Below are 45,059 nucleotides of genomic sequence, written 5' to 3' on the forward strand. Positions count from 1 at the left end.
GCTGGGTGACGGTCCGGTCGTCGAAGCCGTGCGGGAAATCATTGACGATCAGCAGTTCGCCAGGCCGAGCTCGGGCAGGAGTGTCAGCGCCATCTGTTTGGATACGGCGTCGAGTCTGTGGGAAGTGCGGGGCGAGCCACGTCACTTCGTGCACTCCAAGGTCATGGCGTGGGCGGGCTTGGACCGCGCGGTGCGCGCCGTGCTGCACCACGACCGATGGGGTCCGGTGGACCGCTGGGAGCAACTGCGCGACCGCATTCACGCGGAAATCTGCGAGCAGGGTTATGACGCCGAACGCAACACCTTCACCCAGTTCTACGGCTCCCAGGGTGTGGACGCGGCGTTGTTGCTGCTGCCCCGTGTCGGCTTCCTGCCCTGGCAGGACCCGCGCGTGCGCGGCACGGTCGAGACCGTGGCGCGCGAACTGGGTGAGGACGGCTTCCTCGTGCGCTACCGGCCGGAAGCGGACGGCGGAGTGGACGGCCTGCCGGGCACCGAGGGCACCTTCCTGGTCTGCACGTTCTGGCTCGCCGATGCCCTGCACGGTGTCGGGCGCCATCGTGAGGCCCTCGACCTGTTCGAGCGGCTGCTGAGCCTGCGCAACGATGTCGGTCTGCTCAGCGAGGAATACGACCCTCTCACCGGCCGACACCTGGGCAACACACCCCAGGCCTTCAGCATGGTCGGCCTGGTCAACAGCGCCCTGTGGCTGAGCGGCACCGCGGACATCACCTCGGTCGACGGCCACCACGAGCACGCCGTCGCCGACTCCCTGAGTGATCCCTTCACCGCCACGCGCAGCCGCACCCGCCCCTGACGCACACCTCGCATTCCCCCGCACTCGCGGTTTCCCTCTCGCGGAAGGACGTCCATGAACGACCACGATCTGTCCGGCACCGAATACGACGCGTTGATCATCGGCAGTGGCCCGGTGGGCTGCACCTTCGCCCGCAAGCTGGTGGAAGCCGGCAAACACGTGCTGATGATCGACGCCGGCGCGCAACTGTCCCGCCGCTACGGCGAGCACCTGAAGAACAGCTACCTGTTCCAGAAGAACATCGACTTGTTCGTCTCCGTCATCAAGGGCCACCTGCTGCCCCTTTCCACAGCGACGAACAAGGAACCGGAACTCACCCTCGACCCGTCGGCCTTCTCCTACGACCCGGACAAGTACGCCGGGTTCTCGATGCGCAACCAGAACCCCGAACAGAAGAAGCACACCAACCTGCCCGCGGCCGCCGCGACGTACGCCGTGGGCGGCATGGCCACACACTGGACGTGCGCCGTGCCCCGCTTCCACCCCCGGGTGGAGCGCCGCAACGGGGATGAGGAATACCCCATCGACGACAAGAAGATGGACGGCCTCTACGACGAGGCCGAGGAACTGCTGGGCCGGCGCACCGATGTCTTCGCGTCCTCAGCCCGGCATCTGCTGGTCAAGCAGGTACTGCGGCAGGCGGGACAGGAGTTCACCGATGTGGCCGAGCTGCCCCTCGCCGTCAGCGACCGCGCCGACTCGGAGCGCACCTCGGCGGTGACCTGGTCGGCGGCCGACACCGTCCTCGGTGACCTGGCCGAACCGGGACATCGGCCTGCTGCCGGTTCGTTCACTCTGCTGCCGGAGCACCAGTGCGTGCGCCTGGAGATCACGGGCGCGGGCCGCCGCCAGAAGGTGGAGTACGCGGTCGTACGCAATCTGCGCGACGTCCGTGAGGAACTGCACTTGCGAGCCCGAACCTACGTGGTGGCCTGCGGCGCCGTGCCGACTCCGCAGCTGCTGTTCAACTCGGGCGTCACCCTGCCGGCGCTGGGCCGCTACATGACCGAACAGCCCATGTCCTTCTGCCAAGTCGTACTGCAGCAGGAGCACATGGACAGCATCGAGTCCGTGTTGCGTGCCACCTCCGGCACCGACGACGATCAGGCCGCCCTCCTCGCCGCGGACCGCGTCGCCACCTACCGTGCTGCCCAGCTCAAGCGGCTGCACTCCGGCGACAAGACCGCCGACCCCGTGCCCGTCCCGCCGAGCGAGCGCGACCCCAACCTGGCCTTGCTGGTGACGGACGAACGTCCCTGGCACTGCCAGATCCACCGGGACGCCTTCACCTACGGCGCCGTGCCGCCCAACATCGACCCCCGCCTGATCGTGGACCTGCGCTGGTTCGGCATCTCCCGCCCGCGCCCGGAGAACAGGGTGACCTTCTCCCGCAGGATCCGCGACACCTTCGACTTGCCCCAACCCACCTTCCACTTCCGCCTCGACCAGAACGAGCGGAAGGAGTCCGACCGCATGAACGAGCACATGCTGCGCACCGCCGCCGCGCTCGGAGGTTTCATGCCCGGCTCGGAACCGGTGTTCCTCACGCCGGGCCTGCCCCTGCACATCGCGGGCACCACTCGTATGGGCACCAGCGAGCTGGACAGCGTCGTCGACGAGTACTCCAAGGTCTGGAACATCGACAACCTTTACCTGGGTGGCAACGGTCTGCACCCCTTCGGCAACGCCAGCAATCCGACGCTGACCAGCGTCGCCATGGCCGTCCACGCGGCCAACACCATCCTCAGCGGTCACCCCGGGCACTGACCCCGCCGGCCGTCCGCGACCCCCGACCCCGACCCCGACCCCGACCCCGACCCCCAGGACTGTCCCATGAGCCGACCCGCGACCGCCCGCCGTCCCGAAGGCATCCACCTCGGCATCACGCCCACTTGCTGGACCAACGACGACTTCCCCCTGATCGGCCACGACATCCCGATGGAACAGTGCCTCAGCGAGATCGCGCTGGCCGGATTCGAGGGGTGCAGCATCGGCCACAACTTCACCACGGACGTCGACGCCCTGACCGCCGCGATGCACCTGCGCGGCCTCAGCGTCAGCGAGCCCTGGGTGAGCACCTTCTTCACCGTGCCCGACGGCGCCGAACGTACCGCTGGCGATCTGTTGAAGGTGCTGGAGTTCCTCAAGGACTTCAACGCAGGAGACCCGCCGGTGAAGACCACCACCATCGGTGTCGCCGAGTTCGGCCGGTCGGTCCACCTCCAGTCACTCAGTCTGCGCAGCAACAAACCGGAGTTCACCGAGGAACAGTGGGACGACCTGTGCCGCGGCCTGAACCAGATCGGCAAGATCGCCGCCGGGCAGGGCTTCACGCTCGCCTACCACCCCCACATGGGCACCGGCGTCCAGAGCGAACCGGACGTCGACCGCCTGATGGCGGGCACAGACCCGCGTCACGTCAGCCTCCTGCTGGACACCGGCCATCTCACCTGGGCCGGAGCCGACGTGCTGGGCATCATCGAACGCCACCGCGAGCGCATCGCCCACGTGCACCTGAAGAACATCCGCGGCAGCGTCCGCGCGGACCGCACCCTCGCCGCCGGCAGCTTCCGCGAGTACGTCGAAGCGGGCATCTTCACCGTCCCCGGCGACAGCGACGGCGACGTCGACTTCGACACCGTCCTCAAGGCCCTGCGCCCCGGCGACAGTTACCGGGGCTGGCTGGTGGTCGAAGCGGAGCAGGACCCGTACGGCGGTCACCCGCCCCTGCACCACGCCCAAACGGCGCGCGAATACCTCGCCCGCACCCTGGGCTGACCCTCCACACGCCACCCGTACATTCCGGAAGGTGCTCCCATGACCGCAAGCACACCCCTCAACCTGCGCACCCCCCGATTCACCCGCGAGGTCGTCGCCGACCGACTCAACGACGGCTACTGGGTCGAGGCCCCCGACATCGACGGTGACACCCGCCCCGACCTTTTCGGCTACGGCCTGTCCCTCGGCGAGATCTACTGGTACAAGAACCCCGACTGGGAGCGGAAGCTGGTAGCCGACAACTTCCACATGCCCATCGGCGCGCACTGCGCCGACATCTCCGGCAACGGTCACCCGGACATCGTGGTCTGCTACGAGCTCTACGGCCCCGGCGGGCGCATCGACGACCCGAACACTGAGGGCGGCAAGATCGACTGGATCGAGAACACCGGCAAGACGGACGACGACGCCCGCTGGGAACGCCACTACATCGGCCGAGAGACCGGCATGCACCGGCTGCGCGTCGGTCACTTCACCCAGACCCGCAAACCCGAGGTGATGGGCGTGCCCTGCGTCGGTCCCCGGCATGTGCACGGCCTCATCCCGGTCGTCCTGTTCAGCCCCAACAACGACGTCCGCCAACCGTGGGACAAGCGCGTCGTCGACGACACGCACTTCCGCATGATCCACGGCGCGGAGAAGCGGCAGAATCCACTCCCCGGCTCCGAGCACCTGGACTCCATCCTCCTCGCATCCGAGGAGGGCATCACCTGGCTCCACTACGACGAGCAGGAAGGCCGCTTCACCACCACCCACATCGGCGACGGTGAGCACTCCCAGTTCGAGCAGACCGGCTTCAAGGGCAGCGGAGACGTCAACGCCGGCCGCATCGGCGACGACCCGCACGCCTACGTGGCCGCCACCGAGCCGTTCCACGGCAACACCGTCGCCGTCTACGTCAAGGACGAGCCCGGCACTCCCGTCCACGAGGCCACCTGGCGCCGCATCGTCCTGGACATCTTCGGCGACCCCAACGAACTCGGCGAAGGACCCGGTCACCAGATCGTCTGTGCCGACTTCGACAACGACGGCGACGACGAATTCCTCGTCGCCCTGCGCGGCCCGCACCCCTGGCAGGGGGTCTTCTACTACAAAGCGATCGACATCCGGGCGGGCATCTTCGCCAAGTGGCGCGTCTCGTCCGACTCGACCGCCCGTATCGCCGTCGGCGACTTCAACGGCGATGGCCGGCTCGACTTCGCCACCATCGCCTACAAAGTCGACAAGTACTTCGTCGCCAAAGACGCGAAGCTGTCCGTCTTCCACAACGAGACCGACGTCGACGCTTAGCGCGTGACGAGGGCGGGCTTTTCCGCGGCTGCTGCCCTCGACGAACGAACTCAGCCACGCCAGGACCAAGGAGGATCGGGTGACAGTGCCCGACGACCACTCCACCCAGCGGGAACCGCTCCGGCCGGCAGGTTCCGCGGCCGGAGCGACAACTACCGCATGGCGCAGTCGCCTCACCACCCGCCGCGCCGTCCTCCTTGCCGCACTCGCTGCCCTCGTCGTCCTGGCTGCCGTCCTGGTGCCGCGGATGCTGCACACCCCCGCTGAGCCGGTGTACGTCGCGCTGGTCACCAGCCGCACCGGCCCCGGCGCGCCCCGGGCACCCGAGGTGGCACTGGCCGTGCAGTTCCACGTCGAGGACGTCAACCACGCCGGTGGCATTCACGGCCACCCGGTCCGGGTGCTCTCCTACGATGACGGGGCAAACCCAAACACCGCACGGCGCACGGCCGAACGCATCGTCCGAGACGACCGGGTGACCCTGGTGATCGGCCACACCTCCAGCCCCACGGCGACGGCCGCCGCGACCGTCTACGCCGCCGCGGGCATCCCCTTCATCACCCCCACCGCCACGGCGGACGGCATCACCGCCGACCCATGGTGCTTCCGCACCACATACACCAACTCCTCCCAAGGCGCCTTCCTCGCCGCCTACGCCCGCCACGTGCTCTCCGCACGCACCGCCACCGTCCTGTACGCCGACAGCGCCTACGGCACGACGCTGGCGGATGGTTTCCGCAGGGCCTTCACCGACACCGCAGGACGCGTCGAGCACACGATCGCCTTCGACGAGCGGCCCGGTCCGCACCGGACCCGGCAGCTGCAGCAGGCCCTCGACGCCGTGCACGCGGACACAGCGAAGGGGCCCGTCCTGCTGGCTCTGCCCGAACAGTCGGCGCTGGCCGTCCTGGAACACCTGCGTTCCCACGGCGTGGACAACACTGTCGTCGCGGGCGACGACCTCTCGCAGGACCGGTTCGGTGCGGCCCTGACCGGATCCGCCCAGGAGAAGGCCCGGCCGGGCTCGATGACCGGCCGCTTCTACGCCGCATCACCCCAGCTCACCGACAGCCTCACCGGCGCTGGACTGGCCTGGGCGGCTGCTTACCGCGACCGTTACGACGACTTGCCGTCCTGGCGGGCCATGTCCGCGCAGACCGCCACCGACATGGCGGTCCATGCCCTGCGTCAGGCCCGGGCACCGCACGGCCATGTCACCCCCCGCGCCCGAACGGCCGTCCGCGACGCCCTGGCCGCCATGAACGACCGGGAGCACGCGATACCCGGCGTCTACGGAGACCAGGTCCACTTCGACGCGACCCGTTCTCTGTACCGGCCGGTCAGCATCGGCATGGTCAAGAACGGTCACATCGTCTCCGCCCCCGTCCAGCTGACCGAGTACACCCCCGAGGAGAGCACTGACGCCGCCGCCGACCTGGCCGCCGGCCGCGCCGTCTCCTTCCAGGGGCGTGTGCTTGCCCGTCAGCAGATCGTCTACACCGGCATCAACTTCAACCGGATCAGCGCCCTCAACACCCGGGCGGGCACCTTCAAGGCCGACTTCTTCCTGTGGCTGCGCTACTCCGGCAGCGACGACGCGGCCAACGTCGAATTCCTCAATGCGGCCGACAGCAAGACCGGTCCGGGCCCCCCGGTCCGCCGCTCCGAGGACGCCGGCATCAAGTACCGACTCCACCAGGTCAACGCGACGTTCACCAGCACCCTGGACTTCCACCGCTTTCCCTTCGACGAGCAGCACCTCAGGATCGTCATGCAGAACCGGGACCACCCCTCCTCCCGCGTCGTCTACGTCATCGACCAGCCGATGCTCAGCCAGCACAACGCCGAAGCCCTCAGGAGCGGAAAGGACGTCGGCACCTCCATCGACGGTCTGCCCAACTGGGACCTCCGCGACCCGAGAACGTACAAGGCCGCGGTCGGCAGTACCGCGCGGCTGGGCGACCCCGACCTCGGCCGCGTCGGAGAAGGCATTCACTACGCCCAGTACGTCGCCGACGTCACCGTGCACCGCAACGTCGGCCCCTTCCTGATCAGGAACCTGCTGCCGCTGCTGCTCAGCGTGGCCGTCACCTACGCCACCCTGTTCTTCCCCCGCGACCCCCGCTACACCAGCACCCGCGTCTCCCTGGAGGTGACCGCCATGCTCAGCTCCGCCGTGTTGCTGACGAGCGTCACCGACTCCCTACCCGACATCGGCTACTCGGTGGCCATCGAATGGGCCTACTACGCCTTCATGTTCCTCGTCGGCACATGCGTCTTCATCTCCCTTGCCGGCGCCTGGCTGGTGGAACACAACAACGTCCGCGCCTGGAACCGGCTCGCGTACCTGTCACGTGTCTACTACCCCGTGTTCTGCCTCGGCGTTTTCCTCGCCTACGTCATTCATTTCGGCTGACGATCGCCATGGCGGTGACACGGTGAAAGCACTGAGCCACGAACGCGCGACGAGCCGCCTGCAGCGGGCCTCCCGACTGACCGATCCTCTCGCCCTGCTCACCGGCGTCCTCTTCACCGTGGTCCTCCTGCTGGCCCGGCGCCACCCGCACGGCCTGGACTTCGCGCGGCCCAGTCCCTGGCTCTGCCTGACCACCGCTCTCGGCCTGGTCCTGCTCCTGCTGGCCGGTCTGTCCGTCATCCGCCGTCTGGCCCGGCGCCGACTGTGGCTGGCCAGCACCTGGGTCAGCGTGGTCCTGCTCGCCGGTACCGGGCTGGTCTGGTACGGAACGGTCGCCGACACCTCTGACGCCCTCACCCGCGGATCCCGCGTGGCCGACGACCGCCAGTCCGACGCCTACCTGAGCCGCCACCCGCCGGCCCCGCGTGTTCCGACCGGGGTCTTCATTCAGGCCCTGCGTTTCACCGGCGCCTACGACGTCGAAGTCAGCGGTTACGTCTGGCAGCGCTACGGAAAGTCCCTCCCCAACGATCTCGAGCGCGGCATCGTCTTCCCCGAGGCGGACGAGTCCTACGAACCCGAAAAGGTGTACGAAATCCACCGCGACGGCGAGCAGGTGATCGGCTGGTATTTTCACGTCACGCTGCGGCAGGTCTTCGACTACCGCACCTACCCGCTCGACGAACAGAACGTCTGGCTCCGCATGTGGCACCCCGACTTCGCGCAACGCGTCGTCCTGGTCCCCGACTGGGCGGGCTATCCGCCGTGGCGCCCGCACGCGGCCTACGGTCTGGACAGCGGTTTCGTTCCGGGCAATTGGGCTGTCAAGGCCACCGCCTTCAGCTACGACGTCCCGCCCTACTCGGCGAGCTTCGGACAGGAGCGGCGCTTTCGGACCCAGACCTATCCCGAGCTCTACTTCAACATGCACATGGCTCGCGAGTTCGTCTCACCCCTCTTCGGCCGCATCATCCCTCTCACGTTCATCGCGGTGCTGGTTTTTGCCTCGCTGTTCGTCACGACCAAGAACACGACACGATTCCCGCTGTCGGGATTCGACGGACTGACCGTCGTGGAATTCGCCGCTGCAATCCTGCTGGTGCTGACCGTCGACCACAACACCGCCCGCTCGGAAACCGGATCACACGGCATCGCCTATGTCGACTACCTGTACTTCTGCCTGTACTTCATGATCATCGCAGTGGTGTGGAACTCCTTGCTTCTTTCTCGCGGCCCTCGCATCGGCGTAGTGGAATGGCGGGACAACCTGGCCCCCAAACTGCTCTACTGGCCAGTTCTAGCCCTGGTGGTCTTCGCTGTCACAGCCACCACATTTCTCCTCTGAACTCACCGCTGCCGTCGTCAGTGGCGGCGCCGCCGAGCCTCGGCCGGCGGTATGAGTTCATGACGACCTACTACGACACCATGATCTACCACCGGATCTTTATTGGCAGACCCTGGTTTTGTTGTCGAATCACATCCACGCCGCGATGCGTCCCGCCGCCATCAGACGCTGAGGTACTGAGGCGATCTGCTCCTTCCCGAGCCGGGCAGGGTCGGGACCCTCCACAAGCCGTGTGACCCCGCGGGCGAACAACTCCTCCGGCATGCCCCTCAACCGGCCGTCGGCCCGATAAGTGAGGACCAGCAGTTCCAAGGTCAGCGGCCCTCCGGCCGGCACAGCGGCGCCAGCCGTCTCGGCCGCCGCCACCAGCTCTTCCCCTGGCACACCGGCGGATCGACGCCATCGGCCAGCGGGACAGCAACAACTTCGGGCTCCTGACCGCACCGACCAACGCCGGGAACTCGTCCGACACCCGACCTGACAACCTTTCAGCAAAGTCAGCATTGGGTTTACTGAAGCTGCCTACACACGACCACACCTTGGACTGCCAGTCACTGCTGGTAGAGGCCCCGAACGGGCTCGAGTCCGTAATTCCGCTTCACGCCGCCCCGGGCAATGTCACTCCCCCCGAGGAGACGTCTGGTCGCAGCACGGCAGTTCAGGTCAGCGCACCCTACCTCGCGGTTTCAGCGCCACCGGCGGGAGTTCCGGCGCCGGCAGCCGGCCCCCGTCGTAGCCGTGCACTTCGCCGAAGCGGGTGCCCTTCATCCAGTCCTCCCGCGCCTGCTCGATCTCCTCGTGGGAGCGGCCCACGAAGTTCCACCACATGACGATCTCCTCCTCGAAGGGCTCGCCGCCCAGGAGCATCAGCCCCGCGTCGGATTCGGCGCGCAGGGGGAGGGAGGAGCGGCCGCAGCCGAGGTAGAGCATCGAGCCGGGGAGGACCGGGACGTCGTCGACGTGGGCCTCGCCGGACATGGAGAGGACCGCGTACTCGAAGTCGGGGTCGAGCGGCAGATGCGTTTCCGTGCCGCGGGTCAGGGCGAGGTCGGCGCCGATCAGGGGGCTGTAGGTGGTGCCGGGTGAGAGCGCGCCGTCGAGCTCGCCGAGGATGACCGTGGCCGTCAGGCCGGGCGCCGTGACGCGCGGGAGGTCGGCGTGGTGCTGGAAGTGGGGGTCGACGTGGCGGTGGGCGTCGGGCAGGGCCACCCACAGCTGGGCGCCGTGCAGGAGGCGGGCGTGCGGGCGGGGGCTCTCCTCGGAGTGGGAGATGGCCCGGCCGGAGGTCATCAGCCCCAGTTCGCGGGGGCGTACCGTCTGGAGGCTGCCGGTGCTGTCGCGGTGCAGGACCTCGCCCTCGTGGAGCCAGCTGACGGTCTGGAGGCCCATGTGCGGGTGGGGCGGCACCTGCATGCCGGGTTCGTCGGCGATGTCGTCGGGTCCGTAGTGGTCCACGAAGGCCCAGGCGCCGACCATGCGGCGGCCGAGGTTGGGCAGCAGGCGGCGTACCTCGGTGGACTCACCGAGCTGGACGCGGCGGGGGCTGAGGAGCTCTCGCACCGGCTCCGCGACGACGAATCCCCGGCCGCCGCAGACGGAGAGCGCGGCCTGACGATCAAGGTTGCTCATACCGCCCAACCTAGTGGCGGGAGCACTGTCGGGGTGAGAGTTTGTCAGGCTCGGCCTCTGCTCCGTCACACCACCCGTATGCCGGGGCAACAAGCGGAGCAAAGCGGGCATATGACGTGCCATATGGAAACTCACATGCCCGAGCTCCGTGCCGCCGCCCGGCTCATGGGGCGTCGTCACTTCCTCACCGTGGCCGCCGCCGCGGCCGCCCTGGCGTTCACCACGCACCTGCCGGCCGCCGGTGCGGCGAGCCCTTCCGTGCTGGAAGCCCGGAAGATCAGCAAGTACCCCTTCACCCTGGGCGTCGCCTCCGGTGACCCGCAGCCGGATTCCGTCCTGTTGTGGACGCGGCTCGCGCCCAGTCCGTACGAGCCGGACGGCGGGCTGCCCGCGCAGCGGGTGGAGGTGCAGTGGGAGGTGGCGTACGACGAGCGGTTCTTCGCCGTCATCAAGAGCGGGACCGCCACCGCCCACCCGGAGTACGCCCACAGTGTCCATGTGGAGGTGCCGGGGCTCGACGAGGACCGCTTCTATTACTACCGCTTCCGCGCGGGCGCCTGGATCAGCCCGGTGGGCCGTGCCCGTACCGCCCCTTCGCCCGACTCCTACTGGGTGCCCTCTCTGAACTTCGCCGCGGTCGCCTGCGCCGCCTACTTCGACGGCTACTACACGGCGTACAAGCACCTGGCCGCCGAGGATCTGGACATGGTGGTGCACCTGGGCGACTACATCTACGAGTACGGGGTCGACTCGGCCGGTGGCCACCGCGGCTACACCGACCGGCAGCTGCCCGCCCATTTCAACCGCGAGACCGTCACCCTTCAGGACTACCGGCTGCGTTACGCGCTCTACAAGCACGACGCCGACCTTCAGGCCGCCCACGCCGCGCACCCGTTCGTCGTCACCTGGGACGACCACGAGACGGAGAACAACTACGCGGGGGCGATCCCGGAGAACGGCGTGCCGCCCGAGGAGTTCCTGCTGCGGCGCGCCGCCGCGTACCGCGCGTACTGGGAGAACCAGCCACTGCGTCCGCCGCAGCAGCCGGTGGGTGCCGACATGCGGCTGTACCGGCGGCTGCGGTTCGGGCCGCTCGCCCAGTTCGACATCCTCGACACCCGCCAGTACCGCTCCAACCAGGCCTACGGCGACGGCTGGCAGGCACCGGGGCCCGAGTCGGAGGACCCCTCGCGCACCATGACCGGCGCGGCGCAGGAACGCTGGCTGCTCGACGGGTGGAAGGCCTCGGACGCCGTGTGGAACGTCGTACCCCAGCAGGTCACCTTCGCCCAGCGGCGCAGCGCCCCCACGGCGGACTACAAGCTCTCCATGGACGCCTGGGACGGCTACGCCGCCTCCCGCAAGCGCGTCCTGGACGGTGCGGTCGCCGCGGGGATCGACAACCTGATGGTCCTGTCCGGTGACGCCCACGTCGGCTACGCCTTCGACCTGAAGGCCGACTTCGACAACCCCGCCTCGCGCGTCGTCGGCACCGAGATCTCCACGACGTCCGTCACCAGCGGCAGGGACGGTGCCCAGAAGCCCGGAAACTGGAACATGCTCACCCAGGCCAATCCCCACCTGAAGTTCTACGACGGGCGGCGGGGCTACACCGTCATCCGGCTCGGGCAGACCGGCGCCGACATCGCCTTCAAGACCGTCTCCACCGTCACCAGGCCGGGCGGCACCTTGAGTACGGCCGCGTCCTTCTCCACCGGCACGGGCACGCCCGGCCTCCACCCCGCCTGACGGTGGCCGGCGGCGCGCGGTTCACCCGTTCGGCGCCACCCGCGGGCACGCCGGGCACACCCGGCATTGCATGGGGACATGGGCGACCTCACCTCTCCGATACGTCGGCGGCAGCGTCCGCCCCGCGTGGCTCTGGGCCTCGTCCTGGCGATGGTCCCGCTCTCCCTGACCGGATGCTCCGCCGACGCCCCGACGCCCAGGGAGAGGGCGCGGGCGGCCGTCGACGCGCTGTGCGAGGACCTGGGGGCGTTGCGGATGGACGCGGGCAGGCTGGCCGATCTCAGCCCCAGGTCGAGAGGGCGCGACGAACTCAGGGACCTGCGGGAGGACGTCGCACACGATCTCGACCTCGTGGCGCAGAGCGCGCGGGGCGTGCGCAAGGCGCGGGCGCGTGCGGTCTCGGACGCGTACGACCGGGTGAGCAGGGCCATCGACGACCTGCCCGGCGGCACCACGGGCGCCCAGGCCGCCCAGCGGATCAGGCCTCACCTGGAGGCGCTGGACCGTGCCATCGCCGCCTCGCAGGCGTCCGTGAAGTGCTGAGCCTGGACGGTGCCCCTCACCCCCGGTAGCCCTCCAGGAGCCGCAGCCACACCTCGCTGATCGTGGGGTACGCGGGGACCGCGTGCCACAGGCGGGCGATCGGGACCTCGGCGGTGACCGCGATGGTGGCCGAGTGGAGCAGTTCGCCCACCGCCGGGCCGACGAGGGTGACGCCGAGGAGGATCTCGCGTTCCAGGTCGACGACCATCCGGGCGCGGCCGCGGTAGCCGTCCGCGTAGAGGCCGGACCCGGCCACCGCGGCCAGGTCCTGGTCGACCGCCCGTACGCGGTGGCCCGCCGCTTCCGCTTCGGCGAGGGTGAGGCCGACGGAAGCGGCTTCGGGGTCGCAGAAGACGACCTGGGGCACGGCGGCGTGGTCGGCGGTCGCGGCGTGCGCGCCCCAGGCGCCGGTGTCCAGCGGGGCCCCGCCGTCGGCGCGGACGCCGATGGCGGCACCGGCGATGCGGGCCTGGTACTTGCCCTGGTGGGTGAGGAGGGCCCGGTGGTTGACGTCGCCGACCGCGTACAGCCAGTCGGTGCCGTCGACCAGGCAGGTGTCGTCGACCGACAGCCAGGAGCCCGGTTCGAGGCCGACGGTCTCCAGCCCGAGATCGTCGGTGCGCGGCGCGCGGCCGGTGGCGAAGAGGACCTCGTCGGCCTCGACGCGCCGGCCGTCGTCCAGGACCACCGTGACCGGTCCGGTGGGGTGCGGGCGCTCGACGGCGGTGACGGAGACGCCGGTACGGATGTCCGCGCCCGCCTCGGCAAGGGCGTCCGCCACGTGCTCGCCGACGAACGGCTCCATCCGCGGGAGGAGGCCCCGCCCGCGTACCAGCACGGTGACGTGTGAGCCCAGCGCCTGCCAGGCGGTGGCCATCTCGGTGCCGACCACTCCCCCGCCCACGACGACGAGCCGGCCGGGCACGGACTTGGCGCTGGTCGCCTCGCGGCTGGTCCAGGGCCGGGCGTCGGCGAGACCGGGCAGGTCGGGCAGGACGGCCCGGCTGCCGGTGCACACGGCGACGGCGTGCCGGGCGGTGAGGACCTGCCGCTCGCCGTCGGGGCCCTCGACGGTGACCCTCTTGCTGCCGTCCAGCCTGCCGTGGCCGCGGTGGAGGCGGGCGCCGATCGAGTCGAGCCAGCCGGCCTGGCCGTCGTCCTTCCAATGCGACACGTACGCGTCGCGGTGGGCGAGCACCGCGGGGGCGTCCAGGGCGCCCTGCATGGCCCCGCGGAGACCGGGGACCCTGCGGGCGTCGGCGCGGGCGATCGCCGGGCGCAGCAGCGCCTTGCTGGGCATGCAGGCCCAGTAGGAGCATTCGCCGCCGACCAGTTCGCTCTCGACCACCGCGACGCTCAGCCCCGCGGCGGCGGCCCGGTCGGCCAGGTTCTCCCCGACGGGACCGGCACCCACCACCACGACGTCGTACTCCACCGTTTCGGCCATGGGGTCAGTCTGGTGGTACGTGTGGGCCATGGCCACATGGGCAATCGGAATAGCGCGGCCCGGGGCACTGTTGTCCGGGGCCCGGGGCGATCCCCACGTATACCGGAAGAGGTAGGCAGCATGAGCACCGTAGAGCTCACCAAGGACAACTTCGATCAGGTCGTGACGGACAACGATTTCATCCTGATCGACTTCTGGGCTGCCTGGTGCGGACCGTGCCGTCAGTTCGCCCCGGTCTTCGAAAGCGCGTCCGAGCGCCACACCGACCTGGTATTCGCCAAGGTCGACACGGAGGCGCAGCCGGAGCTGGCCGCGGCGTTCGAGATCCGGTCGATCCCCACGCTGATGATCGTCCGCGACAACGTCGCCGTGTTCGCCCAGCCCGGGGCGCTGCCCGAGCCGGCCCTGGAGGACCTGATCGGGCAGGCGCGCAAGCTGGACATGGACGAGGTGCGCAAGTCCATCGAGAAGGGGAAGACCCAGGCCTGAGAAGGCCTCCGGCCAGGGGGCGGTGACGCCGCGCCCAGGGCGGTGACGCCCGCGCGGTCAGCGCCCCGTACCGCCCGTGCGGTCAGCGCCCCGTCCCCGCTACTCATCGTTCCAGTACGAGCGCCAAGCCCTGGCCCACCCCGATGCACAGCGCCGCGAGGCCCGTCCCGGAGCCCGCGGCCGCCAGCTGGTGGGCCACGGAACCGGCCAGGCGGGCGCCCGAGGCGCCCAGCGGGTGGCCGATGGCGATGGCGCCGCCACGCGGGTTGACCACCGCGGGGTCCAGCTCGGGCCACTCGGCGAGGCAACCCAGCGACTGGGCGGCGAACGCCTCGTTCAGTTCGAACGTGGTGAGGTCGGCGAAGGTGCGCCCCGCCTTGGCGAGGGCACGCTGGACCGCCTCGACCGGTCCCAGGCCGAACAGCTGCGGCTCGATTCCGGTGACGGCCGACGCGCGGACACGGGCGAGCGGCTCCCGGCCGCAGGCCTTGAGGCCCTCCTCGTCGACCAGCAGCAGCGCGGCGGCGCCGTCATTGAGCGGCGAGGCGTTGCCGGCCGTCACGGTCCCGGTCCCACCGGTGCGGAAGGACGGCTTCAGCTTGGCCAGCGCCTCCATGGAGGTGTCGTCACGGACGCACTCGTCGCGGGTGAGGTCCACTCCCCCGTACGGCACGACCTCGCCGTCGTACAGCCCCTCCGCCCAGGCCGCGGCGGCCTTCTGGTGGCTCGTCAGGGCGAAGGCGTCCTGCTGCTCGCGGGTGATGGCGTGCTTGTCGGCGATCAGTTCGGCGCCCTCACCGAGCGGGACGGTCCATTCGGCGGGCATCTTCGGGTTGGTCATACGCCAGCCGAGCGTGGTCGAGTGGAGCTGCTGGTGGCCGGCCGGGAAGGCGCGCTCGGGCTTCTGCAGCACCCACGGCGCCCGCGACATCGACTCCACGCCGCCCGCCAGGACGACCGAGGCGTCCCCGACGGCGATGGCGCGGGCGGCCTGGATGACGGCCTCCAGGCCGGAGCCGCACAGGCGGTTGACGGTGACACCGGGCACGGAGACGGGCAGGCCCGCGAGCAGGACGGCCATACGGGCCACGTCCCGGTTGTCCTCCCCGGCCCCGTTGGCGTCACCGAAGTAGACGTCGTCGAGGCGCGCGGGGTCGAGGGCGGGCGTGCGGTCCATGAGCGCCCTGACGACATGAGCGGCCAGGTCGTCCGGCCGTACGGAGGAGAGGGCACCCCCGAACTTGCCGATCGGCGTACGGACGGCGTCGACGATGTAGACGTCGCGGATGCTCATCGGGTGCTCTCCCACGTGACCTCAGACCGCTTGTTCGCCAGGTGAAGTAATCTTCATCTCCGGCCTCGCCCGAGTGTCCGCCCGTCGCCCGCCGACTGTCAACGGACCCGCGGTCAGCGGATACGCGCCGACAGCCCGTAGTCCAGCTCCGCGCCGTCGACCAGCAGGGCCTCCACCGTGCGGGTCTCGGGGTCGATGTCGGCCTCCATGCCCTCGCCCACGTAGCGGGGATAGCCCGAGGCACCCGTCTCACCCGTGGCCTCCACGACGGCCGAGCGGATCGCGCTCTCCGCGAGGTGCGCCGCGTCGCGCCCCTCCACGTGCTCGGGCACCACCAGGATCTCGAAGCGCTGCGGATGTGTGCTCATGCAGGCGACGCTAGAGACGTTCCGCCCGCCACGCACCTCAGGTGGATTCGCGGTGGACCGCGCGGGCGGCCATCAGGTCCTGCCCGGCCGGCGTCCACTCCGGATCGGCGACCGCACGGTCGACCAACTCGGCCAGGTGCTGGCCGGTCTCCATGTCGATCTGCACCGTGCTCAGCCGCGGCCGCAGCAGTTTGCCGAGCAGCAGGTCGTCCGCGCCCATGACCGCCGTGTCGCCCGGCACGGACACGCCCGCGTCCAGCAGGGCGCGCATCAGCAGCATGGCGTACTCGTCGTTGTACGCGAAGACGGCGTCCAGGCCCAGGGCGGGCCAGCGGGCGGCGAGGGCCTCGGCCGACTCCTCCGTGTAGGCCAGCGGCAGCGGTACCACCTCCGCGCCGGTACCGGCCGCGGCACGGCGCACACCTTCCAGGCGGGGCTCGGAGAACAGCTCCAGACCGGCCTCCTCCGGGATCACGACGCCGATGCGCCGATAGCCGCGCTCCAGCAGGTGGGCACCCGCGCAGCCACCCACGCGGCGCTGGTCCATGGCCAGACTGTGGGCGCCCTCGACCGGCCGCGGCCCGAGGGTGATCACGGCCCTGGCACCGGACCTCTTGAGGACGTCCACGCCGTGCGGGGTGAGCTCGACCGTGCCGAACGACACGACGGCGACGGGACGCAGCTCCGCCCAGGCGCGGGCCGCCTCGTCCCCGTCCAGGCCCATGCTGCCGTACTGGACGACCGTGTAGTCCAGACGGCGCAGCGCCCGCTGCAGTTCGTTGAGGAAGTGGCCGTACAGCGGACCGACCGGGACGTGCGCGGTGGGCAGGAGCACGATCCGGGTACGGCCGGCGCGCAGGCTGCGGGCGGCGGCGTGCGGTACGTAGCCCAGTTCCTCGGCGGCCTCGCGCACACGGCGGCGGGTCGGTTCGCTGATCCGTACGGCCGAGGTGTTGTTGAGCACGTACGAGACGGTGGCCCTGGAGACTCCGGCCAGCCGCGCGACATCGGCGCTGGTCGGAACCGGGCGGGGGACCGGGGATCCGGCGGGCGGCGGAGGAGGTGTCTGGGTCATCGCTCTCGGCATCTTTCCAGACCGGCCCCGGCCCGGGGCTGGCGGATGGCGGGAACGGGGTGCTACACAGTCCCCCAGCGACCGCTGACACGTGCCACCGCCGCCAGGGGCCCGCTCCCGGCAGGGCGGCGTGGCTCTTGCCCGGCCGGTCCGGAACACCCGGTCCGGGAACCACCGGTCCGGAAGACCGGGACCCGAAAGGGTCTCCTGCCACCCTGACCACCCCTGTCCGGAAGGCATCGACGTGCGTCTGCACACCACGACGTGGGGCGAGGGCGACCGTCTCGCCCTGCTCATCCACGGGATCATGGCCGACCACCGCACCTGGCGGCGGGTCGGGCCGGCCCTCGCGGAGCGGGGTTACCGCGTCCTCGCGGTCGACCTGCGCGGCCACGGAGCCAGTGGGCGGGCCCGGACGTACACGGCACAGGACTTCGCCGACGACGTGGTGGCCACCCTGCCGACGGGCGCCGACCTCGCCCTCGGGCACTCGCTCGGCGGGCTGACGCTGTCGCTGGCCGTCGAGCGCCTCGCGCCGCGCCGGGCGGTCTACTCGGACCCCGCCTGGCATCTCCCGGCGGGCGAGGACGGGTTCCGGGGCGAGCTGTTCGCCCAGGCCAAGGCGGCGACGCGGGAGCAGGTCACGGCGATGAACCCGCGCTGGGACGCGGTGGACGTCGACATCGAGCTGGAGACCCTGAAGGTGTGGGACGAGGCGACGGCGTACGGGCTGGAGCCCGTCGCCGGGACGGACCTGCTGCCGCCCGCGCCGGTCGTCCCGTCGCTGGTGACGCTCGCCGACCCGAGCCGGCTGGTGTCGCCGGAACGGGCCGCGCTGCTCAGGGAACGGGGCTTCGAGGTCCGTACGGTCAGGGGGACGGGCCACACCATCCACCGCGACGACTTCGACGCCTTCATGGCGGCGCTGGAGGGGTGGGTCTGAGCGGCCCCGGTCAGGGGGCGGTGACCGCCGCGAACGTGTCGCGGAACGCGCCCAGGGTCGTCGCCCCGCGCGTCCGGTCCAGGACCGCGAAGACGACCTCGTCGAAGTGCCGGGCGAAGCGGCCCTCCCCGGTCAGCAGGTCCCGGAACGCGGCAGCCACCTGCCGGGGGTCGTTGCGGAAGACCCCGCAGCCCCAGGCGCCCAGCACGAGGCGCCGGTAGCCGCACGCCGCCGCGGTCTCCAGCACTCTTTCGGCACGGGAGGCGAGGGCGGCCGGAATGCGGTCCGCGTCCTCGGGCGTGCGGCCGGCGATCACCCCGGCGTTGGGTGCGGGGGACGTGAGAAATCCCACGCGGTAGGGGGAGTTGAGCAGGCGCCCGCGATCGTCGCGGAAGACCGGGACACCCGGAGAATGGATGACCCGGTCGGTGTAGAAGGGGCTGCGTTCGGCGCGGTGGTGGTCGTAGAACTCCGGGACCCGCAGCAGTGTGGCGTACAGCGCCGAGGCGCGGCACAGGGCTTCCTCCTGCGCCTGCGCGCCGTTGAGGTAGCCGCCGCCGGGGTTGCGGGCGGAGGAGAAGTTGAGGACGGCGACGGGCGCCGGCGCCGCGTCGGTGAGCCTTTTCGCCGCTTCCAGGCTGGACTCGCCCGTGACCTCGAACCGGGTGGTCCGGTCGGTGTCCGGGGTCACCGGGACGGGCCCGGGACCGTACATCGCGGTTCCTTCGAGGGAGGCGGTGACCTGGGGTCCTATGGTGACCGGCCGGCCGTCGGGGGCCTGGTACCGCCCCACGGCGACGATCTCTTCGGTGTCTTTCGCGATCCCTCGCAGACGTGCACTCATACCCGGCATGGTCGATAATCATTCAAGCATCAGGCAACCGGATTTCCGCCCCTGAGGGCGCTCTTGTGCGATCACCAACCGGTGGCTTAGGTGGGAGGGAACGCCTTCGGACAGGCCTTCCGACAGGTCTTCGACAAGAGGAGCCCGCATGCCACTGAGCGACGTGCCGGACAGCGGCGGTCCGCTCGCCGAGGAAGAGGCCGAGGATCTGCTGCGCTGCATCTGTTTCAAGACCGGCCCCCCGCGCACGGTCGGGGTCGAACTGGAATGGTTCGTCCATGACCTGCACATCCCGCAACTCCCCGTCACCCCCGACCGGCTCCGCACCGCCTTCGGCGCGCTGCGGGCCCTGCCGCTGAAGTCGGCACTCACCGTCGAACCGGGCGGGCAGCTGGAGCTCAGCTCGCCGCCCGCCGCGTCCCTCATGGACTGCGTCACCACCGTCTCGGCCGATCTGGCGACCGTACGGGCGGTGCTGGGCACCCTTGACCTCACCCTCACCGGTTCCGGAACCGATCCCTGGTCCCCGCCGCGCGACCGGCTGCTCCGCGAGCCGAGGTACGACGCGATGGAGCGCTACCTGGACCGCACGGGTCCGGCGGGGCGCGCCATGATGCGTGACTCCGCCTCCGTGCAGGTGTGCCTCGACGCCGGTCACGAGGAGCCCGGGCCGCTGGGCTTCGAGCGGCGCTGGCGGCTGGCCCACCTCCTGGGCCCGGTGCTGGTCGCCGCGTTCGCCAACTCCCCCACCCTGCACGGCGAGCCGTCCGGTCTGCGCTCCGCCCGGCAGGGCCTGTGGGCCGATCTCGATCCGGTACGGGGCACGGCTCCGGACACCGGTCGGGAGCCCCGTGCCACGTGGGCCGCGCATGCCCTGGACACGCCGGTGATGTGCGTCCGGGGCGGGGACGGACCATGGACGGTTCCCGAGGCGCTGACGTTACGGGAGTGGCTGCGGTCCGGGGAGCCGAGGCCCGCCACCCGCGCGGACCTCGACTACCACCTGACCACGCTGTTCCCGCCCGTCCGGCCGCGCGGCCACCTGGAGCTGCGCATGATCGACGCCCAGCCGGGCGAGGACGGCTGGATCGTGCCGCTCGCCGTCACCGCCGCGCTGTTCGACGACCCGGAGGCGGCCGGGGCCGCGTACCGCGTGGTCGAACCCCTGGCCGCACTGTCGGCCGGTGCCGACGCGGCCCCGCCGCGTGACGCGCTGTGGCGAGGTGCCGCGCGCGACGGGCTGACCGATCCCGTGCTGCACGAGGCCGCCGACGCCTGTTTCGCGCTCGCGCTGGAGGCACTGCCCCGGCGGGGCGCCACCACCGCCGTCCTGGACGCGGTCGCCGCGTTCCGCGAACACCATGTCGTACCGGGCCGGTGCCCCGCCGACGACCGGCTCACCCCCGCGACCGTGACGGTGACGGGAGCCGGGACACCCGGGAAGGATCTCCGCACATGACCGAGCCCGAGAAGCTCAGGCGGCTGGCGCTGGACGCGCTGACCACCGCCCGGGCTCGCACCGCCCTGCTCACCGACTGTGTCGACGACGGTGAACTGACCGCCCAGCACTCGCCTTTGATGTCCCCCCTGGTGTGGGACCTGGCCCACATATCCAACCAGGAGGAGCAGTGGCTCTGGCGAGCCGTGGCGGGACGTGAGGCGCTGCGCCCCGAGATCGACTCCGTCTACGACGCGTTCGAGCACCCCAGGGCCACCCGTCCCACGCTGCCGCTGCTGGCGCCCGCCGAAGCCCGTGCGTACGCCTCCGACGTACGCGGCCGGGTCCTGGACGTCCTTGAGCGCACCCCGCTGGAGGGCGGCCGGCCGCTGGTGGACGCGGCGTTCGCCTTCGGGATGATCGCCCAGCACGAGCAGCAGCACGACGAGACGATGCTGATCACGCACCAGCTGCGGCGCGGTCCGGCCGCGCTGGACGCCCCGGAGCCGCCGCCGGGCCCCGGCACGGTGGGCCTGCCCGCCGAAGTGCGGGTTCCGGGCGGCCCGTTCACCATGGGCACCTCGGCCGAGCCGTGGGCGCTGGACAACGAACGGCCGGCGCACGCGCGCGTGGTGCCGGAATTCTTCATCGACACGGTGCCCGTGACCAACGGCGCGTACATGGCGTTCATCGCGGACGGCGGCTACCGCGACGAGCGCTGGTGGGCGCCCGAGGGCTGGGCGCAGATCCGTGAGCACGGCATCGGCGCGCCGCTGTTCTGGCGCCGGGAGGGCGGGCAGTGGTTGCGGCGCCGGTTCGGCGTCGTGGAGCCGGTGCCGGAGGACGAGCCGGTGCTGCACGTCAGCTGGTACGAGGCCGACGCCTACGCCCGCTGGGCGGGGCGGCGGCTGCCGACCGAGGAGGAGTGGGAGAAGGCCGCCCGCCACGACCCGGCCTCCGGCCGTTCGCTGCGTTACCCGTGGGGTGACGAGGACCCGGCGCCCGAACACGCCAACCTGGGCCAGCGCCATCTGCGTCCCGCACCCGCCGGGAGCTACCCGGCCGGGCAGTCGCCGCTGGGCGTCCGGCAGTTGATCGGCGACGTGTGGGAGTGGACGTCCAGCGACTTCCTTCCGTACCCCGGTTTCGTCGCGTTCCCCTACCGGGAGTATTCGGAGGTGTTCTTCGGGCCGGGGCACAAGGTGCTGCGCGGCGGTTCGTTCGCCGTGGACCCGGTGGCGTGCCGGGGTACGTTCCGCAACTGGGACCTGCCCGTGCGGCGGCAGATCTTCTCCGGGTTCCGTACCGCGAGGGACGCGGGGGGCGCCTGATGTGCCGTCATATTGCCTATGTGGGGCCACCGGTGGCGCTCGGTGAGGTGCTCGTGGAGCCTGCGCACGGCCTGTACCGCCAGTCCTGGGAACCGCGCCGGCAACGGTACGGGACGGTGAACGCGGACGGCTTCGGTGTCGGCTGGTACGCGGACCGGGGCGGGGACGGCGACGGGGTGCGTGACCCCGTGCCGGCCCGTTACCGGCGCGCCGGGCCGATCTGGGCCGACCTGTCCTTCGCCGACCTGGCCCGGGTGGTGCGCACCGGGGCCCTGCTGGCCGCCGTCCGGGACGCCACGCTGTCCGGGGCCGACGCGGAGGCCGCCGCCGCGCCGTACGCCGCCGGGCCGTGGCTGTTCAGCCACAACGGAGCGGTCCGGGGCTGGCCCGGGTCGCTCGCGCCACTCGCCGCGCGGCTCCCGGCCGACGAGGTGCTGTCACTGGAGGCCCGCAACGACTCCGCCCTGGTGTGGGCGCTGGTCCTGCACCGGCTGCGGGGCGGCGACGAACCGGGCCAGGCGCTGGCCGACACCGTGTACGACGTCGCCGCGGCGGCGCCCGGGTCGCGGCTGAACCTGCTGCTCACCGATGGCGAGACCATCTGCGCCACCGCTTGGGGCGACACCCTGTGGTACCTGGCCGAAGCCGGCCGCGGCCGCACGGTCGTGGCCTCGGAACCGTACGACGACGATCCGGGCTGGCGCGAGGTCCCCGACCGCACCGTGCTCGCCGCCACCCGCACCGATGTCCTTCTGACCCCGCTCAAGGAGCCGCCCGCGTGAGCCCGTTCCTCCTGACCCGTACCCTGCCCGAGGACGCCACCGGCGCCGATCTGCGCGCCGACGTCCTCCACGGGCTGACCCGTACGCCCAAGGACCTGCCGCCCAAGTGGTTCTACGACGCACGGGGCAGCGACCTGTTCGAGGAGATCACCCGGCTGCCCGAGTACTACCCGACGCGGGCGGAACGGGAGATCCTGATCGCCCGTGCGGCCGAGATCGCCGACGCCACACGGGCCCGCACCCTGGTGGAACTCGGCTCGGGCTCGTCGGAGAAGACCCGTCATCTGATCGAGGCGCTGCTGCCGGGGCTGGAGAACTACGTACCGGTGGACGTCAGTGAGAGCGCGCTGCGGGGGGCGGCCGAGGCGCTGACCGCCGAGCACCCCGGGCTGCTCGTCCACGCGCTGATCGCCGACTTCACGCGCGGTCTCGCCCTGCCGGGCACGCCGGGGCCCCGGCTGGTGGCCTTCCTGGGCGGCACGATCGGCAATCTGCTCCCCGAGGAGCGGAAGGTGTTCCTGCGTTCCGTGCGTTCGCTGCTCACGCCCGGTGACACGCTGCTGCTGGGCACCGACCTGGTGAAGGACGAGGAGACGCTGGTCGCCGCGTACGACGACGCGGCGGGCGTGACGGCCGCGTTCAACAAGAACGTGCTGGCCGTGCTGGCGCGCGAGCTCGGCGCGGACGCCGATCCGGCCGACTTCGACCATGTCGCTGTGTGGGACCGGGAGAAGGAATGGATCGAGATGCGGCTGCGGGCGCGGGAGGCGCTGACCGTGAAGATCCCGGAGCTGGACCTGGCGGTCACCTTCGAGGCCGGTGAGGAGATGCGTACGGAGGTGTCGGCGAAGTTCCGTCAGGAGGGGGTGCGCGGCGAGCTCGCGGCCGCGGGGCTGGAGCTGGCGCACTGGTGGACGGACAGCGACGGGCGGTTCGCGCTGTCGCTGGCGACGGCGGTCTGAGCCGCCTGTGCCAGTGAGCGGCGGTCCGTGTGGCGGCCGGCGGGGATCGGGGGCAGGACCCGGATCTCCGCGGTCAGCCCACGGGCCGTCGCGACCCGCCACAGGGAGGCGGTGAGCGGGTCGTCCCCGACGAAGGCCGCCGGGCCGGCCGGGTGGTACGTGATGCGTACGGGCTGGACGGCGGCGCCCGCGTCCAGCGCGGCCTGGAACGCGGCCGGGCGGAACCGGCCTCCGGCGCGGCCGCACCAGGTGGAGCCCTCGGGGAAGACGACCACGCGTGAGCCGCTGCCGAGCGCCTCGGCGATGTCCCTGACCGTGCCGGGCAGGGCGCGCAGCCGGTCGCGTTCGAGGAAGAGGGTGCCGCCACACGCCGCGACCGGGCCCAGCAGCGGCCACCTCCGTACCTCGCTCTTGGCGAGCATCCGGCCGGGCAGGGCGGCGGCGACGAGCGGTATGTCGAGCCAGGAGACGTGATTGGCGGCCACCAGCCCCCGGCCCGTCCCCGGCGTGCCGGTGATGCGCACGTGGACGCCGAAGGCGCGCAGCACCGTCCGGCACCAGAGCCGGGTGGCCCGCTCGCGGGTGGCGGGGCCGAGGGGCGCGGTGAGCGGCGCGAGGAGCACGCCGGCGAGGACGGCCAGGACGCCGGCCGTCAGCCGTGCCACGGCCCTGACGCGGGAGGCCACCGGTCCTGGCGTACGGGCGCAGTGGTGGGGCGTGCAGGGCGCGGTGGGCAGCCAGACGCTCATCACACCGGGGCGAGGGACAGGAAGTGGCGCAGGTAGCGGGGGTTGGTGCGGCGCAGTGACAGCAGGACGTACAGGTCGGCGACACCGAAGTCCATGTCGTGGGCGGGGGCCCCGCAGACCCAGGCGCCCAGGCGCAGGTAGCCGCGCAGCAGTGGCGGCAGCTCGGTGCGGCCGGCGGGCCGGGTGACGCCGTCGGCGGACCAGAGCTTGTGCGGGGTGACCCAGTACTCCTCGGGGGCCAGGTGCTTGGCCTTGACCGTGTCCCAGGTCGCGGCGGCGAGGGTGCCGCCGTCGGCGAGCGGGAGGGAGCAGCAGCCGGCCAGCCAGGTGTGGCCGGTGCGGGTCATGTAGCGGGCGATGCCGGCCCAGATGAGGGAGATGACGGCGCCGTTGCGGTGCGCGGGGTGGACGCAGGAGCGGCCGACCTCGACGAGGTCGTCGCGGATCGGGGCGAGACGGGTGAGGTCGAACTCGCCCTCGGAGTAGAGCCGGCCCGCGATACGGGCGCGTTCGGGCGGGAGGAGCCGGTAGGTGCCGACGATGTCGCCGGTGGACTCCTCCCGGACGAGGAGGTGGTCGCAGTAAGAGTCGAACTCGTCGCCGTCCAGGCCCGGTTCCGGTCCGTCGAGGCGCGCGCCGAGCTCCCCGGCGAACACCTGGTGGCGCAGCCGCTGGGCGGCGCGTACGTCGTCCTGGTGCCGGGCGAGCGAGACGATGTAGCGGGGTTGCGGCGCGGCGGCGGCGATCGGGGGGTGGGCGAGCGCGGCGAGGGATGCGGGCATGGTGGTCTCCTGTGCCGGAGTGAGGGACCCGGACCCTGGCTGCGGCGGCCCGGCCCCTTACTTCTTCCGTGGCCGGCTGGATTCGACATGACCGCGCGGCGGAGCGTGGATGTGCGACGGCTGAATGCCCGGTGCGCGGGTCCGGCCCGGATGCAGGCCCGGCCCGGAAGCGGACCCGGCCCGGTACGCGGACCCGGCCCGGTACGCGGACCCGGCCTGGAAGCGGACCCGGCCCGGTGCGCGGAAGGCCTCCCGCGCCCGGAATGGCCTCCGCCCGGGTCCAGCCCGGGCCCGGCCGGGACGCGGTGCGGTGAGTGGCGGGTACGGCGGGCGCCCTCCGGGGTCGTCGGCAGCGCCTGCCGGAGCGCCGACCGGCCGCCTGCCGCCAGGACCGGCCGCCGCGGGTGCTCCCCCGGTGGGGCGCCTGCCGCCGGACGGTGACCGGTCCGGCCGGGGCCCCTCGCTCCGTGCGGCCGCCCGCACCGGGACTGCCCCCACCGGGACGGCAGGCGCCGGGCAGCACGGACGGTGTCGCGAATCCCGCCCTGCCCGGGACCCTGGCGCTGCGCCGGGACGCGCCGTGGCCCAGGCCCGCCCCTGCCCCGGGACGGGCTCCGGAGTGCCCGGCAGCCCGGAGGGGCTGCCGCGACACGGCCGGGGCACCGGCACCCGGGGCGCAGGGGCCCGGCGCAGGGGACCGGGGCACCGGCGCCCGGGGGCAGGGGGCCCGGCGCCGGGGTTACCGGTCGCCGCTCAGGATGGCGGTGATCCTGGCCGAGGCCGCCTTCGCCGCGCGCTGCGGGGACTCGCCCTCCAGGACCGCGGTCATGTACGGCTTGATCGGGTTGGCCGCCTCGACGTCCGCCCACTCCGGCGAGTTGGGGGTCGCCCGGCCGCGCGCGGCGGCGGCGGCCATCGCCGCGGTCGCCTCCTGGCCCCGGACGGCGCCGGCGAGGGACGACTTGTTGGGGACGTAGTTCATGGTGCGGGCGAGATCGGTCTGCCACTTCTCGCCGGCCAGCGCCGCGACGACCTGCATGGCGGCGTGCCGGTCGTCCGAGTTCAGCGGGATGATCAGGTCGGATCCGCCGGTGAAGACCGCGCACGGCTTGTCGGCGGTCCTGCCGGGGATCGGGAAGAAGCCGAGCTTGTCCTTGAGGGCGGGGTTCCGTTCCTGGATGGCGGCTGCGGCGCTCGGCGGCGCGATGATCTGGGCGACGTCGCCCTCGGCGAAGACCTGGGCCTGCGGCGGGGTTTCCTCGTCGGCGTTCTTGGGGCCCCCGCCGAGCGCCTGGAGGTCCTTGTAGACGGCCATGCCGCGCAGCGCGGCGGGGCTGTCCAGGGCGCCCGTCCACTTCCCGCCCTTCTCCACCGCCAGTTCGCCGCCCTCGTCCCAGACGAACCCGGCGAGGGTGTACCAGTCCTGCCCGGCGAGGTAGATGCCCTGCGTGCCGCCGGGGCCCTCGTCGAGCTTCTCGGTCTCCTCCAGCCACTGCTCGCGGGTCTTGGGCGGCGTCGTGATCCCGGCCCGGGCGAACAGGTCCTTGTTGTAGATGACGACGCGGTTCGCGGCGTACCAGGGGATGCCGTACTGGGCGCCGTGCACCTTGCCGGGTTCGGCGAGGCCGGGAAGCCAGTCCTCGTAGCCGAGATCCCGCACCGATTCGAGCGTCAGGTCGTGCAGCAGCTCGGTCGCGGCGTACTGGGCGACCTGGGTGTTGCCGACCTCGATGACGTCGGGGGCGTCGTCGCTCTCCAGCGCGGCGGTGACCTTCTTGCCGATGCCGGTCCACTCCTGGAAGGTGACCTCCACCTCAACACCGGGGTGCTCCTTCTCGTACGCGGTGGTGAACCGCTCCAGGAAGTCGTCGGACACGCTGCCCTTCATCAGCCACACCGTCACCGTGCGGGTGCCGTCCGCCCCGTCGCCGGGCAGGAGGCCGCACCCGGTCGTACCGGGCAGGACCGTGGACACGAGCGCGCAGGCGCAGGCCAGGAAGCGCTTCTTCACGGAGGTCACGTAGGTCACCTTTTGCGTGTGCAGGGGCAGTTGACCCGACGTGGGGGGAAGCGAAGCCGGTTCGCCGCGGGCGTGATGGCTGGATTTTGGTATGGACCAAGTGGCGGGTCAAGGGGTCGGGGTCACGCCCGTGCCCTCCGAAACACCGCACGCCGGGAACCCGCACGCCGGAATGCCGGAGGCAGGGCGGTCAGGCTCCGGGCCGCCCGGGCCCCCACCGCCGCGTACACCACCCCCGCGGCGAGTGAGGCGAGCAGCGCCGCCCAGCCGGAGAACTGGTCGACGCGCGGGTACACCTGCCAGTGGACGATGTAGATGTGGAGCGAGCTGCCTGCCAGCAGGCACGCGACCCGGTTGACCGGCCCCAGGCTCGGCAGGCTCGGCACCCATACGAGCAGGACGAAACCCGCCACGATCAGGGCCTCCCGCGCCGGCTCGCCGGGGAAGAAGCCCGGGACGGTGAGCAGGGCGGCCCCGGTGACGAGGAGCCGTTGCCCCACGGTGCTCGCTTTCGCGGCGGCCCAGCCCAGGGCGAACAGCCACGGGACGACGAACGCGGACGGCAGGTGGATCCGCTCGCGGAGGCCGAGGAGGTCGTACCGGGTCAGGAGCCCGAGCGCCGCGAGCGCCATGGGGAGCCCGAAGGGGTGGCGCCGCTCCAGGCGGTCGACGGCCGGCACGGTGAGCAGTGCGGCGACCACGATCAGGAGGAAAACGAGGACCTCGATGAACCAGAAGGGCGCCACATGGCCCTCGCGCGGCGGCAGGAAGCTCTCGAAGAGGAACAGGGTGGCCGGCCCGTAGTCCTCGGTGAGCAGCAGCATCAGGGCGGTCCAGGCCATCGTCGGCACGGCGATGCGTGTGATGCTGCGCCGGGCGTGCTGGACCCGTGCCCGGCGTCCGGCGGACGTCAGGTGGAAGCGGGCGAGGTTGAACCCGGCGACCGCCAGCAGCAGGTGAGCACCGCCCTTGATGTGGAAGACGGGGATGTGCGACCCGACGATGCAGACGATCGCGAAGGCGCGCAGCGCGATGCTGGTGTCGAGGGTGCGCCGGCGGCGCCCGGTGGCCGGCTTCGTCCCCGTCGGCGGCGGCGCCTGGAGCAGTTCCCGGATCGGGAGGGTGTGCCAGTGGTCCGGCAGGTGGCCGAGGGTTTGCTCCAGGTGCAGGGACATCTCGACGTAACTGAGTGAGTCGCCGCCCAGGCCGGTGAAGCTGCTGTCCTCGGTGACGTCCGGCCGGTCGAGGATCTCGGCGTACAGGCGGCACAGCCGTGCCGCGTCGGCGGGTCCCCGGGACGCCGGGGGGCGGGAGACGTCGGCGGGTATCAGCTCGCGTACGGCCCGGTAGTCCGGCTTTCCGGATGCCAGCCTGGGCAGTTCTGGCAGGACGCGGACGTGGACGGAGCCGGGCGGCAGGCCGCATTCCCGTACCACCAGCCGGCGTACGCGCTTTTCGTCCGCACCGGCGCCGGCCTCGACCGCGACGGCGAGCCGGTCGTCGCCGCCCGCGCAGTACGCGGTGATGCCCCGGTCCGCGAGCGTCGACTCGATGCGTTCCGGGTCGACCCGGAGGCCGCGTATCTTGGCGAACCGGCTGACGCGGCCCACGACTTCGTAGAGCCCGTCGGGCGCGCGGCGCGCGATGTCACCGGTGTGCAGTTCGTCGAGGGTGCGGCCGAGGGCGAGGTCGCCGGGGGTCTCGGCGTACCCGAGCATGACGTTCGGTCCGCGGTAGACCAGTTCGCCGGTGTCCGGCTCGGGCCAGTCGGGGTGCGGCTGGAGACGGAACGACCCGCCCGGTACGGGGACGCCGATCGCCTGCGGGCGGTCGGCCGCGCGCTCCGGCGGCAGGTAGGCCATGCGGGCGGTCGCCTCGGTCTGCCCGTACATGACGAAGAGTTCCCAGCCCTGGCGCTCGGCGAGGCCGGCGTAGCGGGCGACCCGTTCGGGGGCCAGTCGGCCGCCGGCCTGGGTGACGTACCGCAGGTGCGGCAGGTCCATGTCGGCGAAACCGATCCGGTCGAGCAGGTCGAAGGTGTACGGGACGCCGGCGAAGGCGGTGACGCGGCGGGCGTGGACCAGGTCCCAGAAGCAGGTGTCGGTCACGGAGAGCCCGGTGAGGACGAGCCCCGCGCCGCTGAGCAGGTGGCTGTTGATGACGGACAGCCCGTAGCAGTAGTGCATGGGCAGGGTCGTCGCGGCCCGGTCGTCGGGACGGATGCCGAGGTACTCGGCGATGGACTCGGCGTTGGCCTGGAGGTTGTCGTGGGAGAGCCGGACGAGCTTGGGCGAGCCGGTGGTGCCGGAGGTGCTCAGGAGGAGCGCGAGGTCCTCGTGCAGGGTGTGTGCGGAGCCGGCGCGCCGTTCGTCGAGGGTCCAGGTGCCCTGCCGGTCGGGGGCGGCCACGACGTCGGGGTCGTAGGCGTCGGTGAGCGACCGGACCGCTTCGGCGTTGTCCCCCGGCACCAGGAGGACGGGGTGGCCGGCGGCGAGGGCGGCGAGGTAGGTGACGAGAGCGTCGACGGTGTTGGAGCCGGCGAGCAGCACCAGGCGGCGCACCGGGCCGAGGCGGCGGGCGGTCGCTGCGACCCGGTCGGCGAGACCGCGGTAGGACACCTCTCCGTCCCGGGTGATCAGGGCGGGGCGGTCGCCGAAGGTCGCCAGACGGCGCGCGAACGGGACGGCCCTGGCATCCGGGCGCAGGTCGGTGGTGAGGAGCACGGGCGCATCTTAGGCAGACCTTACTTTGCTGGAAAGGCACAGAAACGTCACGAAGGTGGCGGCCCGTCAGCTGACACACCGTAGGCAGTCCGTTATCACGCCGTGATTGACGGTGAGGTTAGCTTTACCTTATCCATAGGGAGCTCACAGGTTCTCCGCTCCTGTGCTTCGCTCCTCCCGTCAGGAAGGCACCTCATGCGCCGCCCCTTGGCCCGCCGTCTCGCAGCCGCCGTCGCGGCAGGTCTGCTTCTGCCCGCCCTCGGGGCCTGCAGTGACGATCCGGCCGGCCTCGTCATCTACTCCGGTCGCAACGAGAACCTCGTCAAGCCGCTGATCGAGAAGCTGGAGAAGCACCTCGGCACCACGGTGGAAGTCCGCTACGGCGACAGTGCCGAGATGTCGGCGCAGCTGCTCGAGGAGGGCGACAAGACCGAGGCGGGCCTGTTCCTGTCGCAGGACGCGGGGGCGCTCGGCGCACTGTCCAAGGAGGGCAGCCTGGCCCCGCTGCCGAAGGCGACGCTGGACAAGGTCGCGCCCGCCTACCGGAGCGCCGCGGGCGACTGGACCGGCGTCAGCGGCCGGGTCCGCGTCATCGCGTACAACGCCGACAAGGTGACCACGCCCCCCGACAGCGTGCACGAGCTGGTGAAGCCGGAGTGGAAGGGCAAGGTCGGCTACGCCCCGACCAACGCCTCCTTCCAGGCGTTCGTCACCGGCATGCGCGTTCTGGAGGGCGACGACGCCACCCGTACCTTCCTCAAGGGGCTGAAGGCCAACGGCGTCAAGGCCTACGACAAGAACACCGACGTCCTCAACGCCGTCGACTCCGGCGAGGTCTCGCTCGGCCTGCTCAACCACTACTACTGGTACGAGAAGGTCGCCGAGGAGGGCGAGGACAAGGTCGAGGCCAAGGTCCACTTCCTGCCCAAGGGCGACCCGGGCGGCCTGGTCAACGTGGCCGGCGCGGGCATCCTGAAGGGCGGCGACAAGAAGCGCGCCGAGTTCGCTCAGAAGGCCGTCGACTTCCTCCTGTCCGCCGAGTCCCAGAAGTACTTCGCGGAAGAGACCAAGGAGTACCCGCTGGCCGCCGGTGTGAAGACGGCGAAGGGCGTGCCGCCGCTGGAGTCGCTCCAGCCGCCGAAGATCGACCTCGGCAGGCTGGACTCGCTCAAGGAGACCCTGGCCATGCTCCAGGACGTCGGAATGGTCTGACGGTGACCGCACCGGATTCCCCCGTCCGGACACGTCGCGACCCCCGCCCGGCAGGCCCCGCGCCCGCCGGGCGGGGGCGCGCCGGGCTCCGGCCCTCCTGGGCGCTCATGGCTCCCGCCTGCCTCGCGGCGGCGCTCGCCGTCCTGCCGCTCGGCTACCTGGCCGTCAGGGCGCTGGAGCGCGGACCCGCCTTCGCGTGGGACGTCGTCGCCGACGAGCGCACCGGGCTGCTGCTCCTGCGCAGCCTCGGGCTCACCGCCGCCGTGGTCGCCGCGTGCCTGGTGCTGGGCGTGTCGCTGGCCTGGCTCACCGTGCGCACGGCGCTGCCCGGCGCCCGCGCCTGGTCGGTGCTGGTGACGCTGCCGCTCGCGGTGCCGAGCTATGTGGCGGCCTTCGCCTGGCTGTCCGCCGTCCCGTCGCTGGCCGGCTTCACCGGATCGGCGCTGGCTCTGACGCTGGTGAGCTTCCCGTACGTCTACCTGCCGGTCGCCGCCGCGCTGCGCGGCACCGACCCGGCGCAGGAGGAGGTCGCGCGCTCGCTCGGGCACGGACCGCTGCGCACGTTCCTCCGGGTGACGCTCCCCCAGCTGCGCCCGGCGGCGGCCGGTGGCGGGCTGCTGGTCGCGCTGTACGTGCTGTCCGACTTCGGCGCCGTGTCGCTGATGCGGTACGACACGTTCACGCGGGGCATCTTCACCTCCTACCGGGCGAGTTTCGACCGGACGCCGGCCGCCGCGCTGAGCGCCGTGCTCGTCGTCATGACGGTCGTCCTGGTCGCCGCCGAGGCGCGCACCCGGGGCCGGGCGGGCCACGCCCGCACCGGTACGGGGACGGCGCGTCCGGCCGTACTCGCCCGGCTCGGCGGGACGCGGTGGCCCGCGCTCGGGTGGTGCGGTGCGGTCGTGGCCGCCGCCGTGGCGTTCCCGCTGGGCACGCTCGGCTACTGGCTCGCCCGAGGTACGTCGGCGACCTGGGCCCCCGCGACGCTGGCCGACACGGCGCTGACGACGCTCGGCGTCGCCGCCGCCGGGGCGGCGCTCACCACGCTGCTCGCCCTGCCCGTCGGGGTGATCGCGGCACGCCACCGGGGCCGGGCGGCGCACCTGCTGGAGCAGGCCGCGTACGCCGGTCACGCGGTGCCCGGCATCACGGTGGGGCTGGCCCTGGTGTTCTTCGCGGTGCGGTACGCCCGGCCGGTGTACCAGGAGCTGCCGCTGCTGGTCTGCGCGTACGCCGTGCTGTTCCTGCCGGTCGCGGTGGCCGCCACCCGTGCGGCCGTGCTCCAGGCGCCGCCCGTGCTGGAGGACGTCGCCCGCTCGCTGGGGCGCTCACCGCTGCGCGTGCTGCGGGACGTCACCGTGCCGCTGGCCGCGCCGGGGGTCGCCGCCGGTGCCGCCCTGACGTTCGTGGTGTGCATGAAGGAGCTGCCGGCCACCCTGCTGCTGCGCCCCACCGGTATGGACACCCTCGCCACCCGGCTGTGGACGGAGACCGGAGCCGGATCGTTCGCCGCCGCGGCACCGTACGCGGCCGTGCTCATCCTCCTCGCCGCCGTCCCCTCCTACCTCCTCGGAAGGCACCGCCCATGAACGACCTGCGCATCCAGGGGCTGGCCAAGGCGTACGGGCCGGAGGGCGACGTGCTGCGCGGGCTCGACCTCACCGTGCCCGGCGGGGCCCTCGCGGCCGTGCTCGGCCCCTCGGGCTGCGGCAAGACGACCCTGTTGCGGATCGTCGCCGGTTTCCTGCGTGCCGACGCGGGCACGGTGGCGGTCGGTGACCGGCTCCTGGGCGGGCCGGGCACGCATGTGGCGCCCGAGCGGCGGCGGATCGGCATCGTCCCGCAGGAGGGCGCCCTCTTCCCGCACCTGAGCGTGGCCCGCAATGTCGCGTTCGGGCTGACCGGGCTCGACCGGGGCGCCCGGCACCGGCGTACGGAGGAGATGCTGGAGCTGGTCGGCCTCGCCGGGTACGGCGCCCGGATGCCGCACGAGCTGTCCGGGGGCCAGCAGCAGCGCGTCGCGCTGGCCCGTGCCCTGGCCCCGGAGCCGGACCTGGTGCTGCTCGACGAGCCGTTCAACGCGCTGGACAGCGCGCTCCGGGCCGGGGTGCGCGCCGACGTCAGGGCGGCGCTGCGGGCCACGGGCGCCACCGCGCTGCTGGTCACGCACGACCAGCAGGAGGCCCTGTCCACGGCCGACCTGGTGGCGGTCGTCCGGGGCGGCCGGGTCGCCCAGTGCGGCACGCCCGAGGAGGTGTACCGCCGCCCGGCCGACCCGTGGGTGGCCGCGTTCGTCGGCGACGCCGTCCTCGTACCCGGCACGGTCGAGGGCGAGACGGCCACCACTGCCCTGGGGCCGGTGGTGCTCGCGGAGGCCGCCGTGCCGGAGGAGGGCACCGTGCTGCTGCGGCCCGAGCAGCTCCGCCTGACCGAGCCGGCCGGGGCGCCCGCCCGGGGCACGGTCGTCGACGTCCGGTTCTACGGACACGACGCGATGGTCACCGTCGACGTCGACGGTCTGGCCACCCCCGTGGACGTCCGCGCCGCCGGACCGGTGGCGGTACGGCCCGGTGGCGAGGTGGGCATCCGGGTCACCGGGGAGGCGACGCTCCACCCCTGAGCCCGCATGCCGCGCGGACCCGGGCGTGGTGGTGCACCGTGGAAGGACGCACCCCGGGCGATGACGACCGGGCGAACGAGGAGACCTCCATGTCGCACCACACCTACCGCGTCACCGAGATCGTCGGCACCTCGCACGAAGGCGTGGACGACGCGATGCGCAATGGCATCGCGCGCGCCTCCGAGACGCTGCGGAACCTGGACTGGTTCGAGGTCACGCAGGTCAGGGGGCACATCGAGAACGGGCGGATCGCCCACTACCAGGTCGGGCTGAAGGTCGGCTTCCGGCTGGAGGACGGCGCCGACGCGGCCGGCTGACGAGTCGGCCGGCCGGCGAACCGGTCAGGTCCGGCCCTCCTTCTCCTGGGCCTCCTCGAGCGCCTGGGAACTTGGGGCCCAGCGGGCCCGTACGACGCGGAAACCCGCCCGTTCGGCGGCGTCGCAGACCAGCTCGTCGTCGTCGACGAGCATGCGGATCTCGCGGTTCGCGGAGAGCCGGCGGAGGATCTCCAGCTTGGTGACCCGGGCCGGGCGGCGGTCATGGTTGCGGCGCATGTGGACGGGGCCCTCGGGCAGCCCGTGGTCGGCGAGCCACGCGACCGTGTCCTCGCGGCACCGTTCGGGTCGTCCCGTGAGGTACACCACGTCGCAGTCCTCGGCCGCCTCCAGGCACAGCTCCACGCCCGGCGCGAGCGGCGGGTCCTTCGGGGCGGCGGCGAAGAAGGCGTCCCAGTCGCGCGGCCTGCGCTCCAGGAAGCGCTGCCGGTGGCCTGCGTCGGACAGCGTGTTGTCCAGGTCGAATACGGCCAGTGGCCTGCTGTTTCGTGTCACGGCCCCAGCGTAGGGAATCCCCACCGGGCGCAGGCGTTGAACCAGGGCGTGAGCTCATTGATCGCTGCGACGCGTTTTTCGGTACTGGACCGTTCCCGCACCCGCGAGGGGAAGGACGGCCCCGAGGCCCTGCGGGCCACCGTGGACCTCGCCCGGGAGCTTGAGGGGCTCGGCTACCACCGCTTCTGGGTCTCGGAGCACCACAGTGTGCCGGGCGTCGCGGGTTCGGCCCCGACCGTGCTGGCCGCCGCCGTCGCCGCCGCGACCCGCACGATCCGGGTGGGCACGGGCGGGGTGATGCTGCCGAACCATCAGCCCATGGTGGTGGCGGAGCAGTTCGGGGTGCTGGAGTCCCTGTTCCCGGGGCGGATCGACATGGGGCTGGGCCGTTCGGTGGGCTTCACGGACGGGATACGGCGGGCGCTGGGCCGTGACAAGAAGGACGCCGACGACTTCGCGGGGCAGCTGGCGGAGCTGCTGGGCTGGTTCACGGGTAGGCAGACGGCGCATCCGCAGGTGCACGCCCGCCCCGCCGAGGGGCTGCGGGTGCCTCCGTACGTCCTGGCCACCGGGGAGGGTGCGGCCATCGCCGCCGCCGCGGGGCTGCCGCTGGTGATAGGGGACCTGAAGGGCCGGGCGAAGGTGGTGGCCGCGATCGAGCGCTACCGCGCGGACTTCCGCCCGTCCGTCTGGTCACAGGAGCCGTACGTCGTCGTCGCGGGCACCGTCGCGGTCGCGGAGACCGAGGAGGAGGCGGCGCGGCTGCTGATGCCGGAGGCGTGGTCGCTGGCGTACTCGCGCACCCAGGGCGTCTTCCCGCCGCTCGCGCCCCCGGAGCGCATCGAGGGGCTGACGATGACGGACAGGCAGCGGGAGTTCTACGAGTCGGCGCTGCGCGGCCACATCCACGGCACCGAGGAACAGGTGCGGGACGCGCTGGAGAAGGCGGTGAAGGAGACGGCGGCCGACGAGATCATGGTCACGACCAGTACGTACGACCGTGCGGCACTGCGGGACTCATACGCCGGGCTGGCCCGTGTCGCGGGCCTGACCGGCGCACACGCCTAGGGCCTCTCGTTCGGATCTTGCTGGGCTCGTGACGCCCGGGCACCGCACCTCGCGGTCGATCCGGGGGCCCGGGACACCACCCGAGGTAAGGGCGCGGCCCGGTGAGCGTCCCGGGGCCCGGCTCCGGCCGCCGCTGTCCCGCCGGGGGTTTCCCCGTCCGGTGCGCAGCCGATCGACGGCGCGGTGGGTGTGTGGGCGCACGGCCGGAGTGTCGCTGGGACCGGGGCCGGCCGATCGGCTGCCGCGGCGGACCCTAGGCGGCCGTGTCGTACGTGTAGTGCCGGGTGTGGTCCAGCATGTCGGCCGGGGTGACGTCGTTCCAGGGGCGCATGGTGTCGTTCAGGTCGACGACGTCGGGTGTGCCGGCGGTGGGCAGGTAGCCGGAGCGGGGGTGGCGGGCCTGCCAGTCGGCCCACAGTTTGTCGATGAACGCGTGGTGGAGCCAGAACACCGGGTCGTTGGGCGAGGCGCCGGTGGACATGAGGCCGCCGACCCACACGTGGACGCGGTTGTGGAGGTTGGCGCCGCGCCAGCCTTCCAGGTGGTTGCGGAAGCCGTCTGACGCGCTGTTCCAGGGCGGCATGTCGTACGTCTCCATGGCGAGGACGGCGTCGGCCTCGGCCCGGGTGGGGAGTTGGCGGCCGCCGGCACCGAGGGCGCGGCGCAGGTAGTCGCGGCCGTCGACGCGTACGGAGACCGTCCAGCGGTTTCCGGAGCGGGCGAACGGACCGTCCATGACCTGGCCGTCACGGGCGCGGCCGGTGCCGCCGAGGAAGTCGGGGGCCCACAGTGACGCGCGGGGTGTGCGGTCCACGGTCCAGTCCCAGTAGGGCAGGGCGACGGTCGGGTCGACGGCCTGGAGGGCCTGCTCGAACTGGAGGAGGAACCGTCGGTGCCAGGGCAGGAAGGACGGCGAACGGTGGCCCACCCGGTCGCCGTTGTCGGTGTCGCTCATGATGAAGGCGTTGTGCGTGGTGACGAACGTGTCGTACTGGCCGGTGCGCTTGAGCTCCAGCACGGCGTTGACGAAGTTCCGCTTCTCGGTGGCGGTCAGCTGGGCCTGGTTCTTGCGTACGGTCATGGTGGTGCGGCTCCCCAGGGTGGTCAGGCGGTGACGACGGGTACGAGCAGGGCGCCCTGCAGTTCGCGGACCGCGGCGCGGGCCACGGCGCGGGGCGTGGCGAGCGGCTCGTAGTGGTTGATCACGCTGATCCAGGTGCCGTCGGCGTTCCGCATGACGTGGAGTTCCCGGCCGTCTATGCGTACGGCGTAGCCGCCGCCGTGGTCCCCGTGGTGGCCGCCTCCGTGCGAAGCGGCTCCCTGTATGCGGCGTCCGAGGTAGATCTCGTCGAACTCCTCCGATGCGGTGCCCCGGTGGGCGGGTGCGGCCGAGGCCTGGGCGGGGGCCGTGAGGGCGCGTCCGGCGGCGAGGCCCGCGGCTGCCGAGGCGGCGACGCCGAGAGCGCGGCGGCGGGTGATTCTGGTCATGGGTCCCCCCTGTGTGATGCGGTGGTCGGGTGCGCCGGGGGTGTGGTCAATTGCCCCCGGCACGACCCATGCCTACCGGGGGTTTCCGGAGTCAGGAATTCCGCCCGTGTCGGTTGGCTGCGATTCGGGCAACTCGGTATTTATAGTGCAGAATTGAACGGAGTTGATCTTGCTGCTGACGGGCATGGGGAAGCCCCGGAACGGAAGTATCACGGAGAGCACGGCGGCTTCACGAAGAATCTTCCGCTCCGGGGCATTAAGCGTGGTATTGCTCACGCCCTGAGACTGTCCTGAATCAGGTGCGGCGCGGCGCCTTACGCGTCGCCCGCAGCCACTCCTTGTTCATCGCCGCGATCGACGGCAGCGGGATGCCCTTGGGGCAGGCGGTGGCGCACTCGCCGGTGAGGGTGCAGCCGCCGAAGCCCTCCTCGTCCATGACGCGGACCATGTCCAGGACGCGGGTCTCCCGTTCCGGAGCGCCCTGCGGCAGCACATTGAGGTGGTTGACCTTCGCCGAGGTGAAGAGCATCGCCGAACCGTTGGGGCAGGCCGCCACACAGGCGCCGCAGCCGATGCACTCGGCGTGCTCGAAGGCGAAGTCGGCGTCCGCCTTGGGCACGGGCGTGGCGTGCGCCTCCGGCGCCGAACCGGTGGGGGCGCTGATGTAACCGCCGGCCTGGATGATCCGGTCGAAGGCGGAGCGGTCCACCACCAGGTCCTTGACCACCGGGAAGGCGGCGGCCCGCCAGGGCTCGATGTCGATCGTGTCGCCGTCCTCGAACGCCCGCATGTGCAGCTGGCAGCTCGTGGTGCGCTCGGGGCCGTGCGCGTCGCCGTTGATGACGAGCGAGCAGGCCCCGCAGATGCCCTCGCGGCAGTCGTGGTCGAAGGCGACCGGGTCCTCGCCCCGGAGGATGAGCTCCTCGTTGAGGGTGTCGAGCATCTCCAGGAACGACATGTCCTCGGAGATGCCGTCCACCTCGTAGGTGGCCATGGTGCCGGGGGCGTCGGCGTTCTTCTGGCGCCAGACGCGCAGGGTGAGCTTCATGCGTAGCTCCGCTGGGTGGGGTGGACGTACTCGAAGACGAGGTCTTCCTTGTGCAGGACGGGGGCGGCCCCCGTGAATTCCCAGGCGGCCGCGTAGGCGAACTCGTCGTCCTTGCGGGCCGCCTCGCCGTCGGGGGTCTGGGACTCCTCGCGGAAGTGACCGCCGCAGGACTCCGAGCGGTGCAGCGCGTCGAGGCACATCAGCTCCGCGAGCTCCAGGTAGTCGACGACGCGGTTGGCCTTCTCCAGCGACTGGTTGAACTCCTCCCCCGTGCCCGGGACCTTGATCCGGCGCCAGAACTCCTCACGGATCGCGGGAATCCGGTCGAGCGCCTTGCGCAGGCCCTCGTCGGAGCGGGCCATGCCGCAGAACTCCCACATCAGCTCGCCCACCTCGCGGTGGAAGGAGTCGGGGGTGCGGTCCCCGTCGACGGCGAGGAGCCGGGCGAGCCGGTCCTCGGTCTCACCGACCACCTCCCGTACCACCGGATGCTCGTCGGTGACCGGCTCGGTGAGCGGGTTGCGGGCGAGGTAGTCGTTGATGGTGGACGGCAGGACGAAGTACCCGTCGGCCAGGCCCTGCATCAGCGCGGACGCGCCGAGCCGGTTGGCGCCGTGGTCGGAGAAGTTGGCCTCACCGACGGCGAACAGGCCGGGAACGGTGGTCTGGAGGTCGTAGTCGACCCACAGGCCGCCCATCGTGTAGTGCACGGCCGGGTAGATCCGCATCGGCACCTCGTACGGGTTCTCCGCGGTGATCCGCTCGTACATCTCGAAGAGGTTGCCGTACTTCTCCTCGACCTTGGCCCTGCCCATGCGCCGGATGGCGTCGGCGAAGTCCAGGTACACACCCTGGCCGCCGGGGCCGACGCCGCGGCCCTCGTCGCAGACGTTCTTCGCGGCGCGGGAGGCGATGTCGCGCGGGACGAGGTTGCCGAAGGACGGGTAGATCCGCTCCAGGTAGTAGTCGCGCTCGTCCTCGGGGATCTCGTTCGGCGGCCGCCGGTCGCCCCGCGCCTTGGGCACCCAGATGCGGCCGTCGTTGCGCAGCGACTCGCTCATCAGGGTCAGCTTGGACTGGTGGTCGCCGGTGCGCGGGATGCAGGTGGGGTGGATCTGGGTGAAGCAGGGGTTGGCGAAGTACGCGCCGCGCCGGTGCGCCCGCCAGATGGCGGTGGCGTTGGAGTTCATGGCGTTCGTCGACAGGTAGAAGACGTTGCCGTAGCCGCCGGACGCCAGGACGACCGCGTCCGCGAAGTGGGTCGAGATCTTTCCGGTGATCAGGTCGCGGGCGACGATGCCGCGCGCCCGCCCGTCGATCACGATCAGGTCGAGCATCTCGGTGCGCGGGTGCATCTCGACGTTGCCCGCCGCGATCTGCCGGGACAGCGCCTGGTAGGCGCCCAGCAGCAGCTGCTGCCCCGTCTGGCCGCGGGCGTAGAAGGTACGCGAGACCTGGACGCCGCCGAAGGAGCGGGTGTCGAGGAGGCCGCCGTACTCCCGGGCGAAGGGCACGCCCTGTGCCACGCACTGGTCGATGATCTCGACGGAGATCTGCGCGAGCCGGTGCACGTTGGACTCGCGGGCCCGGAAGTCGCCGCCCTTGACGGTGTCGTAGAAGAGGCGGTGGATGGAGTCGCCGTCGTTGCGGTAGTTCTTGGCGGCGTTAATGCCGCCCTGCGCGGCGATGGAGTGGGCCCGGCGCGGGGAGTCCTGGTAGCAGAACTGGACGACGTGGTAGCCCTGTTCGGCGAGGGCCGCGCCGGCGGATCCGCCCGCGAGGCCGGTGCCGACGACGATGATCGTGTGCTTGCGGCGGTTGGCCGGGTTGACCAGCTTCGCCTCGAAGCGGCGCTTGTCCCACCGCTCGGCGATGGGGCCCGTGGGGGCCTTGTCGTCGGCGATCGGCTCGCCGGTCTGGTAGTCGAGGTAGCTCATGTCAGCTCACCACTCCGGTCATGACGGCGACGGGTACGGAGATGAAGCCCGCGGTCAGCACGAGCGCGAGGCCGCCCGCGAGGGCCTTGAGCGCGCGCTCTCGCCTCGCGTTGCCCACGCCGAGGGTCTGGGCGGCCGACCAGAAGCCGTGCCGGATGTGCAGCCCGACGGCGAGCATCGCGACGATGTAGATGACGTTGCCGTACCAGGTGGAGAAGGTCGCGACGACGTTCTCGTACGGATGGCCGGGCTGGGCGTTCGGGTTCACGGTCAGCGTCGTCAGGTCGAGGATGTGCCAGACGATGAACAGCGCGACGATCACACCGCCCCAGCGCATCGTGCGGGTCGCGTAGCTCGCGCGGCGGCGCTTGTGCACGTACGCGGTGGGGCGGGCCTTGATGTCGCGCCTGCTGAGCTGGTACGCGGAGACACCGTGGGCGATCACGGCCGTGAGCAGCACCACGCGGGCGATCCACAGACCCCACTCGTAGTGCAGTACGGGCTCGCCCATGGTGCGCAGCCAGTGGCCGTACGCGTTGAACTCGCCGGGGCCGAAGAAGACCTTCAGGTTGCCCATCACATGGGCGACGAGGTAGCCGATCATGATCAGGCCGCTGACGGCCATGACCGTCTTCTTGCCGACGGTCGATCCCCAGAACGTGCGCGTGAGGGACGGTTGTCGATTCGTCCGCGTTGCCAGAGCCATGGCACCAGACGGTAGGCGGCCACCCGGCCAGAGGTCCAAGACATGGTCCGGCTCATCTCCATAGGCGATGCCTATGGAGCGGCGTAGGGTGGGTGTCATGCAGTTCCAGCAGCTCCAGTACTTCGTGGCGGTGGCCGAGACCCGTCACTTCACCCGGGCCGCCGAGCGCGTCCACGTCTCCCAGCCCTCGTTGTCGCAGCAGGTCAGAGCGCTGGAGAAGGAACTGGGAGCCGAGCTCTTCAGCCGGGCGCGCGGCAATATCGCCCTCACGGACGCGGGCGAGGCGCTGCTGCCGCTGGCCCGCCGCATCCTGGCGGACGCCGACACCGCGCGCCACGAGGTGCAGGAGCTGGCCCAGCTACGGCGCGGGCGGGTGCGGCTGGGGGCGACGCCCAGCCTGTGCACCGGTCTGCTGCCCGACGTGCTGCGCTCCTTCCACGACCTGCATCCGGGCATCCAGCTGCTGATCGAGGAGAGCGGCTCGCACGACCTCGTGCGCGAGCTGGCGCGCGGGGCGCTCGACCTCGCCCTGGTGGTGCTGCCGCTGCCGACCCCGTCACCGGCGCTGACGACCGTGGAGCTGCTCCACGAGGACCTGGTGGTGGTCTCTTCGGCGGCGGCCCCGGCCCCGCGCCGGCCGGTACGGATCGGGGATCTGGAGGGGCAGCCGCTGGTGATGTTCCGGCACGGGTACGACCTGCGGGAGCTGACGGTGGCGGCGTGCCGGGCAGAGGGGTTCGAGCCGTCGTTCACGGTGGAGGGCGGCGAGATGGACGCGGTGCTCGGGTTCGTCCGGGCGGGGCTGGGGATGGCGGTGGTGCCCGCGATGGTGGCCGCGCGGGCGGGCCGTGACCTGCGGGTGACGGCGCTGGCGCGGCCGGGGCTGCGCCGCACCATCGCGCTCGCGCACCGGAGCGACGTGGCACCGCCGCGGGCGGCTCGCGAGCTTCAGCGGCTGCTGCTGGCGCACCGGGCGAAGCCGTGATGGTGCCGCCCGGTGGTCCGGTCGTGCCCACCCGTCCCTCCCCCAGGACGTCGTCCTGGGGCCCCTCCCCGGGACGAGTGCCCCCGACCGGCTACACCGCGTCCGCCAGGACCAGGGAGTGGATGCGGTCCGGGGCGCCGGGGCGGGCGTAGTACCAGCCCTGGGCCGTGTCACAGCCCAGCTCGCGCAGTTGCTCCGCCTGCGCGCCCGTCTCGACGCCCTCCACCGTCACCGCGAGATCCAGGCTGTGCGCGAGGGAGACGATCCCTTCGACGATCTTCAGGTCCACCGGGTCGATCGGGTGCTGCTGCATGCTCTGGGTGAAGGAGCGGTCCAGCTTCAGCACGCTGACCGGGAGGCGGCGCAGGTTGGCCAGGTTGGAGTAGCCCGTGCCGAAGTCGTCCAGGGCTATGTCCACGCCCATCTCGGCCAGTTGCCGCAGCGGCTTGAGCAGGTCCTCGTCGGCGCCGATCAGCGCGGACTCGGTCACCTCCAGGCACAGCGCGCCCGGGTCGAGCCCGGAACGCTCCAGTACGTCGACGGTGTCGGCCACCAGGTTGGGGTGGTGCAGCTGCGTCGGCGACAGGTTGACGTTGATGCGCAGGGGCCCGCCGTCGGCGTGGCTCCGGTTCCAGAACCTGGCCTGGCGCACGGCTTCCTGGAGCACCCAGCGGCCGAGCGGCACGATCAGCCCAGTGTGTTCGGCGAGCGGGATGAACCGGTCGGGGCCGAGCACGCCGTGCTGCGGGTGGCACCAGCGCACCAGCGCCTCCGCGCCGTGCACGCTGCCGTCGCCGAGGTGCACCAGCGGCTGGTACTCGATGAAGAACTCGCCCCGGTCCAGGGCCGCGGGCAGCGCGGTCGTCAGGCCGTGCCGGGTGATGGCACGGGCGTCCGCCTCGGGGTCCGCCCGCTCGAAGCGGTTGCCGCCCGCCGCCTTGGCCCGGTACATGGTGATGTCGGCACTGCGCAGCACCTCCGCCGGCCCGCGTTCCCCGGCGGGCCCCTCGACGATGCCGACGCTGCCGCGCACGGTCAGCTCGCGCCCGTCCAGCCGGACGGGCGTGGCCAGGGCGGCGAGGATGCGGTGGGCGAGCTCGTCCGCCTGCTGTTCGGTGTCCGTGCCGGTGGTGAGCGCCACGAACTCGTCGCCGCCCAGCCGGGCCACCATCTCGCCCGGCCGGGTCGCGACGCTCTGGAGCCGGTCGGCGACCTCGACGAGCAGCCGGTCGCCGGCCGCGTGGCCGAGGCTGTCGTTGATGGCCTTGAAGCCGTCGAGGTCGAGGTAGCACAGTCCGAAGCGGCTGCCGTCGGTGGCGGACAGCGCCTTGTCCAGCCGCTCGAAGAAGAGGGTGCGGTTGGGCAGCCCGGTCAGCGCGTCGTGCGTCGCCTCGTACCGCAGCCGCAGATTGAGCAGCCGGCGCTCGGTGGTGTCCTCCATCAGCGCCAGCTGGTACTGGGGGCGGCCCTCGGCGTCCCGCAGGAGGGACACCGTCAGGTTGGTCCACAGGACCGTGCCGTCGCCGCGGTAGAAGGGCTTCTCGACCTGGAAGTGGTCCCGCTCGCCGCGCACCAGCTCCCCGTACAGCTTCCAGACGTGCGGCGCGTCCTCGGGGTGGACCCATTCACTGACCTTGCGGCCGCGGACGTGGTGCTCCAGACCGCCGAACATCCGGGTGAGGGCCCCGTTGACCTCCAGGATGTTGCCCTCGAGGTCGGCGATGCCGATACCGAGGGCCGCGCCCTCGAAGACGGCCCGGAAGCGGGCCTCGGTGGCGTGCAGGGCCTGTTCGGCGAAGCTCCGGGCCATGAGCGCCGAACGGGCGATGGCCTCCTGCTCGGCGAGGGTGCGTTCGCGCAGCGCCTGGGCGAAGCCGGCGGCCAGTGCGTGCTGGAGCCGGGCGCAGCGGGCCCGGAGCTCCTCCGCGGCGGCGGACTCGCCGTCGCCTCCGCAGTACAGCACCAGATAGGAGTCGACCACGCCGAGGGTACGGCTGAGGGCGTCCGGGTCGGTGCAGTGCGCGGTCACCAGGGCGGCGCCGACGCGGTGCGCGGGCGCCGGGTCGAACGGCCGCGCGTGCAGGGCGTCGCTCAGGTCCCGTGCCAGCGGCAGCAGATGCCGCTCTATCTCGGAGCGGGTCAGCGACGTGGCCGTCACGGGGAATATGGCCCGGCCCCAGATGGTCGCGAACCGCTGGAGTCTGTCCTCCAGGCCGTCCGGTTCCACGGCGGAACCGGGGGCCTGCGCCGGCATGTTCACGCCTTGCGCCCCACCCCTGCGAAGCCCGAGAAGGCGTATGGATCCTCCTGGTCGACGGGGTTCTCGGGCCGCCAGTGCGGCATCTGCACGAGGCCCGGCTCGACCATGTCGAAGCCCTCGAAGAAGCGTGCCACTTCCTCGCGCGAACGCATGATCAGCGGGTTGCGGATGTCCTTGTAGACCTTCACCGCACCGCCCGCCCGCTCCTGGGGCACCGGGACACCCTCGTACGAGGCGTGGGTGAGGATCAGGAGGCTGCCGGGCGCGAGGGCGCCGCGCAGCTCGGCGAGCGCACGGTCCGGGTCGTCGGCGTCCTGGACGAAGTGCAGCACGGCGACGAGGAGCAGGGCGACCGGCCTGTCGAGGTCGAGCAGGGCGCCGGTCTCGGGGGCGGTGAGGATGTCCTGCGGCTTGCGCAGGTCACCGGCGAGGACAGCGGCGCCGGCGTTCCCCTCCAGCACCGCCTTGCTGTGGGCGACCGCGACGGGGTCGTGGTCGACGTACAGGACGCGGGCGTCCGGGTCGGCGCCCTGGGCGACCTCGTGGACGTTGCCGAAGGTCGGGATGCCGGAGCCGATGTCCAGGAACTGGGTCACGCCCTCGCTCACGGCGTACCGTACGGCCCGGCGCATGAAGGCGCGGTTGGCCTGCATGATTTTGGGAAGGCCCGGCATGAACTCCATGGCTTTGCGGGCCGCTTCCCGGTCCACCTCGAAATTGTGCGAGCCGCCCAGGTAGTAGTCGTAAATGCGGGACACGCTCGGCACCGAAATGTCGATGCCCGGCGGGGCCCAGGCGGGACGCTCCATCGATGTCTCCAACAAGTCGCCACGGGATGCGGCCATGTTCATGGCCAGTGTTCGAGCCGAGGCTACTGATCGCCCGCCTGGAGAGCGAGGGGAAACGGAAATTATCGATCCGTTCTTGGTCACACGTCTCGGTCATTGGACAGCGGCACGTGCGGTTCCGTGGCACGCACGACCGGGCCCGCCGCTCACGCGGGGCGCGTGGGGCGGCGGGCCGGCGGGGGGTCCGGCCGGCGCACCGCGAGGGAGCGGTCTGCAGGAGGCACGAGATCCAGACATGTGATC

38 protein-coding genes are annotated in these 45,059 nt (G+C 71.7%); 20 read left to right on the forward strand and 18 right to left on the reverse strand.

What is annotated here, in order from left to right; all coding sequences use genetic code 11:
- From ABT360_RS25295 to ABT360_RS25320, 6 genes are all read left to right on the forward strand, one after another.
- Positions 1-817 (forward strand): glycoside hydrolase family 15 protein (locus tag ABT360_RS25295; RefSeq protein WP_351820777.1); only part of this gene is annotated, 817 nt, incomplete at its 5' end.
- Between the two features lie 54 nt (positions 818-871).
- Complete coding sequence (locus ABT360_RS25300) at positions 872-2,584, forward strand: pyranose oxidase (RefSeq protein WP_351820779.1); 1,713 nt, start codon at positions 872-874, stop codon at positions 2,582-2,584.
- 66 nt (positions 2,585-2,650) lie between these two features.
- Positions 2,651-3,595: a myo-inosose-2 dehydratase gene (gene iolE / locus ABT360_RS25305; RefSeq protein WP_351820782.1), complete on the forward strand. Its 945-nt coding sequence runs from the start codon at positions 2,651-2,653 to the stop codon at positions 3,593-3,595.
- 39 nt (positions 3,596-3,634) lie between these two features.
- The gene (locus tag ABT360_RS25310) at positions 3,635-4,885 is read left to right on the forward strand and encodes an FG-GAP repeat domain-containing protein (RefSeq protein ID WP_351820785.1); all 1,251 of its coding nucleotides are present in this window, start codon (positions 3,635-3,637) and stop codon (positions 4,883-4,885) included.
- Between the two features lie 79 nt (positions 4,886-4,964).
- A complete protein-coding gene (locus ABT360_RS25315; RefSeq protein WP_351820789.1) occupies positions 4,965-7,301 on the forward strand; it encodes an ABC transporter substrate-binding protein in 2,337 nt (778 codons plus the stop codon).
- Positions 7,302-7,323: 22 nt separating this feature from the next.
- Positions 7,324-8,646 carry a hypothetical protein gene (locus tag ABT360_RS25320; protein WP_351820792.1) on the forward strand — a complete coding sequence of 441 codons (1,323 nt, stop codon included), beginning with the start codon at positions 7,324-7,326 and terminating at the stop codon, positions 8,644-8,646.
- Between the two features lie 663 nt (positions 8,647-9,309).
- Here the strand turns inward: ABT360_RS25320 and ABT360_RS25325 are convergent.
- On the reverse strand, positions 9,310-10,275 hold the full coding sequence (locus ABT360_RS25325) for a pirin family protein (RefSeq protein WP_351820794.1): 966 nt from the start codon (positions 10,273-10,275) through the stop codon (positions 9,310-9,312).
- A gap of 135 nt (positions 10,276-10,410) precedes the next feature.
- On the opposite strand from ABT360_RS25325, the gene ABT360_RS25330 reads away from it, so the two are divergent.
- Positions 10,411-12,024 carry an alkaline phosphatase D family protein gene (locus ABT360_RS25330; protein ID WP_351820797.1) on the forward strand — a complete coding sequence of 538 codons (1,614 nt, stop codon included), beginning with the start codon at positions 10,411-10,413 and terminating at the stop codon, positions 12,022-12,024.
- Between the two features lie 126 nt (positions 12,025-12,150).
- Positions 12,151-12,567 carry a hypothetical protein gene (locus tag ABT360_RS25335; RefSeq protein ID WP_351820800.1) on the forward strand — a complete coding sequence of 139 codons (417 nt, stop codon included), beginning with the start codon at positions 12,151-12,153 and terminating at the stop codon, positions 12,565-12,567.
- 16 nt (positions 12,568-12,583) lie between these two features.
- Here ABT360_RS25335 and ABT360_RS25340 read toward each other — a convergent pair whose 3' ends face one another.
- A complete protein-coding gene (locus tag ABT360_RS25340; RefSeq protein WP_351820802.1) occupies positions 12,584-14,014 on the reverse strand; it encodes a dihydrolipoyl dehydrogenase family protein in 1,431 nt (476 codons plus the stop codon).
- 120 nt (positions 14,015-14,134) lie between these two features.
- Here ABT360_RS25340 and trxA point away from each other — a divergent pair, with 120 nt between their 5' ends.
- Positions 14,135-14,503 (forward strand): thioredoxin, encoded by a 369-nt coding sequence (gene trxA / locus ABT360_RS25345; RefSeq protein WP_351820805.1) that lies wholly within the window; start codon positions 14,135-14,137, stop codon positions 14,501-14,503.
- Positions 14,504-14,606: 103 nt separating this feature from the next.
- Here trxA and ABT360_RS25350 read toward each other — a convergent pair whose 3' ends face one another.
- The 3 genes from ABT360_RS25350 to ABT360_RS25360 all read right to left on the reverse strand — a co-directional run bounded on the left by ABT360_RS25350 (position 14,607) and on the right by ABT360_RS25360 (position 17,240).
- On the reverse strand, positions 14,607-15,797 hold the full coding sequence (locus ABT360_RS25350) for a thiolase family protein (protein WP_351820808.1): 1,191 nt from the start codon (positions 15,795-15,797) through the stop codon (positions 14,607-14,609).
- A 113-nt stretch (positions 15,798-15,910) separates the two neighbouring features.
- Positions 15,911-16,165, reverse strand: a complete 255-nt coding sequence (locus tag ABT360_RS25355; protein ID WP_351820810.1) for a hypothetical protein — start codon at positions 16,163-16,165, stop codon at positions 15,911-15,913.
- 37 nt (positions 16,166-16,202) lie between these two features.
- Positions 16,203-17,240, reverse strand: a complete 1,038-nt coding sequence (locus tag ABT360_RS25360) for a LacI family DNA-binding transcriptional regulator (RefSeq protein WP_351820813.1) — start codon at positions 17,238-17,240, stop codon at positions 16,203-16,205.
- Between the two features lie 244 nt (positions 17,241-17,484).
- Here ABT360_RS25360 and ABT360_RS25365 point away from each other — a divergent pair, with 244 nt between their 5' ends.
- Positions 17,485-18,183 carry an alpha/beta fold hydrolase gene (locus ABT360_RS25365; RefSeq protein WP_351820816.1) on the forward strand — a complete coding sequence of 233 codons (699 nt, stop codon included), beginning with the start codon at positions 17,485-17,487 and terminating at the stop codon, positions 18,181-18,183.
- Positions 18,184-18,193: 10 nt separating this feature from the next.
- On the opposite strand, the gene ABT360_RS25370 is transcribed toward ABT360_RS25365, so the two are convergent.
- Positions 18,194-19,027 (reverse strand): TIGR02452 family protein, encoded by an 834-nt coding sequence (locus tag ABT360_RS25370; protein WP_351820818.1) that lies wholly within the window; start codon positions 19,025-19,027, stop codon positions 18,194-18,196.
- A 148-nt stretch (positions 19,028-19,175) separates the two neighbouring features.
- Between ABT360_RS25370 and egtA the strand changes: the two genes are divergently transcribed.
- From egtA to egtD, 4 genes are read left to right on the forward strand one after another with little or no spacing between them, the layout of a single operon-like run.
- On the forward strand, positions 19,176-20,486 hold the full coding sequence (gene egtA, locus ABT360_RS25375) for an ergothioneine biosynthesis glutamate--cysteine ligase EgtA (RefSeq protein ID WP_351820821.1): 1,311 nt from the start codon (positions 19,176-19,178) through the stop codon (positions 20,484-20,486).
- Entirely contained in the window at positions 20,483-21,796 is a 1,314-nt protein-coding gene (gene egtB, locus ABT360_RS25380) for an ergothioneine biosynthesis protein EgtB (RefSeq protein WP_351820824.1), read from the forward strand. The genes egtA and egtB overlap by 4 nt, the downstream gene beginning before the upstream one ends.
- Positions 21,796-22,578 carry an ergothioneine biosynthesis protein EgtC gene (gene egtC, locus ABT360_RS25385; RefSeq protein WP_351820827.1) on the forward strand — a complete coding sequence of 261 codons (783 nt, stop codon included), beginning with the start codon at positions 21,796-21,798 and terminating at the stop codon, positions 22,576-22,578. The genes egtB and egtC overlap by 1 nt, the downstream gene beginning before the upstream one ends.
- The gene (gene egtD, locus ABT360_RS25390) at positions 22,575-23,540 is read left to right on the forward strand and encodes an L-histidine N(alpha)-methyltransferase (RefSeq protein ID WP_351820830.1); all 966 of its coding nucleotides are present in this window, start codon (positions 22,575-22,577) and stop codon (positions 23,538-23,540) included. Before egtC ends, egtD begins: the two co-directional genes overlap by 4 nt.
- Here egtD and ABT360_RS25395 read toward each other — a convergent pair.
- From ABT360_RS25395 to ABT360_RS25410, 4 genes are all read right to left on the reverse strand, one after another.
- Positions 23,435-24,289, reverse strand: coding sequence for a lysophospholipid acyltransferase family protein (locus ABT360_RS25395; RefSeq protein ID WP_351820833.1), 855 nt, complete (start codon positions 24,287-24,289; stop codon positions 23,435-23,437). The two genes, egtD and ABT360_RS25395, sit on opposite strands and share 106 nt — an antisense overlap.
- Entirely contained in the window at positions 24,289-25,071 is a 783-nt protein-coding gene (locus ABT360_RS25400) for a GNAT family N-acetyltransferase (RefSeq protein WP_351820836.1), read from the reverse strand. Before ABT360_RS25400 ends, ABT360_RS25395 begins: the two co-directional genes overlap by 1 nt.
- A 739-nt stretch (positions 25,072-25,810) precedes the next feature.
- Entirely contained in the window at positions 25,811-27,082 is a 1,272-nt protein-coding gene (locus ABT360_RS25405) for an extracellular solute-binding protein (RefSeq protein WP_351820879.1), read from the reverse strand.
- A 131-nt stretch (positions 27,083-27,213) separates the two neighbouring features.
- Positions 27,214-29,814: an AMP-binding protein gene (locus tag ABT360_RS25410; RefSeq protein WP_351820839.1), complete on the reverse strand. Its 2,601-nt coding sequence runs from the start codon at positions 29,812-29,814 to the stop codon at positions 27,214-27,216.
- Between the two features lie 195 nt (positions 29,815-30,009).
- On the opposite strand from ABT360_RS25410, the gene ABT360_RS25415 reads away from it, so the two are divergent.
- The 4 genes from ABT360_RS25415 (at position 30,010) to ABT360_RS25430 (ending at position 33,963) form a co-directional block, all read left to right on the forward strand.
- Positions 30,010-31,026 (forward strand): iron ABC transporter substrate-binding protein, encoded by a 1,017-nt coding sequence (locus ABT360_RS25415; RefSeq protein ID WP_351820842.1) that lies wholly within the window; start codon positions 30,010-30,012, stop codon positions 31,024-31,026.
- 2 nt (positions 31,027-31,028) lie between these two features.
- The gene (locus ABT360_RS25420) at positions 31,029-32,615 is read left to right on the forward strand and encodes an ABC transporter permease (protein ID WP_351820844.1); all 1,587 of its coding nucleotides are present in this window, start codon (positions 31,029-31,031) and stop codon (positions 32,613-32,615) included.
- Positions 32,612-33,646, forward strand: coding sequence for an ABC transporter ATP-binding protein (locus ABT360_RS25425; protein ID WP_351820846.1), 1,035 nt, complete (start codon positions 32,612-32,614; stop codon positions 33,644-33,646). The genes ABT360_RS25420 and ABT360_RS25425 overlap by 4 nt, the downstream gene beginning before the upstream one ends.
- Positions 33,647-33,735: 89 nt before the next feature.
- Positions 33,736-33,963, forward strand: a complete 228-nt coding sequence (locus ABT360_RS25430) for a dodecin (protein WP_351820882.1) — start codon at positions 33,736-33,738, stop codon at positions 33,961-33,963.
- Between the two features lie 24 nt (positions 33,964-33,987).
- Here ABT360_RS25430 and ABT360_RS25435 read toward each other — a convergent pair whose 3' ends face one another.
- A complete protein-coding gene (locus ABT360_RS25435) occupies positions 33,988-34,476 on the reverse strand; it encodes a phosphatase domain-containing protein (protein ID WP_351820849.1) in 489 nt (162 codons plus the stop codon).
- Positions 34,477-34,524: 48 nt separating this feature from the next.
- Between ABT360_RS25435 and ABT360_RS25440 the strand changes: the two genes are divergently transcribed.
- Positions 34,525-35,544 carry an MsnO8 family LLM class oxidoreductase gene (locus ABT360_RS25440; RefSeq protein ID WP_351820852.1) on the forward strand — a complete coding sequence of 340 codons (1,020 nt, stop codon included), beginning with the start codon at positions 34,525-34,527 and terminating at the stop codon, positions 35,542-35,544.
- Positions 35,545-35,797: 253 nt separating this feature from the next.
- Here the strand turns inward: ABT360_RS25440 and melC2 are convergent, their stop codons facing one another.
- The 5 genes from melC2 to ABT360_RS25465 form a co-directional block, all read right to left on the reverse strand.
- The gene (gene melC2 / locus ABT360_RS25445) at positions 35,798-36,625 is read right to left on the reverse strand and encodes a tyrosinase MelC2 (RefSeq protein WP_351820855.1); all 828 of its coding nucleotides are present in this window, start codon (positions 36,623-36,625) and stop codon (positions 35,798-35,800) included.
- Between the two features lie 23 nt (positions 36,626-36,648).
- The gene (gene melC1 / locus ABT360_RS25450; protein WP_351820858.1) at positions 36,649-37,032 is read right to left on the reverse strand and encodes an apotyrosinase chaperone MelC1; all 384 of its coding nucleotides are present in this window, start codon (positions 37,030-37,032) and stop codon (positions 36,649-36,651) included.
- A gap of 295 nt (positions 37,033-37,327) precedes the next feature.
- Positions 37,328-38,080 carry a succinate dehydrogenase/fumarate reductase iron-sulfur subunit gene (locus ABT360_RS25455; protein WP_351820861.1) on the reverse strand — a complete coding sequence of 251 codons (753 nt, stop codon included), beginning with the start codon at positions 38,078-38,080 and terminating at the stop codon, positions 37,328-37,330.
- Positions 38,077-40,017 carry a fumarate reductase/succinate dehydrogenase flavoprotein subunit gene (locus ABT360_RS25460; RefSeq protein WP_351820864.1) on the reverse strand — a complete coding sequence of 647 codons (1,941 nt, stop codon included), beginning with the start codon at positions 40,015-40,017 and terminating at the stop codon, positions 38,077-38,079. The genes ABT360_RS25455 and ABT360_RS25460 overlap by 4 nt, the downstream gene beginning before the upstream one ends.
- Position 40,018: 1 nt before the next feature.
- Positions 40,019-40,723, reverse strand: a complete 705-nt coding sequence (locus ABT360_RS25465; protein ID WP_351820867.1) for a succinate dehydrogenase cytochrome b subunit — start codon at positions 40,721-40,723, stop codon at positions 40,019-40,021.
- A gap of 97 nt (positions 40,724-40,820) precedes the next feature.
- Here ABT360_RS25465 and ABT360_RS25470 point away from each other — a divergent pair, with 97 nt between their 5' ends.
- Positions 40,821-41,708, forward strand: coding sequence for a LysR family transcriptional regulator (locus ABT360_RS25470; RefSeq protein ID WP_351820870.1), 888 nt, complete (start codon positions 40,821-40,823; stop codon positions 41,706-41,708).
- A 91-nt stretch (positions 41,709-41,799) separates the two neighbouring features.
- On the opposite strand, the gene ABT360_RS25475 is transcribed toward ABT360_RS25470, so the two are convergent.
- Positions 41,800-43,968, reverse strand: coding sequence for a putative bifunctional diguanylate cyclase/phosphodiesterase (locus ABT360_RS25475; protein ID WP_351820873.1), 2,169 nt, complete (start codon positions 43,966-43,968; stop codon positions 41,800-41,802).
- On the reverse strand, positions 43,965-44,777 hold the full coding sequence (locus tag ABT360_RS25480) for an SAM-dependent methyltransferase (RefSeq protein WP_351820876.1): 813 nt from the start codon (positions 44,775-44,777) through the stop codon (positions 43,965-43,967). Before ABT360_RS25480 ends, ABT360_RS25475 begins: the two co-directional genes overlap by 4 nt.
- Positions 44,778-45,059 lie beyond the last annotated feature (282 nt).

This window comes from Streptomyces sp. NPDC000229 (assembly GCF_040300825.1).
Lineage (GTDB): Bacteria > Actinomycetota > Actinomycetes > Streptomycetales > Streptomycetaceae > Streptomyces.

Coding starts and splice junctions, on each gene's coding strand:
- ABT360_RS25425 (WP_351820846.1), top strand. CDS start 32,612: ATGAACGACCTGCGCATCCAGGGGCTGGCCAAGGCGTACGGGCCGGAG.
- ABT360_RS25400 (WP_351820836.1), bottom strand. CDS start 25,071: ATGCCCGCATCCCTCGCCGCGCTCGCCCACCCCCCGATCGCCGCCGCC.
- ABT360_RS25470 (WP_351820870.1), top strand. CDS start 40,821: ATGCAGTTCCAGCAGCTCCAGTACTTCGTGGCGGTGGCCGAGACCCGT.
- ABT360_RS25430 (WP_351820882.1), top strand. CDS start 33,736: ATGTCGCACCACACCTACCGCGTCACCGAGATCGTCGGCACCTCGCAC.
- ABT360_RS25460 (WP_351820864.1), bottom strand. CDS start 40,017: ATGAGCTACCTCGACTACCAGACCGGCGAGCCGATCGCCGACGACAAG.
- ABT360_RS25455 (WP_351820861.1), bottom strand. CDS start 38,080: ATGAAGCTCACCCTGCGCGTCTGGCGCCAGAAGAACGCCGACGCCCCC.
- melC1 (WP_351820858.1), bottom strand. CDS start 37,032: ATGACCAGAATCACCCGCCGCCGCGCTCTCGGCGTCGCCGCCTCGGCA.
- trxA (WP_351820805.1), top strand. CDS start 14,135: ATGAGCACCGTAGAGCTCACCAAGGACAACTTCGATCAGGTCGTGACG.
- ABT360_RS25395 (WP_351820833.1), bottom strand. CDS start 24,289: ATGAGCGTCTGGCTGCCCACCGCGCCCTGCACGCCCCACCACTGCGCC.
- ABT360_RS25300 (WP_351820779.1), top strand. CDS start 872: ATGAACGACCACGATCTGTCCGGCACCGAATACGACGCGTTGATCATC.
- ABT360_RS25480 (WP_351820876.1), bottom strand. CDS start 44,777: ATGGAGCGTCCCGCCTGGGCCCCGCCGGGCATCGACATTTCGGTGCCG.
- ABT360_RS25350 (WP_351820808.1), bottom strand. CDS start 15,797: ATGAGCATCCGCGACGTCTACATCGTCGACGCCGTCCGTACGCCGATC.
- ABT360_RS25325 (WP_351820794.1), bottom strand. CDS start 10,275: ATGAGCAACCTTGATCGTCAGGCCGCGCTCTCCGTCTGCGGCGGCCGG.
- egtC (WP_351820827.1), top strand. CDS start 21,796: ATGTGCCGTCATATTGCCTATGTGGGGCCACCGGTGGCGCTCGGTGAG.
- egtB (WP_351820824.1), top strand. CDS start 20,483: ATGACCGAGCCCGAGAAGCTCAGGCGGCTGGCGCTGGACGCGCTGACC.
- ABT360_RS25360 (WP_351820813.1), bottom strand. CDS start 17,240: ATGACCCAGACACCTCCTCCGCCGCCCGCCGGATCCCCGGTCCCCCGC.
- iolE (WP_351820782.1), top strand. CDS start 2,651: ATGAGCCGACCCGCGACCGCCCGCCGTCCCGAAGGCATCCACCTCGGC.
- ABT360_RS25355 (WP_351820810.1), bottom strand. CDS start 16,165: ATGAGCACACATCCGCAGCGCTTCGAGATCCTGGTGGTGCCCGAGCAC.
- ABT360_RS25415 (WP_351820842.1), top strand. CDS start 30,010: ATGCGCCGCCCCTTGGCCCGCCGTCTCGCAGCCGCCGTCGCGGCAGGT.
- ABT360_RS25310 (WP_351820785.1), top strand. CDS start 3,635: ATGACCGCAAGCACACCCCTCAACCTGCGCACCCCCCGATTCACCCGC.
- melC2 (WP_351820855.1), bottom strand. CDS start 36,625: ATGACCGTACGCAAGAACCAGGCCCAGCTGACCGCCACCGAGAAGCGG.
- ABT360_RS25330 (WP_351820797.1), top strand. CDS start 10,411: ATGCCCGAGCTCCGTGCCGCCGCCCGGCTCATGGGGCGTCGTCACTTC.
- ABT360_RS25340 (WP_351820802.1), bottom strand. CDS start 14,014: ATGGCCGAAACGGTGGAGTACGACGTCGTGGTGGTGGGTGCCGGTCCC.
- ABT360_RS25370 (WP_351820818.1), bottom strand. CDS start 19,027: ATGAGTGCACGTCTGCGAGGGATCGCGAAAGACACCGAAGAGATCGTC.
- ABT360_RS25465 (WP_351820867.1), bottom strand. CDS start 40,723: ATGGCTCTGGCAACGCGGACGAATCGACAACCGTCCCTCACGCGCACG.
- egtA (WP_351820821.1), top strand. CDS start 19,176: ATGCCACTGAGCGACGTGCCGGACAGCGGCGGTCCGCTCGCCGAGGAA.